The organism is Rhizobium sp. 05N49, assembly GCF_056396805.1.
The window spans coordinates 221000-275755 of the sequence record NZ_JBFTME010000001.1; the positions used below are offsets into that span (position 1 = coordinate 221000).

General features: G+C 62.1%; 58 protein-coding genes and 1 pseudogene (2 of these 59 only partly in view). 35 read left to right on the forward strand and 24 right to left on the reverse strand.

The window, feature by feature from the left end; translation table 11 throughout:
- From AC1DF8_RS01170 to AC1DF8_RS01180, 3 genes are all read right to left on the reverse strand, one after another.
- Positions 1 to 434: the 5' portion of a pirin family protein gene (locus AC1DF8_RS01170; protein ID WP_477994676.1), read on the reverse strand. 376 nt of this gene lie to the left of the window's left edge; only the first 434 of its 810 coding nucleotides appear in the window; its start codon is at positions 432 to 434; its stop codon lies off the left edge, out of view.
- A gap of 102 nt (positions 435 to 536) precedes the next feature.
- Positions 537 to 1052, reverse strand: coding sequence for a P-loop nucleotide/nucleoside kinase family protein (locus AC1DF8_RS01175; protein ID WP_477994678.1), 516 nt, complete (start codon positions 1050 to 1052; stop codon positions 537 to 539).
- A 68-nt stretch (positions 1053 to 1120) separates the two neighbouring features.
- Positions 1121 to 1687 carry a winged helix-turn-helix transcriptional regulator gene (locus AC1DF8_RS01180; protein ID WP_112546921.1) on the reverse strand — a complete coding sequence of 189 codons (567 nt, stop codon included), beginning with the start codon at positions 1685 to 1687 and terminating at the stop codon, positions 1121 to 1123.
- A 285-nt stretch (positions 1688 to 1972) separates the two neighbouring features.
- Between AC1DF8_RS01180 and AC1DF8_RS01185 the strand changes: the two genes are divergently transcribed.
- Positions 1973 to 2809, forward strand: a complete 837-nt coding sequence (locus AC1DF8_RS01185; RefSeq protein ID WP_477994681.1) for a hypothetical protein — start codon at positions 1973 to 1975, stop codon at positions 2807 to 2809.
- Positions 2810 to 2845: 36 nt separating this feature from the next.
- Here the strand turns inward: AC1DF8_RS01185 and AC1DF8_RS01190 are convergent, their stop codons facing one another.
- Positions 2846 to 3322 (reverse strand): Lrp/AsnC family transcriptional regulator, encoded by a 477-nt coding sequence (locus AC1DF8_RS01190; RefSeq protein WP_112969422.1) that lies wholly within the window; start codon positions 3320 to 3322, stop codon positions 2846 to 2848.
- A 102-nt stretch (positions 3323 to 3424) separates the two neighbouring features.
- Between AC1DF8_RS01190 and AC1DF8_RS01195 the strand changes: the two genes are divergently transcribed.
- From AC1DF8_RS01195 to AC1DF8_RS01225, 7 genes are all read left to right on the forward strand, one after another.
- A complete protein-coding gene (locus AC1DF8_RS01195; RefSeq protein ID WP_477994683.1) occupies positions 3425 to 4624 on the forward strand; it encodes a diaminopropionate ammonia-lyase in 1200 nt (399 codons plus the stop codon).
- On the forward strand, positions 4621 to 5859 hold the full coding sequence (locus tag AC1DF8_RS01200) for an allantoate amidohydrolase (protein ID WP_477994685.1): 1239 nt from the start codon (positions 4621 to 4623) through the stop codon (positions 5857 to 5859). The genes AC1DF8_RS01195 and AC1DF8_RS01200 overlap by 4 nt, the downstream gene beginning before the upstream one ends.
- Before the next feature lie 2 nt (positions 5860 to 5861).
- Positions 5862 to 7025 carry a M20 aminoacylase family protein gene (locus AC1DF8_RS01205; RefSeq protein WP_477994687.1) on the forward strand — a complete coding sequence of 388 codons (1164 nt, stop codon included), beginning with the start codon at positions 5862 to 5864 and terminating at the stop codon, positions 7023 to 7025.
- A gap of 84 nt (positions 7026 to 7109) precedes the next feature.
- Positions 7110 to 8078: an ABC transporter substrate-binding protein gene (locus AC1DF8_RS01210; protein WP_477994689.1), complete on the forward strand. Its 969-nt coding sequence runs from the start codon at positions 7110 to 7112 to the stop codon at positions 8076 to 8078.
- A gap of 19 nt (positions 8079 to 8097) precedes the next feature.
- Entirely contained in the window at positions 8098 to 9102 is a 1005-nt protein-coding gene (locus tag AC1DF8_RS01215) for a FecCD family ABC transporter permease (protein WP_477995051.1), read from the forward strand.
- Complete coding sequence (locus AC1DF8_RS01220; protein ID WP_477994691.1) at positions 9099 to 10133, forward strand: FecCD family ABC transporter permease; 1035 nt, start codon at positions 9099 to 9101, stop codon at positions 10131 to 10133. The genes AC1DF8_RS01215 and AC1DF8_RS01220 overlap by 4 nt, the downstream gene beginning before the upstream one ends.
- Before the next feature lie 8 nt (positions 10134 to 10141).
- A complete protein-coding gene (locus AC1DF8_RS01225; RefSeq protein WP_477994693.1) occupies positions 10142 to 10939 on the forward strand; it encodes an ABC transporter ATP-binding protein in 798 nt (265 codons plus the stop codon).
- On the opposite strand, the gene AC1DF8_RS01230 is transcribed toward AC1DF8_RS01225, so the two are convergent.
- Positions 10911 to 11612: a class I SAM-dependent methyltransferase gene (locus AC1DF8_RS01230; RefSeq protein WP_477994695.1), complete on the reverse strand. Its 702-nt coding sequence runs from the start codon at positions 11610 to 11612 to the stop codon at positions 10911 to 10913. The two genes, AC1DF8_RS01225 and AC1DF8_RS01230, sit on opposite strands and share 29 nt — an antisense overlap.
- Positions 11613 to 11777: 165 nt before the next feature.
- Between AC1DF8_RS01230 and AC1DF8_RS01235 the strand changes: the two genes are divergently transcribed.
- Both AC1DF8_RS01235 and AC1DF8_RS01240 read left to right on the forward strand, forming a co-directional pair.
- A complete protein-coding gene (locus tag AC1DF8_RS01235; RefSeq protein ID WP_477994697.1) occupies positions 11778 to 13286 on the forward strand; it encodes an ATPase domain-containing protein in 1509 nt (502 codons plus the stop codon).
- Positions 13279 to 15327: an ATP-binding protein gene (locus tag AC1DF8_RS01240; protein WP_477995052.1), complete on the forward strand. Its 2049-nt coding sequence runs from the start codon at positions 13279 to 13281 to the stop codon at positions 15325 to 15327. The genes AC1DF8_RS01235 and AC1DF8_RS01240 overlap by 8 nt, the downstream gene beginning before the upstream one ends.
- Positions 15328 to 15391: 64 nt before the next feature.
- Here the strand turns inward: AC1DF8_RS01240 and AC1DF8_RS01245 are convergent, their stop codons facing one another.
- Positions 15392 to 15769, reverse strand: a complete 378-nt coding sequence (locus AC1DF8_RS01245) for a VOC family protein (protein WP_018115203.1) — start codon at positions 15767 to 15769, stop codon at positions 15392 to 15394.
- Between the two features lie 283 nt (positions 15770 to 16052).
- Between AC1DF8_RS01245 and AC1DF8_RS01250 the strand changes: the two genes are divergently transcribed.
- On the forward strand, positions 16053 to 17042 hold the full coding sequence (locus AC1DF8_RS01250) for an SDR family oxidoreductase (protein WP_477994699.1): 990 nt from the start codon (positions 16053 to 16055) through the stop codon (positions 17040 to 17042).
- Positions 17043 to 17210: 168 nt separating this feature from the next.
- Here the strand turns inward: AC1DF8_RS01250 and AC1DF8_RS01255 are convergent, their stop codons facing one another.
- Complete coding sequence (locus AC1DF8_RS01255; protein WP_477994701.1) at positions 17211 to 18083, reverse strand: LysR family transcriptional regulator; 873 nt, start codon at positions 18081 to 18083, stop codon at positions 17211 to 17213.
- Between the two features lie 100 nt (positions 18084 to 18183).
- Between AC1DF8_RS01255 and AC1DF8_RS01260 the strand changes: the two genes are divergently transcribed.
- The 4 genes from AC1DF8_RS01260 to AC1DF8_RS01275 all read left to right on the forward strand — a co-directional run bounded on the left by AC1DF8_RS01260 (position 18184) and on the right by AC1DF8_RS01275 (position 21590).
- Positions 18184 to 18393 carry a DUF1127 domain-containing protein gene (locus tag AC1DF8_RS01260; RefSeq protein ID WP_112546908.1) on the forward strand — a complete coding sequence of 70 codons (210 nt, stop codon included), beginning with the start codon at positions 18184 to 18186 and terminating at the stop codon, positions 18391 to 18393.
- A gap of 92 nt (positions 18394 to 18485) precedes the next feature.
- The gene (locus tag AC1DF8_RS01265) at positions 18486 to 18959 is read left to right on the forward strand and encodes a VOC family protein (protein WP_007817690.1); all 474 of its coding nucleotides are present in this window, start codon (positions 18486 to 18488) and stop codon (positions 18957 to 18959) included.
- 208 nt (positions 18960 to 19167) lie between these two features.
- On the forward strand, positions 19168 to 19587 hold the full coding sequence (locus AC1DF8_RS01270; RefSeq protein ID WP_477994704.1) for a GFA family protein: 420 nt from the start codon (positions 19168 to 19170) through the stop codon (positions 19585 to 19587).
- Positions 19588 to 19721: 134 nt separating this feature from the next.
- Positions 19722 to 21590, forward strand: coding sequence for an ABC transporter ATP-binding protein (locus tag AC1DF8_RS01275; protein WP_477994706.1), 1869 nt, complete (start codon positions 19722 to 19724; stop codon positions 21588 to 21590).
- A gap of 45 nt (positions 21591 to 21635) precedes the next feature.
- Here the strand turns inward: AC1DF8_RS01275 and AC1DF8_RS01280 are convergent, their stop codons facing one another.
- The 3 genes from AC1DF8_RS01280 to AC1DF8_RS01290 all read right to left on the reverse strand — a co-directional run bounded on the left by AC1DF8_RS01280 (position 21636) and on the right by AC1DF8_RS01290 (position 26321).
- On the reverse strand, positions 21636 to 22559 hold the full coding sequence (locus AC1DF8_RS01280; RefSeq protein WP_477994708.1) for a hypothetical protein: 924 nt from the start codon (positions 22557 to 22559) through the stop codon (positions 21636 to 21638).
- 256 nt (positions 22560 to 22815) lie between these two features.
- The gene (locus tag AC1DF8_RS01285) at positions 22816 to 23205 is read right to left on the reverse strand and encodes a response regulator (protein WP_029616473.1); all 390 of its coding nucleotides are present in this window, start codon (positions 23203 to 23205) and stop codon (positions 22816 to 22818) included.
- Positions 23206 to 23225: 20 nt separating this feature from the next.
- The gene (locus AC1DF8_RS01290; RefSeq protein WP_477994710.1) at positions 23226 to 26321 is read right to left on the reverse strand and encodes a CheR family methyltransferase; all 3096 of its coding nucleotides are present in this window, start codon (positions 26319 to 26321) and stop codon (positions 23226 to 23228) included.
- Positions 26322 to 26461: 140 nt separating this feature from the next.
- Here AC1DF8_RS01290 and AC1DF8_RS01295 point away from each other — a divergent pair, with 140 nt between their 5' ends.
- Positions 26462 to 26842 carry a response regulator gene (locus AC1DF8_RS01295; RefSeq protein WP_018115192.1) on the forward strand — a complete coding sequence of 127 codons (381 nt, stop codon included), beginning with the start codon at positions 26462 to 26464 and terminating at the stop codon, positions 26840 to 26842.
- A gap of 55 nt (positions 26843 to 26897) precedes the next feature.
- On the opposite strand, the gene AC1DF8_RS01300 is transcribed toward AC1DF8_RS01295, so the two are convergent.
- The gene (locus AC1DF8_RS01300) at positions 26898 to 27686 is read right to left on the reverse strand and encodes a class I SAM-dependent methyltransferase (protein WP_113147350.1); all 789 of its coding nucleotides are present in this window, start codon (positions 27684 to 27686) and stop codon (positions 26898 to 26900) included.
- A gap of 114 nt (positions 27687 to 27800) precedes the next feature.
- On the opposite strand from AC1DF8_RS01300, the gene AC1DF8_RS01305 reads away from it, so the two are divergent.
- The 3 genes and pseudogenes from AC1DF8_RS01305 (at position 27801) to AC1DF8_RS01315 (ending at position 30759) form a co-directional block, all read left to right on the forward strand.
- Positions 27801 to 28937: an ABC transporter substrate-binding protein gene (locus AC1DF8_RS01305; protein WP_477994713.1), complete on the forward strand. Its 1137-nt coding sequence runs from the start codon at positions 27801 to 27803 to the stop codon at positions 28935 to 28937.
- A gap of 5 nt (positions 28938 to 28942) precedes the next feature.
- Positions 28943 to 30013, forward strand: a complete 1071-nt coding sequence (locus tag AC1DF8_RS01310) for a FecCD family ABC transporter permease (protein ID WP_477994715.1) — start codon at positions 28943 to 28945, stop codon at positions 30011 to 30013.
- Positions 30007 to 30759 (forward strand): annotated as a pseudogene (locus AC1DF8_RS01315) (ABC transporter ATP-binding protein). The gene AC1DF8_RS01310 and the pseudogene AC1DF8_RS01315 overlap by 7 nt, the downstream one beginning before the upstream one ends.
- Positions 30760 to 30815: 56 nt before the next feature.
- Here the strand turns inward: AC1DF8_RS01315 and AC1DF8_RS01320 are convergent.
- From AC1DF8_RS01320 to AC1DF8_RS01330, 3 genes are all read right to left on the reverse strand, one after another.
- Positions 30816 to 31592, reverse strand: coding sequence for a hypothetical protein (locus AC1DF8_RS01320; protein WP_112546899.1), 777 nt, complete (start codon positions 31590 to 31592; stop codon positions 30816 to 30818).
- A gap of 83 nt (positions 31593 to 31675) precedes the next feature.
- Positions 31676 to 32989 carry an epoxide hydrolase family protein gene (locus tag AC1DF8_RS01325; RefSeq protein ID WP_477994718.1) on the reverse strand — a complete coding sequence of 438 codons (1314 nt, stop codon included), beginning with the start codon at positions 32987 to 32989 and terminating at the stop codon, positions 31676 to 31678.
- A gap of 83 nt (positions 32990 to 33072) precedes the next feature.
- Complete coding sequence (locus AC1DF8_RS01330) at positions 33073 to 33513, reverse strand: VOC family protein (RefSeq protein ID WP_477994719.1); 441 nt, start codon at positions 33511 to 33513, stop codon at positions 33073 to 33075.
- A gap of 263 nt (positions 33514 to 33776) precedes the next feature.
- Here AC1DF8_RS01330 and AC1DF8_RS01335 point away from each other — a divergent pair, with 263 nt between their 5' ends.
- Positions 33777 to 34721 carry an alpha/beta fold hydrolase gene (locus tag AC1DF8_RS01335; RefSeq protein ID WP_477994721.1) on the forward strand — a complete coding sequence of 315 codons (945 nt, stop codon included), beginning with the start codon at positions 33777 to 33779 and terminating at the stop codon, positions 34719 to 34721.
- Here AC1DF8_RS01335 and AC1DF8_RS01340 read toward each other — a convergent pair.
- Positions 34710 to 35615, reverse strand: coding sequence for a LysR family transcriptional regulator (locus AC1DF8_RS01340; RefSeq protein WP_477995053.1), 906 nt, complete (start codon positions 35613 to 35615; stop codon positions 34710 to 34712). The two genes, AC1DF8_RS01335 and AC1DF8_RS01340, sit on opposite strands and share 12 nt — an antisense overlap.
- A gap of 212 nt (positions 35616 to 35827) precedes the next feature.
- On the opposite strand from AC1DF8_RS01340, the gene AC1DF8_RS01345 reads away from it, so the two are divergent.
- Entirely contained in the window at positions 35828 to 36568 is a 741-nt protein-coding gene (locus AC1DF8_RS01345) for a carbon-nitrogen hydrolase family protein (RefSeq protein ID WP_477994722.1), read from the forward strand.
- Between the two features lie 40 nt (positions 36569 to 36608).
- Here AC1DF8_RS01345 and AC1DF8_RS01350 read toward each other — a convergent pair whose 3' ends face one another.
- Positions 36609 to 36941: a low molecular weight protein tyrosine phosphatase family protein gene (locus AC1DF8_RS01350; RefSeq protein ID WP_477994724.1), complete on the reverse strand. Its 333-nt coding sequence runs from the start codon at positions 36939 to 36941 to the stop codon at positions 36609 to 36611.
- Between the two features lie 224 nt (positions 36942 to 37165).
- On the opposite strand from AC1DF8_RS01350, the gene AC1DF8_RS01355 reads away from it, so the two are divergent.
- The 6 genes from AC1DF8_RS01355 (at position 37166) to AC1DF8_RS01380 (ending at position 41160) form a co-directional block, all read left to right on the forward strand.
- The gene (locus AC1DF8_RS01355) at positions 37166 to 37480 is read left to right on the forward strand and encodes a BufA1 family periplasmic bufferin-type metallophore (protein WP_018115181.1); all 315 of its coding nucleotides are present in this window, start codon (positions 37166 to 37168) and stop codon (positions 37478 to 37480) included.
- A gap of 43 nt (positions 37481 to 37523) precedes the next feature.
- Positions 37524 to 38450: an MNIO family bufferin maturase gene (gene bufB, locus AC1DF8_RS01360; RefSeq protein ID WP_477994726.1), complete on the forward strand. Its 927-nt coding sequence runs from the start codon at positions 37524 to 37526 to the stop codon at positions 38448 to 38450.
- Positions 38437 to 39240 (forward strand): HvfC/BufC family peptide modification chaperone, encoded by an 804-nt coding sequence (locus AC1DF8_RS01365; RefSeq protein WP_477994728.1) that lies wholly within the window; start codon positions 38437 to 38439, stop codon positions 39238 to 39240. The genes bufB and AC1DF8_RS01365 overlap by 14 nt, the downstream gene beginning before the upstream one ends.
- Position 39241: 1 nt before the next feature.
- A complete protein-coding gene (locus tag AC1DF8_RS01370) occupies positions 39242 to 39760 on the forward strand; it encodes a DoxX family protein (protein ID WP_477995054.1) in 519 nt (172 codons plus the stop codon).
- Between the two features lie 211 nt (positions 39761 to 39971).
- Positions 39972 to 40538 carry a sigma-70 family RNA polymerase sigma factor gene (locus AC1DF8_RS01375; RefSeq protein WP_018115177.1) on the forward strand — a complete coding sequence of 189 codons (567 nt, stop codon included), beginning with the start codon at positions 39972 to 39974 and terminating at the stop codon, positions 40536 to 40538.
- Positions 40525 to 41160 (forward strand): NrsF family protein, encoded by a 636-nt coding sequence (locus tag AC1DF8_RS01380; RefSeq protein WP_018115176.1) that lies wholly within the window; start codon positions 40525 to 40527, stop codon positions 41158 to 41160. Before AC1DF8_RS01375 ends, AC1DF8_RS01380 begins: the two co-directional genes overlap by 14 nt.
- 220 nt (positions 41161 to 41380) lie before the next feature.
- Here the strand turns inward: AC1DF8_RS01380 and AC1DF8_RS01385 are convergent, their stop codons facing one another.
- Both AC1DF8_RS01385 and AC1DF8_RS01390 read right to left on the reverse strand, forming a co-directional pair.
- A complete protein-coding gene (locus tag AC1DF8_RS01385; RefSeq protein ID WP_477994730.1) occupies positions 41381 to 41611 on the reverse strand; it encodes a hypothetical protein in 231 nt (76 codons plus the stop codon).
- A 134-nt stretch (positions 41612 to 41745) separates the two neighbouring features.
- On the reverse strand, positions 41746 to 41919 hold the full coding sequence (locus AC1DF8_RS01390) for a hypothetical protein (RefSeq protein WP_477994732.1): 174 nt from the start codon (positions 41917 to 41919) through the stop codon (positions 41746 to 41748).
- A gap of 218 nt (positions 41920 to 42137) precedes the next feature.
- Between AC1DF8_RS01390 and AC1DF8_RS01395 the strand changes: the two genes are divergently transcribed.
- The 4 genes from AC1DF8_RS01395 (at position 42138) to AC1DF8_RS01410 (ending at position 46229) form a co-directional block, all read left to right on the forward strand.
- A complete protein-coding gene (locus tag AC1DF8_RS01395; protein ID WP_018115173.1) occupies positions 42138 to 42338 on the forward strand; it encodes a hypothetical protein in 201 nt (66 codons plus the stop codon).
- A gap of 668 nt (positions 42339 to 43006) precedes the next feature.
- On the forward strand, positions 43007 to 43270 hold the full coding sequence (locus tag AC1DF8_RS01400; protein WP_018115171.1) for a DUF982 domain-containing protein: 264 nt from the start codon (positions 43007 to 43009) through the stop codon (positions 43268 to 43270).
- Positions 43271 to 43378: 108 nt separating this feature from the next.
- The gene (locus AC1DF8_RS01405; RefSeq protein ID WP_477994735.1) at positions 43379 to 44515 is read left to right on the forward strand and encodes a hypothetical protein; all 1137 of its coding nucleotides are present in this window, start codon (positions 43379 to 43381) and stop codon (positions 44513 to 44515) included.
- A 229-nt stretch (positions 44516 to 44744) separates the two neighbouring features.
- A complete protein-coding gene (locus AC1DF8_RS01410; protein ID WP_112969389.1) occupies positions 44745 to 46229 on the forward strand; it encodes a DHA2 family efflux MFS transporter permease subunit in 1485 nt (494 codons plus the stop codon).
- Between the two features lie 117 nt (positions 46230 to 46346).
- Here the strand turns inward: AC1DF8_RS01410 and AC1DF8_RS01415 are convergent, their stop codons facing one another.
- Positions 46347 to 47213, reverse strand: coding sequence for an SDR family oxidoreductase (locus AC1DF8_RS01415; RefSeq protein ID WP_477994737.1), 867 nt, complete (start codon positions 47211 to 47213; stop codon positions 46347 to 46349).
- Positions 47214 to 47290: 77 nt separating this feature from the next.
- Complete coding sequence (locus tag AC1DF8_RS01420) at positions 47291 to 47947, reverse strand: O-methyltransferase (protein WP_113115085.1); 657 nt, start codon at positions 47945 to 47947, stop codon at positions 47291 to 47293.
- Between the two features lie 91 nt (positions 47948 to 48038).
- Between AC1DF8_RS01420 and AC1DF8_RS01425 the strand changes: the two genes are divergently transcribed.
- Positions 48039 to 48665 (forward strand): TetR/AcrR family transcriptional regulator, encoded by a 627-nt coding sequence (locus tag AC1DF8_RS01425; RefSeq protein ID WP_477994740.1) that lies wholly within the window; start codon positions 48039 to 48041, stop codon positions 48663 to 48665.
- Positions 48666 to 48686: 21 nt separating this feature from the next.
- On the opposite strand, the gene AC1DF8_RS01430 is transcribed toward AC1DF8_RS01425, so the two are convergent.
- Positions 48687 to 49445: an alpha/beta hydrolase family protein gene (locus AC1DF8_RS01430; RefSeq protein WP_477995055.1), complete on the reverse strand. Its 759-nt coding sequence runs from the start codon at positions 49443 to 49445 to the stop codon at positions 48687 to 48689.
- A 146-nt stretch (positions 49446 to 49591) separates the two neighbouring features.
- Between AC1DF8_RS01430 and AC1DF8_RS01435 the strand changes: the two genes are divergently transcribed.
- On the forward strand, positions 49592 to 50242 hold the full coding sequence (locus AC1DF8_RS01435) for a dihydrofolate reductase family protein (protein WP_477994742.1): 651 nt from the start codon (positions 49592 to 49594) through the stop codon (positions 50240 to 50242).
- Between the two features lie 100 nt (positions 50243 to 50342).
- Here the strand turns inward: AC1DF8_RS01435 and AC1DF8_RS01440 are convergent, their stop codons facing one another.
- The 3 genes from AC1DF8_RS01440 to AC1DF8_RS01450 form a co-directional block, all read right to left on the reverse strand.
- Positions 50343 to 52076: a methyl-accepting chemotaxis protein gene (locus AC1DF8_RS01440; protein WP_112969385.1), complete on the reverse strand. Its 1734-nt coding sequence runs from the start codon at positions 52074 to 52076 to the stop codon at positions 50343 to 50345.
- Positions 52077 to 52242: 166 nt separating this feature from the next.
- Positions 52243 to 52629 carry a VOC family protein gene (locus AC1DF8_RS01445; protein WP_477994744.1) on the reverse strand — a complete coding sequence of 129 codons (387 nt, stop codon included), beginning with the start codon at positions 52627 to 52629 and terminating at the stop codon, positions 52243 to 52245.
- Between the two features lie 4 nt (positions 52630 to 52633).
- Positions 52634 to 53347 carry an SDR family oxidoreductase gene (locus AC1DF8_RS01450; protein WP_477995056.1) on the reverse strand — a complete coding sequence of 238 codons (714 nt, stop codon included), beginning with the start codon at positions 53345 to 53347 and terminating at the stop codon, positions 52634 to 52636.
- Between the two features lie 129 nt (positions 53348 to 53476).
- On the opposite strand from AC1DF8_RS01450, the gene AC1DF8_RS01455 reads away from it, so the two are divergent.
- Both AC1DF8_RS01455 and AC1DF8_RS01460 read left to right on the forward strand, forming a co-directional pair.
- Positions 53477 to 54385: a LysR family transcriptional regulator gene (locus AC1DF8_RS01455; protein WP_477994746.1), complete on the forward strand. Its 909-nt coding sequence runs from the start codon at positions 53477 to 53479 to the stop codon at positions 54383 to 54385.
- A gap of 188 nt (positions 54386 to 54573) precedes the next feature.
- A protein-coding gene (locus AC1DF8_RS01460) for a L,D-transpeptidase family protein (protein ID WP_112969382.1) crosses the window boundary here: on the forward strand, positions 54574 to 54756 show its 5' portion. The gene runs 1305 nt beyond the window's last position; only the first 183 of its 1488 coding nucleotides appear in the window; it begins with the start codon at positions 54574 to 54576; the stop codon falls past the right edge of the window.

A 54756-nucleotide genomic window follows, 5' to 3' on the forward strand; every position in this document is an offset into this window, starting at 1 on the left:
AGGTGCCGCCAGCAATTGGGCGCGCCGTCAGGCGCTGCCCCATACTGGATGCCGGGTTCGAGGTCGACTGCATCGGGCCGCACCAGGATCTGCAGCATGCGCAGCGGCGGATCGGAGGCCAGCGTCTCCTCGGAGTGCCAGAAGCCGCGGCCGGCATTCATGACCATCAGATGCCCGCTGTCGCATACCAGCCGGCCCCGCGCCCTGTCTTCATGGCGCATGACGCCTTCAGGCACCCAGGAGATGATTTCGTCGTTGCGATGCTCGTGCATGGCAACACGCCGGCCCGGATGCAGGATGGACTCGACCACCATCGCCAGCGGCCCGTGGCCATGGTCCCCAGGCTTAGGCTTTATCCATCCGGGCATGTTGACGTGCGCGACGAACCCTCCCGCGTCGCGCACAACGAAGGTCCGTTCGCCCTTGAGCAGCATCGCATCCTCCTTGCCTGCAGGCGGTGACGATACCGGTCCATTAGCGCCCGGATGCAGTTCAAGGTCAATGAAGCGGGCTCCTGGCGGGCGCAGGTCTCGCCTTTATTGCCGATGCTGGCCTCCTCCAAGCCTTGATATCAGTTCGGCAACCGCTTGGTCCGCACTCTGTTTCGCAGTGTCGATCACGATCGGGCTTGCGCCCCAATCCTCATAGTCGCGTGTGACGATCTCTTCCCAGCTCGGCTTTCTCAGCCCCGGAACATCGCTTGCACGCGTCTCCGCCCGTCGGCGATGCTCATCCCGGTCCGAGCAGACGATTTCGATCTCGATGGCCGGCACGCCCGATTTCGCCGCAACCGAAAGCCAGGCATCCCGGGTCACCTTCAGGGGATTGACCGAGTCCGCCACGACAATCTTGCCAAGCTTGAGATTGTCTTCGGCGAGCCCGTATCCGACCATGTAGCCTGCCGGGCCGACCTCCGATCTCAACGTGTCCGATGCCCGTATGGCCTGCTCGATCGTGTCGATACGCAGATGGACCGCCCCAAGCTCCCTCGCCAGGGCACGCGCAATCGTCGTCTTTCCCGACCCCGGCAAACCGCCGAAAATGATCAGCATGAATAGGCACCTCCCGCTTGCTGGTGAACCGCGTGAATTCGATCTTCGATCCCAATCGGGAACCGCGCCTACCTCGCAGGCTTCTGCGGTTGCCCATTCGTTGCCCCACCCGAGGCAGCAAGAATATCGTCCAAGGCCTGACGACGGTCCGCAGCGTGGGACAATCGCCAGCGAACGGCGTCATCCGCACCATCGCCTTCCCTGATCTCGAGATCCACCGGGCTCACAGCTTCGCCGGTTTTCTGATCGATGAAACCCCAGCGTATCTCAGCGCCCGTCTTGCGATTGACGAAGGTCATGGGCGGTCCCGAAGCACCTGACATGCCGAGGCTGTCGCCGATCTGGGCGAGCACCGGCATGATGGGCGCGATCTGCCAGCCCTTTCGGGTCAGGAGATATTCGAACCGTTCCGGGTTCACCTGATAGCGCCGCCGCTCGATGAGGCCATTGGCTTCCAGGTGCTTCAGCCGGTCACTGAGCGTCGCATTGGTGATGCCTGACGACTGGCGAAAATCCTCATAGCGGCTGAGACCGCAGACGAGATCGCGCAGGATCAGCAGCCCCCACCGATCGCCGATCGCCGCCATGACGCCGGCAATCGAGCACACCATTCCATCGAAACCCTTCGACCGCATCGGATCCTTTCCCGGCACCGGCGTTATTGCCGGCACCTCTCATCATGAGAGCCACACTAGTTTGCCGGAATGACCGTTTCAAGAAAGCTCGACAGCCACGTGGCCTGCGACAAACCGGACTGGCAAACTGCTTGCCGCACAGTAACTCTTATTATAAGAGTTATAAACATCATTGGCGAGTGACCCACTCCCATTGATCGCAGCCATGCGGGCCGATGCCCGATCGAGATCGAGCCGGATCGCTGCAACACATCACCGGTTTTGCCAAAACGGGAGGATCTCACATTGGCGCCGAACTCAACCCCAACCTCCATTACCCCGACGTTTGCATTCGCCGGCAGCGCGGCGGCAACAGCCCTCTGGTTCGCTGCCCTTGTCGCAATACCGGAGCTTCAGCGCTCGGACCTGTCCATCTTCGTCGCGCGCATCGCAGTCCATCTCATCGTGCTCGGCGGAACCTGGGCGGCATTGTCGCGCACCGCCTTCACCACGTCGGAGCGAACATGGACCTGGCTTGCGATCGCAGCTCCGCTGACCCTATGGCACGGCGCGGCCTGGATCATTGTCGCCGATGGCCTACTCCTGCCGGGAGCAATTTCAATCCCGTTGCTGCCGCTGATGATCGTCGTGCCGACGACGGTCGTCATCACGATCCTGTCGCGCTCGGACCGGATCGGTTTGCTGCTCGACGCCATGCCCGCCAGCTGGCTGATCGGCCTGCAGGCCTACAGGGTGATCGGCGGCCTGTTCTTCGCCAACTGGCTGGCCGGCACGGCGCCGGGCGTGTTTGCCCTTCCTGCCGGCACCGGTGACGTGATCACCGGGCTGATGGCCTTGCCGACAGCCGTATTGCTTGCAAGCGGCCGGCCAGGCAGCGCCCGGGCGGCTCTGTTCTGGAATCTCTTCGGCATGGCCGATCTCCTCGTCGCAGTCACGCTCGGCGCCCTCACGACGCCCGGCCCCCTGCAGCAGCTCGCCCTCGATCATCCCAACCTGACGACCGGGACCTACCCCACCGCCATCATTCCGGCCTTCACCGTGCCCACCTCTCTCGTCCTGCATGCGCTTTCACTGCGCCAATTGCTGAGGCGTACGCGGAATGCGGCTGCCCTTGCCGTGTGACGGCGAAATATCTCCGGGCTCGAAACCCGGAGCCCCTCAGACAGGAACGCCGAGGCCCACCTTGATCCTGTCCATGGCGACGAACGTGCGAAACCGCTTCACATTGTTGTTGCCGAAGAACAGGCGCCGCGTCAGCGCCTCGTAATCGGCCATCGAGGGCACGACGATGACGAGCACGAAGTCGGCCTCGCCGGTCACGTAATAACACTGCTGGATTTCCGGAGCGGCGGCGAATTCCCGCTTCGCCGCTTCGATCTGCTCGGCCGTTTCGCTGATGACCTCGATCTCGACGAAAATGGTGATTGCCTGCCCGACGGCGGCGGGATCGAGCACGGCGATATTGGCCCTTATCACGCCTTCCTCCGTCATCCGCTTGATACGCCGCTGCACTGACGGCGCCGAAAGGTTGACGGCCTCGCCGATCGTCCTTTGCGGCGTGGTGTTGTCGCGCTGGAGGATCTCGAGGATCTTGCGGTCGAAGGCATCGAGCGCTGATATCGAAGAGGCAGGCATGGGCATCCCTCATGAAACAAACTTGCAAAAACGTCCTTCAATATCAGCGCATTTTTCGCTCGCTCTGCAATATGATTCCATGCGGAAGCAAGCGAGGCCTTCATGTTCATTCTCAACACGACAAGCGATTATCGACATCCGCTCGAAGCGGCGGAYGCAGAGACACTGGGCACTACCGCTGCCGCTGCCGTCGAAGACCACCTGCGCTATCGCGACGACAATGCGCCAACGCCGCTCGTCTCCCTGCCCGCGCTTGCCGCCGCGTCAGGCGTTGCTGCGATCCATGTGAAGGATGAGGGAAAGCGGCTCGGGCTCGGCAGTTTCAAGGCGCTCGGCGGCGCCTATGCCGTCATCCGCCTCGTTCTGGAGGCAGCGGAAGCAAAGCTCGGACGCAAGGTCGAGATGGCAGACCTGCACTCCCCGGACCTGCGAAACCTCGCGGAGACCAGGACCTTCGCCTGCGCTACCGATGGCAATCACGGCCGCTCGGTCGCCCAGGGCGCCGCCCTTGTCGGCGCGCGCGCTGCAATTTTCGTCCATGCCGGCGTCAGCGACGAACGCGTCGCCGCAATCGCCCGCTTCGGCGCCGAGATGATCCGGGTCGATGGCAGCTATGACGATTCTGTCAGGGACGCCGCCCGCGTCGCAAAAGAACGCGGCTGGACCGTCGTGTCCGACACCTCCTGGCCCGGCTATGAGCGCATCCCCGGTCTCGTCATGCAGGGCTATACCGCGCTGGTGCGCGAAGCGCTGAAACAGATGCCGCAGCCGCCGACGCATGTCTTCATCCAGTCCGGCGTCGGCGGCATCGCCGCTGCGGTCGCCGGCCATCTGGCAATCGTGCTCGGCGCACAGCGTCCGGTCTTCACCGTCGTCGATCCCGCCCGCGCCGCCTGCCTGTTCGAAACCGCGCGCGCCGGCCGGCCCGTCACCATCGCCCATGGCGAACCGACGGTCATGGCGATGCTGGAATGCTACGAGCCCTCGCTTGTCGCCTGGCGCATCCTGTCACGCACCGCCGATGCTTTCATGACCGTCGAAGAGGAAGACGCGGTCTCCGTCATGCGCCGGCTTGCCGAGCCCTTGGATGGAGATCCTGCCATCGTCGCCGGCGAAAGCGGTGGTGTCGGCCTTGCCGGTCTCCTGAAAGCGCTCGCCGACCCTGCGGCGAAATCCGCCCTTTCCCTTGGCCCGGATTCGCGCATCTTCGTGGTGAACACGGAAGGCGCCACCGATCCCGGCCGGTATCAGGAGATCGTCGGACGCTCGCCGGATGCGGTCCTGTCGCGAGGTGCGGAATGAGCAAGACATCCATCGATGCATCGAGGCTCCTAGGCCGGCTTGCCGAACTCGGCGCGATCGGCCGCGATGCGGATGGCAGGCTGGTGCGCCTTGCCGCCTCCGACGCGGACAAACTCGGCCGCGATCGTCTCGTCGCCTGGATCGAAGCCGCCGGACTCGAGCTCGCCATCGACCGGATCGGCAATATCTTCGGTATCTGGGTGCCCGACGGCACGCAGGATCGCGCCCCGCTTCTGCTCGGCTCGCATATAGATACCGTCATCGACGCCGGTATCTATGACGGATGCTACGGCGTGCTCTCGGCCCTCGAAGTCATCGAAACGCTGAAGGCATCGGGCTTTGCGCCGTCCCGCCCCATCGCCGTAGCCGCCTTCACCAATGAGGAAGGCGTACGCTATGCGCCCGATATGATGGGCTCGCTCGTCTATGCCGGCGGGCTCGATGTGGAGATCGCGCTGGCAACCGCGGGAACGGACGGGTCACTACTCGGCGACGAGCTGAAGCGCATCGGCTATGCGGGCGACAGGAAACCGGGTTTCCTCACGCCGCATGCCTATATCGAACTCCATATCGAGCAGGGTCCGGTTCTGGAGCGCGAGGGTTTGTCCCTCGGCGCAGTCGAAAACCTGCAGGGCATTTCATGGCAGCGCGTGACGATCGAGGGCGACGCCAACCACGCCGGCACCACACCGATGACCATGCGGCGCGATGCCGGCCATGCGAGCGCCCGCGTCATCACCTTCCTGCGCGAGCGGGCAATGGCATCGAACACGCCGACGGTCGCGACCGTCGGCTGCATGGAATTCCAGCCGAACGCCATCAACGTCATCCCCTCGAAGGCGATTTTCACGGTCGACCTGCGCGATCCGGACGAGGACCGGCTGCGGGAGGAAGAGGCAGCCCTTGCCCGCTTCCTCGAAAGCCTGTCGGCCGAAGAGCAGGTCGCAATCTCCGTGCAGCGGCTTGCCCGCTTCGAGCCGGTCAAATTCGACGAGCGGATCGTCGCCGCGATCGAGACCGCCGCCCGAGCGCGCGCTCTGCCCTGCAGGCGCATGACCTCGGGTGCCGGCCACGATGCCCAGATGATCGCCCGCATCGCGCCATCGGCGATGATCTTCGTGCCGAGCAAGGGCGGCATCAGCCATAATCCCAGGGAATTCACCGAAAATGATGATCTTGTCGCCGGCGCCGACATCCTGCTCGATGTCGTCACCAGCCTGACGGAGGAGAAATGACAATGGATCTCGACCGACTGGCCGCCGACATGCGCGCATGGAGACGCCATCTCCATGCCTATCCGGAATTCGGCTTCGAGGAGAAGCAGACCTCGGCCTTCGTCGCCGAAAAGCTCCGCGAATTCGGCCTCGACGATGTCGCCGAAGGGATCGGCGGCACCGGTGTCGTCGGCACCCTTAAGCGCGGCAGCGGCAACCGCTCGATTGCGCTCAGAGCCGATATGGATGCGCTCCGCATCCCCGAACAGGCAGACCGGCCCCATGCTTCCCGCAATCCCGGCGTCATGCATGCCTGCGGCCATGACGGCCACACCGCCATGCTGCTCGGTGCGGCCAGAATGCTTGCCGAAGACGGCGGTTTCGACGGCACGGTGCGCTTCATCTTCCAGCCCGCGGAGGAATGGGGCAAGGGCGCGCTCGCCATGATCGAGGACGGGATTTTCGAACGCTTCCCCTTCGACGAGATCTACGGCATCCACAACCTGCCGGGCCTGCCCGTCGGCCATTTCCAGACGCGCCCGGGCGCCCTCATGTCGGCGGAAGACAATTTCGAGATCGTGCTCAAGGGCACCGGCGGCCATGCCGCCCGCCCGAATGCAACGAACGAAGTCCTGGTTGCCGCCTGCGCACTGGTCATGAACCTGCAGACCATCGTCTCGCGCCGCCTCGACCCCACCGATATCGGCGTCGTTTCCGTCACCGAACTCCTGACCGACGGCACCCGCAATGCCCTGCCCGGCCTTGCCCGCATCTTCGGCGACGCAAGGAGCTTCCACCCCGATGTCAGCGCCGAAATCGAAAAGCAGATGCGGGTGATCGCCGAAGGCACGGCGCTCACCTACAACCTCACCGCCGAACTCACCTACACACGGGAGTTCGTTCCTCTGCTGAACGACCCCGCCCTTGCCGAAGAGGCGCTCGCCGCCGCCCGCGACGTCTTCGATCCCGCCAGTATCGAGATCCGGAAGGAACCGATGACGGCATCGGAGGATTTCGCCCGTTTCCTTGGCCTGGCACCCGGCTGCTACGTCTTCCTCGGCAATGGCGAGGATTCCGCACCGCTGCACAATCCGACCTTCGATTTCAATGATGACGGACTGCTCCACGGTGCAAGGTTGCACGCGAGCATCGTCCGCCGCCGCCTTTCGCATGAGGACCGGAAATAATTGTCGGCGTCGGATCTAAAAGTGGATTGCAGAACTCTTCTTTAACGCCTAAAGCGACTCCGCCTAGTCTGTGGAGGATACGCAATGGCCACCAACGTCCGGAAATTCGCAACTCTCATCGGCCTCTTGTCCGCGATCGCGAGTGCCCCCGTGTTCGCTGATGATGGTAAGACCATCTCTGTAATCGACGACCGTGGCGTCACGGTCGAGGTTCCCGTCCAGCCCAAGCGGATCGCGGCAATTTCCTATTTCGCAGATGACGTCGCCCTCGCCCTCGGCATCAAGCCCGTGGCCAGCACCTACATGACAAAAGGGCGCGAGCCGGACTTTCTCCTCGGCATGACTGCCGGCATGAAGCAGATCGGCCAGCGGGCAAAACCCAATCTCGAGCTTCTGTCCGAAGCAAAGCCCGACCTGATCGTGGCTATCCGCCGCTACACGGTGGGCAACGCGCCGCAGCTTGAGAAGATCGCCCCCTATGTCGCCTACAATATGGAACTGCTTGATGGCAGCGATCGCGAGATCGCCGAGCTTTCGAAAATCCTCGGCAACCCGGAGCGCGGCGTTCAGTTGAACAAGCAATTCCGGGAGCATCTCGCGGACTATGCCGCCAAAGCCCCCAAGGATGTCCATCCTCGTTTCGCGATCATGTGGGGCGGCGAAACGCCGTTCGCGTTCCACACCGAAAACACCTCCGCTTCGATCCTGGCAGCCATTGGAGGCGACAATATCGCCGGCAACATGACGCCGGGTGGTGAGTTCGGCATCGATCTCAGCCTGGAAACCATGCTGGAGAAGGATCCGGAAGTCCTCTTCATCTACGATTCAGGTCCCGACCGGCCGCATGAAAACAACCCGATCTGGCAGGAATTGACTGCCGTGAAGAACAAGCGGGTGTTCTATGTCGGCGACCAGTGGGTCGAAACGAACGGCCCCATCGCGCGCGCGGTCGTGCTGCGCGAAGCGGCTCACTACCTCTATCCGGAGACGTTCCCGGCAGTCGACGTGCGGGCGGAAGCCGCCAAGATCATTCCGGCCGAAGCACAGAGATAACCGATTGATCGCGACGACGATGAACGCTCGCAAATCCTCTTTTGCCATTGGGTTCGTCGTCGCCGCGACACTGCTGATTGTGCTCGCTGGCTTGCTGCCGGGCGCAAAGATGCTCTCCTTCGATACCGTGCTGCGCGTGCTCTTTGCCCCGGATGCAAAGATCGACTCGATCCTCGTGTGGACCTTGAGATTGCCGCGCAGCCTTGCAGCCGCCGTCGCGGGCACCGGTCTTGCCGTGTCGGGCTATCTTCTGCAGTCGCTGACGCGCAATCCGCTCGCCGATCCCGGCATCACCGGCGTCACTGCGGGCGCGGTCGCGCCGATCGTCGGGTGCTTCGTTCTCCTGCCCTGGATCTCGTCTGCGTATTACCCCTTGGTTGGCCTCGCCGGCGGACTGGCTGCTGCTTCGGTCACCTTCTGGGTGGCCAGAGGCGGCAACGGACGCCCGCTGCACCTTGCGCTCGGCGGCGTCAGCGTTTCGCTCTTCCTTGGCGCCATCACGATCTATGTCCTGCTGCTCGCAGGGCCGCAGTCGACCGCCCTTCTCTTCTGGTTATCGGGAGGCTTCCAGGGCCGCACATGGTCGCACCTGGTCCATATGCTGCCGTGGATCGGCGTCGGCGTTGTCGGAGCCCTATTGCTGCACCGGGTCATCGCCATGTTTGCGCTGAGCGAGCACGCGGCCGCGGCCATGGGTCTGCAGCTCGACGTCTGGAAGCCGGTCCTGCTTATTCTCGCAATCTGTCCCGTGGCCGGCGTCGCTCCGGTGGCCGGCCCGGTCGCCTTCGTCGGCCTTGCCGCCCCGCACATCGCTCGTCTTATCAAGCCGCAGGGCACGATCTGGGAGATCGCGCTGACGGCGGCAACTGGAGCATTTATCGTGACCTGCGCGGATCTGGTTGCCCGAACGATCGCCATTCCCAAGGAATTGCCGGTCGGCATCATCACCGCGCTCCTTGGCGGGCCGGTCTTCGTCTACCTGATCCAGCGCGGCCGCCTCGACTTCCAGCGGGATGTCGCATGATCATGGCGTCCCCGGCACAGACCCGATCGGCCGCCTGGCTGCTGCCATCAGGCCTTGCGCTTGTCGTCCTGTCTCTCGTCACCGCGGTCTTTCTGGGCGTGGTGGATATTCCTGCCGCAGATATCGCCGCCGCCCTGAGCGGACACGGGTCCCCGGAAGCCCGTTCGATCATCATCGATATCCGCCTGCCGCGGATCGTCACCGGCATATTGGCGGGCATTCAGTTCGCCGTCGCGGGCCTCCTGCTGCAAACCATCACCCGGAACCCTCTTGCAGACCCTTCCCTGATGGGTGTCTCGCAGGGCGCGACGCTGACGGTGACGATATTCCTGCTGTTCACCGTCTATATTTTCGAACCGGGCTCGAACACGCTCGCCGAACTGCCGATCGCATGGCTGCCGGCGGCCGGCCTGGCCGGCGGTCTGGCGGCAGGCGGGATCATTTATCTGCTGGCCTTCCGGCTCGATCTCAGCCCTCTCCGGATCACCCTCTGCGGCATCGCGATCGGAGCGTTTCTGCATGCGCTCGCCATTGGATTGATCGCAGGCTGGGGTTCGGCGAGGATAGAAATCATTCTCGAATGGCTCTCGGGCAGTCTCTATGCCCGCACCTGGGATCACGCGCTCTTTCTCTTGCCGTTCACGATATCAGGCCTTGCCGTCCTGCCCTTGATCTATCGCCCACTGGTCCTGCTGCAGCTGGATGCCTCGGTCGCCGCTTCCTTCGGCCTTTCTTACCGCAGGCAATTCTCCCTGGTGCTTCTGGTGTCCTGCGCCCTTGCAGCAAGCGCGGTCGGCGCGGTCGGCCCCATCATCTTCATCGGGCTTGTCGTTCCCCACCTCGCCCGCTTCCTGGCCGGCCGCCACTTCCCGCTGGTCATTCCCCTGACGATCGTCCTCGGCGCGGTTCTCGTCACGCTCGGCGATCTCGTTGGCCGCCTCGTCGGGGGCGCCGAAGAAATCCCGATCGGCGTGGTCACCGCAATACTCGGCGTGCCCGTTCTTCTTGCCCTTCTCCGCAAAGTTCCCTGAGATCGCCCATGCCGCTGAGCTGTTCGCAACTATCTGTTTTCTACGGCCGCCGAAAGGCGCTCAGCGGGTTTCGCCTCTCCATGGAAAAAGGCGAAATCCGCGCGCTGATCGGCCCCAATGGCTCAGGCAAGAGCACCGCGCTGCAGGCGCTCGCCGGATTGATCAAACCGGCAGAAGGATCTGCCGCGATCGAGGATCTGTCGGTCGCGTCGATGTCACGGCGCGCCATCGCCAGGAAGCTTGCCTTCCTGCCGCAGCAGCCTTCGGCCCCTGACGAGATGACCATTGCGCAGCTCGTGCGCCAGGGCCGGTTTTCCCATGTCGGTCTGTTTCGCTCCTATGACGGCAGGGACGAAAAGGCCATCGAATGGGCGCTTGACAGCACCGGTCTGACGAGCATGGCAGACAGGGCGCTGCGGGAGCTGTCCGGCGGAGAGCGCCAGCGGGCATGGATATCGGCGGCCCTTGCGCAGGAAGCCGGCATCCTGCTTCTCGATGAACCGACCTCCTTCCTCGACATCGGCTATCAGGTGGAGATCCTCGATCTCATCCACCGCCTCAGCCGGGAAAAGGGCGTCACGATCGTCATGGCGATCCACGACATCAATCAGGCGATCGCCGTCAGCGACCGCATTTCACTTCTCGAGCGGGGAGAATTGCGTTTCGATGGTGAGCCGAGAGCGCTCGCAGAAAGCGGCCTGATCGAAAAAACGTTCCGGGTCAAAGGGCGGTTCGTCGAGGTTGATCCCGACAAGCCGCCGCATTTCGACGTCGAACTTACGCGATTTGCCCGTCCGGGCGCTTGACGAGCCGGAAGACGATCTTGGTCTGGGTGTAGTAATCCAGCGCATCGGCAAAATCGGGTGTCCAGCCATCCTCGACGAAGGGGATGAAACCGTCATATTCCAGCTTCCTGCCTGAAACCTGGAAGCCAGCCTTGGCAAATGCGCGTCCGTAGTCGGTGATCGAGCGATCCTGCACCACCGTGTTCGTCCGCTTGGCGACAAGCTCACGCCATTTCGGCCAAAGTGGATTGTCGGTATGGCACCCGGTCACCGCATAATAGACGCCACCCGGCTTGAGCGACTTCCAGATATCGGCAGCGTGCGCATCGATGTCCTCGACGAGGTAGATGACTTCGTGGCTGATCGCCAGATCGAATTCCTCCACCCATCCGTCAAGTGTTCCGCCGACCGCATGCTGTACAGGAAGGTTGCCCTTGAGCGCTTCGGCCTTGGCGACCGACTGCTCGGCGATATCGATGCCCAGCGCCTTGCGAAACGGGCGGATGGCATAGAGGTGCCGCAGCAGACCACCCTGATTGCAGCCGAAATCGAGAACGCTTTTTTCCGAAAGGTCACGCTCGGTGATGATGTCGATGAGGTGTCGCCAGATCGGCGCATGCCCATCCGCCATCCGATCTTCTGCGTCGGGATCGACATACCAGGTGGTTATGGTTTTGCGGACATCATTGCTCATTGTTTCTCCGACGCATTTCATTCGATGCGAGGTTCATAAAGCGGCGAAGACGGTATGAAAAGGTCGGTACCCACTCCGGCTCGAATGACGTTTCGCGCCAACGCTATCAGCAGCCTTGTTCCTCACACCTGCTGCCCTAATTCCCTGACTGATTTAGGAGACAGTATGGACCAAGTTTTGAGCAAGAAGGCGAAGACCGGGGTAGAAGGCCTGGACGATATATTGGTCGGCGGATTTACACGCCGGCATGTATTCCTGCTGGAAGGTTCGCCCGGCACTGGAAAGACCACGATTGCGCTGCAATTTTTGCTTGAAGGCGCGAACCTGAATGAGCGCTGTCTCTACATAAGTCTTTCCGAGACCGAGGAAGAGTTGCGCGACAGCGCAGCCTCGCATGGGATGGAACTTGGCGACGGCATCGAAATCTTCGAACTCGTGCCACCTGAAAGCCTGCTCGATGCCGACCAGCAGCAGAGCCTTCTCTATTCGTCGGACCTGGAACTGGGCGAAACCACCAAGCTGATCTTCGAGGCCTTCGAGCGGGTTAGGCCGCAAAGGGTCGTCATCGACAGCCTCTCGGAAATCAGGCTGCTCGCCCAAAGCTCGCTGCGCTATCGCCGGCAGATCCTTGCGCTGAAGCATTTCTTCTCTCGGTCGGACGCCACGGTTCTTCTCCTCGACGACATGACCTCGGACAATCTCGACAAGACCGTCCACAGCGTCGTTCACGGGGTGATCCATCTGGAGCAGCTGGCCCCCGATTACGGCTCGGAACGCCGCCGGCTGCGGGTCATCAAATATCGCGGCCAGTCCTTTCGCGGCGGCTACCATGATTTCGTCATCAAGACCGGCGGCGTCGCGGTGTTTCCGCGGCTGCGCGCAATCGAGCACAAGACGGGCTTTGACAGGACGACACTCTCGAGCGGCATTCAGGAATTCGATGATCTCCTGGGCGGTGGCCTCGAGCGCGGCTCAAGCACACTGCTGATCGGCCCGGCCGGCACCGGCAAGAGCCTGTTTGCCCTGCAATTCGTCGATGCGGCTGTCAAGCGCGGCGAAAAGGCCGCGATCTTCATCTTTGACGAAGAGCTAGGGCTGCTCTTCACGCGGACGAAATCGATGGGTATCGACCTCGAGAAGATGAGCGACGAAGGGCTGATCCATATCGAGCAACTGGATGCGGCCGAACTCTCCCCCGGGGAGTTTGCCCAGCGTGTCCGGGACCGGGTTGCAAGCTACGACGCCAAGACCGTCGTGATCGACAGCATCAACGGCTACCAGGCATCGATGCCGCAGGAAAACGCGCTTATCCTGCACATGCACGAGCTGCTTCAATATCTGAACCGCCAGGGAGCCAACACTTTCCTCACCGTTGCCCAGCATGGCCTCGTCGGCGACATGAAGTCACCCGTCGATGTCACCTATCTCGCCGACAGCGTGATCCTTCTGCGGTATTTCGAGGCGCTGGGAAAAGTGCGCCGGGCGATTTCCGTCGTCAAGAAACGAACCGGCAGGCATGAGGAGACCATACGGGAATTCCGGATCACGAGTACCGGGCTGACCTTGGGCGGGCCGCTTTCCGGCTTCCAGGGCGTGCTTCGCGGCGTTCCGACATTCGTCGGCGAAAAACAGCCGCTTCTTCAAATGCCAGAAGAGGACAGGGACAATTCCTAACTGGGACGCCATCGGCCTGATCCATGCCCCCATCGGGCGTGACGCGCAGATTGCCGCTTCGCTTCTGCAGGAAGCGGGTATTAAATCAAAAGCGGCGCCGGATCTTCCCTCCTTCGTCGAAAACCTCGATGACAATGTCGCCTTTGCCATTGCCACCGAGGAGGCGTTGCGATCAGCCGACCTTCGCGCCATCTCCGCCTGGATCGAGGAGCAGCCGAGCTGGTCAGACCTGCCGTTCATCATTCTGACCAACAGAGGCGGCGGTCCGGAGCGCAATCCCGCAGCCGCCAGGCTTTCCGAAGTCCTGGGTAATGTCAGCTTCATCGAGCGCCCGTTCCACGCAACCACCTTCATCAGCGTTGCCCGCTCCGCCATGCGCGGGCGGCGACGGCAGTTCGAGGCCCGCTCCCGCATGGAAGCCCTCGATGAAGGCGAGCGCCGGCTGCAGACCGCGCTGGAAGCCGGACGGCTGGGCGCATGGGAACTCGACCTTGCCTCAGGCGTGCTGACGACATCGACGACCTGCAAGGCCATTTTCGGCCGTCGCCCCGAGGAACCCTTCACCTATGACGATTTGCAGCGTTCCATTCACTCTGACGACAGGGAGCGCATGCAGGCCGCCGTGAGCAGGACCGTTGAAACCGGTGCGGACTATTCGATCGAATATCGCGCGGTCTGGAGGGATGGCTCTGTCCACTGGGCCGAAATCCGGGCACAGCTCTACCGGGACCGCTCCGGCAGGGGCATCAAGCTGGTCGGAGTCTCTGCCGATATCACCGCGCGGCTGAAGGCGGAGGAACATCAGCGCCAGATCAATGAAATACTGGAGGAAAGGGTCGCCGAGCGCACACGCGAACTCGAGCAGGCCCATGCCGTGGTCATGGCGGAAGTCAGCCAGCGCGAACGCGCCGAGGAGCAGCTTCGACAGGCCCAGAAGATGGAGGCGATCGGCCAGCTGACGGGCGGCGTGGCGCACGACTTCAACAATCTGCTGATGGCCGTCCTCGGCAATCTCGAACTGCTGCGCAAATATGTCGGAAACGATATCAGGGCCGCCCGCCTGATCGAGGGCGCCCTGCAGGGAGCAAAGCGCGGCGCCTCCCTCACCCAGAGACTGCTTGCCTTCGCCCGGCGGCAGGACCTGCACATCGATCCCGTCGACATGCGCACCCTCGTGCTCGGCATGACGGACCTGCTGAAGCGCTCCGTCGGCTCCACCATCATGATCGAAACCACGGTTCCCGATAATCTTCCCCTCGTCTCGGCCGATGCCAACCAGATCGAGCTCGCCCTCCTCAATCTCGCCGTCAACGCCCGCGACGCAATGCCGGACGGAGGCACGATCCGCATTGCGCTGAAGCAGGCGGAGCAGATTGCGGCAACCGATGAACTTGCCTCCGGCAGCTACGTCGTCCTGACCGTCGCCGACCAGGGCTACGGCATGGACAAGGAAACGCTGCAAAAGGCGATCGAACCGTTCTTTTCGACCAAGGAACTCGGAAAGGGAACAGGGCTCGGCCTCTCCATGATCCATGGCCTCGCCCTGCAATTGAAGGGCGACCTGAAACTGGAGAGCACGCCCGGCAAGGGCACGACGGCTGAACTCTGGATTCCCGTCTCCACATCGGCCAGCGTCCACGCCGAGCCTGATGAGGCAATGCCCACAGACGCGGACATGCTGTCGGGCCCGAAGCGCATATTGCTCGTCGACGACGACGTGCTGATCGCCATGAGTTCGGCCGATATGCTCACCGATCTCGGCCATGAGGTGGTCGAGGCCCACTCGGGCAAGGAAGCTCTCGAGTGCCTGGGCAGCGGCGCGGACTTCGATCTGATGATCACCGATTACTCCATGCCCGGCATGACCGGCGGAGACCTCGCCAAAGCCGCCCGCACGATCGCCCCCGGCCTGCCGATCCTCATCGCATCCGGCTATGCCGAACTCCCGCCCGGACTGGACCTCGACGTCGCCAAGCTCGGAAAGCCCTACACCCAGGATCAACTTGCGCAGGAGATCGGCAAGCTGATGGTCGCCCACTGAGCCGACGCGCATCTTGCGCACCGAATCCGGATGGCTCAATAGCCACCCGAATCCGATGTCGGGTTTAGATTACCTGTCCGACGTCGATACGGTTCCCGTCGATGTCTTCAAAGACGAAAGCACGCAGGCCATAATCCTTGTTCTGCAGGTTTTTGATGATCCTTGCGCCATGCTGCTTGCAAACCGCATGCAACGCATCGACATCGTCCACCAGCAAGTGGGCAACGTTGAAGTCCGCAGCCTTGTGAGTTTTCTGCAAGGTCAGATGCAGCTCGCCGCCATCCCGCTTCAGGATCATGAAACCGACGGGATTTCCATTTTCGAAGACTTTGTGAAAGCCGAGAACATTGGCGTAGAAGCCATAGGCTTTTTCCATGTCCTTGACGGGAATCATAGCGGCAATCCGACCGAAACGGACACCGTGATCAGCGATTTCATTCATCGCATAACCTCTACTTGCGAAGCCACGCTCACAGTTCAGACGGTGCTGGATCGATGTGAGGCGCTTCGATGTTGGAATGAGATGGACGGTGCCAACAGGAAAGATCTAGCGCGAAACCGCTTGCCTGAGAAGAGACAGGGCCCATCTCTTGCCTCGCCGCAGCGCGAAACCGTGCAGAACGCCTGCTGCGTCACCATGGCGGCCATTTTGCAGAAGACGTCCCATCTCTTTCGCGCTATGAAGATTATCGATAATCCCGCCCCATCCGACACGGAGATCCCTTATGGCTTTGAAGATCCTTTTCATCGGCGGCACCGGCCAGATTTCCTATCCCTGCGTCGAGCGCGCGGTCGCTGAGGGCCATCAGGTCAGCGTCTTCAACCGCGGCCTCAGAGGCGATCCGCTGCCCGCCGGCGTCACCTCCATCGTCGGCGAACTGGGATCATCGGCCTATGCCGATCTCGCAAAGGCCAATTACGACGTCGTCACCCAGTTCATCGCCTTCACGCCGGATCAGATCGCCCGCGATATCGAAATCTTCTCTGGCCATTGCGGCCAGTACATCTTCATCTCGTCGGCCTCGGTCTACGAAAAGCCGGCCCGCCATTACATCATCACCGAGGAGAAGACGCCGGCGATCAACCCGTACTGGCCCTACAGCCAGGCCAAGATCGCCTGCGAGGAACTGCTGAAGAAGGCGAACAATCTCCCCTGGACGATCGTGCGCCCCAGCCACACTGTGCGCACCGGCCTGCCCATCATGATGGGCGACAGCGATGTCATGGCGCGGCGCATGCTGGATGGAGAGCCGACCATCGTTGCCGGCGACGGCCACACGCCCTGGACGCTGACCCGCTCTGTCGATTTCGCCGTGCCCTTCGTCGGCCTCTTCGGCAAGCAGAAGGCCCTGCAGGACATCTTCCACATCACCAACGACCACGCCCACATCTGGGATCACATCCAGCAGGCGATCGCCCGCCTGCTCGGCGTCGAGGCGAAGATCGTGCACGTGCCGACGGATACGCTCGTCAAGTACAATCCCGAATGGATCGGCCCGCTGACCGGCGACAAGGCCTGGACCGCGATTTTCGATAATTCCAAGGTCAAGAGCGTGGCCGGCGACTTCACCTGCGCCCAAAGCCTGGACGAAATCCTGGCCGAACCGATCATGCACCTCAAGCAGCGTTTCGCGAAGGGCCGTCCGCCGAAAGGCGATTTCGACACCCTGATCGATCGTATCTGCGCAGAGCAGAGCGCTCTCGGCCAGGCCTGACTCTCTGGATTCCGGCGCCCGTCGACAGGCGCCGGGCGTCGTCTCATATCTGCGTCGAGCCGCCATCGACGCTCAGCGCGACACACCCGGAAGCCATATCGCTGGAAGCAGGAAACAACACGGGCCCTGCAACCTCATCGGCGAAATGGCCGCTTGGAAGCATCCCTGCTACGCCTCGACTGCGCGCAGGCATTTCATGACCTCGCGTAGCCCCCGCGTCAGATGTTTGTCGCGCCGGATCACCATGCCCAGCTGGCGCACGAGCGGCGGCTGGACGGCGGACGTCACGAACCGGCCCCGGTCGCGCTTCAGGGCAAGGCCGGGGAGTACCGACCATCCAAGCCCCGCGGAAATCAGCTCCTTGATCGCCTCGACGCTACCGAACTCCATCGCTGGTTCGCTCCTGAGGCCGGCAGCAGCGAACCAGTCGTCGGTCATGCGACGCGTATTGCCGCCGTCGTAGAGCATCATGATCTTGTCCTTGAAGAATTCGGGCGTCGGCCCGTCCTCCGGCATCGCGCTGCCCTTCGGCGCCACGGCGACCAGTTCATCCGCGTAGAAGGGCTCGATCTCGATGGAGCGGCCGGAAGCCGGCAGCGTGACGACGGCGATATCGAGCGCATTGGTTTCGAGATCGCGCACCATCTCGTCGGTATTGCCGACACGCACCACGATCTCCAGACCCGGCATGCGCTTCTTGGCGGCGGCAATCGCCCGCGGCAGCAGGTGGATCGAGGCCGTGCCGCCACTGCCGATCCGCACGCGCCCCACCGCCCCCTGCCTGTAGGGCGCCATCGCCTCCTCGGCCGCCGCACATTCGCCGACGATCCGGCGTGCGTGGGCAAGCAGTTCGACGCCCGCCGCCGAGGGCTGCGCCCGGCGCCCGACGCGCTCGATCAGCCGAACCCCCATCCGCTGTTCCAGAAGCTTGACCTGCAGGCTGACTGCCGGCTGCGTCAGCCCTGCCCTCTCGGCGGCAGCGGTGAAACTCCCGAGATCGACGACGCTGACAAAGGCGGCAAGCTGATCGAGATTCAGCATCAGAAGAATTCCTTATGGATTGCATAAAAACCATAAGCTTCCTTGCAGGCGTTCGCCAGTCCATTTTCAAGGCGCCCGAGATGAATACTGGAGATGCCCGATGGCGACTGACGTGGAACTGCCGATAACAATGGATCGCGCCCCGAGCGGCGGCATCGCCAGGCGCTGCCTGACGCGCCTTGCCCTCTATTTCAGCAAGCGCCGTGAGCGACAGGTCCTTTCCCATCTGTCCGATGATCAGCTTCGCGACATCGGCGTCAGCCCTTCCGAGGCGAGGAACGAGGTCAACAAATCATGGTTCTGGGGGTAGCGGTCGCGGTTTTGTCGCGCGGCCGGACTGGAGAAAAACGCTTTCCCCCTTATGTCTCTGCCATCAGGGAGAAAGCGACGGAGGAGCGCGCAATGCACAAGAACACGATCTGCGTCTGGTATGACAAACACGCCGAAGAGGCCGCCCGCTTCTATGCCGGGATCTTTCCGGACAGCAAGGTCGGCGCCGTCCACCGTGCCCCCGGCGATTATCCCGCCGGCCAGCAGGGAGACGTGCTGGTGGTGGAATTCACGGTTGCCGGAATCCCCTGCATCGGGCTCAACGGCGGTCCCTCGATCAAGCATAGCGAAGCCTTTTCCTTTCAGATCTCGACCGAAAATCAGGAAGAGACTGACCGCTACTGGAACGCAATCGTCGGCAATGGCGGCCAGGAAAGCGAATGCGGCTGGTGCAAGGACAAATGGGGCGTCTCCTGGCAGATCACCCCGCGCGCTCTGATGGAAGCGATGCAGGCTGGCGGAGCCGAGGCCAAGCGTGCTTTCGACGCGATGATGACCATGCGCAAGATCGACGTCGCGGCAATAGAAGCAGCCCGCCGCGGCTGAGGCCGCAATCGCAGGGTCGCAAGCGGCGCCTTTTCCCCAAGGCATCGTCTTTCCAGGCGGGGATCGCTTTGAACATGCCCGTCATGGGCATGTTGAGCTGATGCTCCGCTCGTGGCACAGTCGAAAGTGCCGCCGCCGCTCGCAAGCGCCACACCCGGCATCTTCCCCGACATCGCGATGTTCAATCCCACGAAAACAGGAGTTTCCGATGGCCGATGCCCGATGCAGCTGCGGAGCGCTCAGATTGGCGCTGCCGGATAAACCACATGCGGTGATTGCCTGTCACTGCATCGAATGCCAGAGACGGACAGGCGCCCCTTTCGGCGCCGGTGCCTTCTATCCCGCCGAAGCCGTCACTGTGTCCGGTCTCGGCAAGCAATACACGCGCGATGCGGCAAGCGGCGGAAAGGTGCATTCCTACTTCTGCCCGAACTGCGGCTCCTCGGTCTATTGGACAGCCGACAACCTGCCCTCGATGATCGGCGTGGCTTTGGGAGCCCTGACCGACGTGAGCGAGCTCCCGGCACCCGCCAAATCGATCTTCGAGCAATCGAAACATCATTGGGTGGGTATCGACGCTGCCGGCGAGCACTTCCGGCAAGGCAGCGTCGTGCGGACGTCGAGTTGATACTTCGCCCCGCGATTTCGAGATTTCCAAAATTTCTGATTGAGATTGCAGCCGGAAGATGATTCGATGCGACGCGCGTCGCCTGATACGCCCGCCCTCTTCCCGATGCCGCACCCGAGAGGCTCAAGTCGATCATGTCGATTTCAGATGCGATCTACCGTCCCTTCGAAACGCTGATCCGGCCGCTCGATATCCCCTACCGTCCGCTGCCGTCGAAAGGGCCGGTGACGGTGCTGCTGCACTTCATCTCGATGTTTCGGGGCATCCTGATCGCGCTCGCCCTCTGCACCATGGCGATCGAGGCCATGAATCTGACGATCGTCTGGGGCCTGTCGGTCATCGTCGATGGCGTCACGCAGCAGGGTGCCTCGGCTTTCCTGCGCAATGACCGGCCACTGCTGATCTTGCTCGGCCTGATGCTCTTCCCCGCCATCCCTATTGCCTCCTTCCTCGTCAACACGCTGAATTCGCATACGCTCGGCATCGGCATGCCGGCTGCCATTCAGTGGCAGGGCCACCGGGCGGTGGAGCGGCAGGATCTCGCCTTCTTCCACGATCTCTATGCCGGCCAGGTCGCCTCGCGCCTCCAGCAGGTGGCCTCCGCCGTCCAGCAGCAGGTCATATCGGCCTTCCAGTCCATCCCGCGCTTCATCATGCAGATGGTCGGTTCCGTCATCCTTCTGAGCGCACTGTCCTGGCAGCTTGCGCTGCCGACCATCGTCTGGATCACGCTCAACGTAGTGCTCGCCGTCAGGCTGGCGCCTGTCTTCACCGAACGGGCACGCCGCTCCGCCAAGCGCCGCAGCCTGATTTCCGGCGCCATTACCGATCTCTACGCCAATATGCAGATGGTGAAACAATTCGCCGCCGAAGACAGCGAGGCGGGTACTATCCGAGGCATCATCGGCAAGGCGATCAAGGCCCAGCAAAGCGAACAGCGTATCTATCGGACAGCAGAGGTCATCGTCGTCGTCCTCAACGTGACGCACTGGCTGGCCATCCTGTCGATCGGCTTTACCGGGCTCGTTGACGGCTTCATCACGATCGGCGAATTCACCGCCGCCGTTTATGTTCTCAACCGGCTATCCGGTCACACATTTACATTCCTGCAGATGGGCCAGCAGATTTTCCAGGCGATCGGCACGATCAAGGACGCCATGCCGGTCATGACGACACCGCCCACCATCACCGACCGGCCGGATGCGCAGGACCTTGTCGTCCCGAACGGCGAAATCCGCTTCGACGCCGTTGGCTTCGCCTACAAATCCGGCAAGCCCGTCATCGACAACCTGTCATTGACCGTCCGTCCCGGCGAGAAAGTCGGCCTTGTCGGCCTCTCGGGCGCCGGCAAGACGACGCTCGCCAACCTGCTCCTGCGTTTCTACGACATCAAGGACGGCGTGATCCGGATCGATGGGCAGGATATCCGTTCGGTCACCCAGTCAAGCCTGCGTCGCGCCATCGGCGTCATCGCCCAGGATGTCGCGCTGCTGCACCGCTCCGTCGGCGACAATATCCGCTACGGCCGGCCCGAGGCCACGCAGGAAGAGATCGAGGATGTGGCGAAGATGGCAAGCGCCGATCTCTTCATCGCCGATCTCGCCGACAGCGAAGGCCGCACGGGCTACGAAGCCTATGTCGGAGACCGCGGCATAAAACTCTCGGGCGRCCAGCGCCAGCGCGTGGCGATCGCCCGCGTGCTCTTGAAGAATGCCCCGATCCTGGTGCTCGACGAGGCCACCTCGGCTCTCGACAGCGAATCCGAAGCCGCCATCCAGGAGCGTCTGAACATGGTGATGGAAGGCAAGACGGTCATCGCCATCGCCCACCGCCTGTCGACCATATCGAGCATGGACCGCATCATCGTGCTCGACCACGGCCGCATCGTCGAGGAAGGCCGGCCGGAAGAGCTGATCGAAGGCGACGGGCTGTTCGCGCGCCTTTGGCGGCGCCAGACGGGTGGCTTCATTCCGGAAGAGATTGAAGAGGGTGCTTCGGGTTAGCGGCAGCGGCGGGCAGTAATTGCGCCGACGCCGGAGAGCTTGACCCTATTGCTCGCCAGCCTGCTCGGGCACATGAGAACATGCCCATTCGAACGCTTCGTCGATCGCCGCAAACTTGACCGCCTGCCAATACCGATAGTCCCGGACCAGCTCTGCCGAAATCCAGAAATCGCCGCGGTCGCCGGAAGCGTCCCATCCGGCAATTTCAAGCACCTGAGCACGCTCGAACAGGCGCCGCGCGTGGGTTCGGGAGATGGCGTAGCGCCTGGAGAATTCTCCGACGCGCAAAGGCCCGATGGACATGCGCGTTTCCAGCTCCTTTTCCGGCGGCAATCGAGACATCAGGTCGTGCAGGATATTGCTGCCGGAAGCGGTTCGAACGAAAGTATCCACGCTTTGCCGAGGGCTGGCCCAGTTCGGATCGCGAAAGAGGCTCTCCGACATTCTTGGCTGCGCATACCACAGCAAGCGCCGATCGGCCGATGATCGCTGGAATCGGGTGCCCCGATCGAGCATATCGAGCGATTTCAGATGTTCGTCGAACCATTCGCGAATCAGGGTTTCGGCAGTTTCGGAAATTCTGAGCGGGCGAGCGCGCTTGTCCGCGCGTTCATGAACATCGACCAGAAGACCGTAATTGCGCATCTCCGCCAGATGCGCGAATACCGTGTTCTTGGAGGCAATGTCACTCTCGGCGATGAGGGCCTTCAGGTTGGCAGCCGTCAGGCCCGGGTGGGACGGCGACGTGACACGCCGAAAATGAAAAGCCAGAATTGACTGCGTCAGCAACCATCGTTTCATGTCGGCGGTATAGCGCACGATACGGGGCGCGGCGTCGTGCATGGCGATGAGCTTCAGCGCCGCATCCTTCAGGGCGAGCGCGTAAAGGCGATTTTCCACAATGGCTTCGACGGTCAAAACCTCGGCCGCATCAGTGGCGGAGCGCATTGCGGCTGATATGGACGTCAACGGATCTCTCCAGGCAAGTTCGAACTGGACAAACTACGGCCTGAGCGACCTGCAGCTGGCCTTCGCGGCGTTGGTATGCCCTTGCGCGCCCCAAGCTCCCGTGCGTGCACTTTCTTGAACGCGAAGCTTCGCCGGCAGTCGGCCATCACCTGCTGCACCATGTCCCTTAAAATAGAATTGCAAACTACAGCCACCCATCCCGCCGGGACCGGTTTTGGCGCAAGACCGATCAAAATGCCGCACCGGTGCGCAATCATCACGCATCCGATACCGGCGATCCGAAAAGGCCCTGAGCGATATTCTCCAGCTCTATCGGCTTGTCGCAGAGAATATAGCCACCAAACCGCTCCGGAATGATGGATGGATCGTACGCCGTGGCGAAAACGAACGGTATGCCGAGCTCTTCGAGCCGTTCTGCCACGGGGAAGACCAGCGCGTCGGACAGAAAAACATCAAGGATGGCGGCATCGATCTGCTCATCTTCGATCAGGAAAAGCGCATCGTCGACGCGTGGCGTCGGACCGATCACGACCGCGCCGAGCTTGACAAGCTCCCTGCGGGTTTCCTCTGCGAGCAGAAATTCGTCCTCGACGACAAGCACCCGCTTTCCTGCAAAGAGGGAACTCCTGGGAAAGCTGGATTTCAATGGCTCACTCCACCTGGCCGCTAGCTGAGCGGGAACGAGAGGCTAACGGTTAAACCACCGGGAGCGAAATTAGTTTCAACCTGTCCGCCGAGCCGGTAGCCGATCTCCCCCTGCATCAGCGACATGCCAAAACCGTCCGACTGCGGATCCTTGACTGCCGGGCCGCCGCGTTCACTCCAGTCGAGGATGAAGGAGCGATTCCCGAGCTGCCAGCGGATATCTATGTGCCCCTCGCCATTACTCAAGGCCCCGTATTTGGCAGCATTGGTCGCAAGCTCGTGGATGACCATTCCGAGCGCAAGCCCGCGTGGCGGATTGAGCTTGTATTCCGGGCCGTCGAGCGTGACCCGATCGGCGCCGAATGGCGTCAGTTCCTGGGTGATCAGCTCCTGCACCGACGCCTCTTTCCAGTTCTCGCGTGAAAGCAGGCCGTAAGTCCTCGACATGGCTTTGAGCCGGCCGACGAAGGCTGCGTGAAACGCCTCCGGCGAGGCAGCCGATTCCAGCGTCTGGGTCGCGATGCTGATCGCCACCGCCAGCATGTTCTTGACACGATGATTGAGCTCGGAAATCAGCACCTTCTGGTGCTTTTCGGCTTCGGCCAGCGTGGTGACGTCGATCAGCGTCACGATCACACCGTCGATCCTGTTGTTGTCGCCGCGATAGGGAATGAGCCGGGCCAGAAAATGACGCCCCTGGTCGTCGCGCGGAAGGTGATGATCGAGGTTTTCCCCCGAAGCGAAAACCTCGCCAATATGGTCGTTCAGCTCCGGATAGTCGATATCGCTGGAGAGTTCGGTCAGTGGCCGGCCGACATCGGATGCACGTAGCTTGAAAAAATTCGACGCTGTCGGCGTGAAATTGCGGATCACCAGATTGCGGTCGAGGAAAATCGTCGGGATCTGTGTGGCGTCGAAGAGATTTTTCAGATCGTTGTTGGCCCGGTCGAGCTCCTCGATCTTGCTGTTGAGCTCGGCATTGATCGTGTTGAGCTCCTCGTTGAGGGACTGCATCTCCTCCTTGGAAGCTTCGAGCTCCTCGTTGGAGGATTGAGCCTCTTCGTTGACCGATACCAGCTCCTCGTTGGAGGACTTCAGTTCTTCGAGCGCCGTCTCATATTCCTCGATCGTCGACTGCAGGCGTTCGCGCGTGTCGCGCAGCTCCCTCTCGAGGTCGGCCGTCCCTTCCAGGCTCCGCTGGACGCGTTCGGCTTCCGAGCGCGCCTGCGGCGGTCCAAGCGTCTGAAACAGGACGACGTAGAGCGCTTCGCCTGACTCGCGATTGCCGAGCGGCTCGACCGCCAGCGACACCGGCTGAACGCGGCCATCATCGTCATCAACGACGATATTGTCCTTGGTGACACGCTGTCTCGACGAGACGCATTCCCGCAGGGCTGCCCTGAGATCAAGCCGCAGATCCCGTCTTGCCATGTTGATCAGCTGGCGGCTCGGCGCGCCCTGCGGCACTTCCAGAAATTTGCTCGTGCGCCCGGACGAATAGACGACATCACCGTCCGCATTCACCACGACGTGAGCCGGTGCGAATGATTCCAGCACCTGCGCTTCGACCGCCTGCCGCAACTGCACACCGCCCAATCCACGCGGCTCGATTTTTGCAGAGGCCGTGAACGGCGCATATCGTTCGTCCCCGATCAGGATCGGAAGACGGTGCGCGCTGGCATGTTCCCGCGTCTGGAAGATGCGGTTCTTCTTGTCGACGGTGGTAAAGAGATCGCCGTGCTGGGCGATCCCCTCCGACGTCCCGAGAAAGAGGTAACCGCCGGGTTTCAGCGCATAATGGAATGTCGGGATGACCCGGTTCTGTACTTCAGGTCCGAGATAAATCAAAAGGTTGCGGCAGGACACGAGGTCCATCCGGGAAAACGGCGGATCGCGGATGACGCTATGCGGAGAGAAGATGCACAGCTCGCGGACGCTGCTGCTGACGACGAAACTGGCTCCGTCGCTGCTGAAGAATTTCTTCTTGCGCGTGCTCGAAACGCCCTCCAGCAGCGCCTCCGGATAACGCGCCGTCCTGGCGATCTGCAGCGCCGGCTCATCGATATCGGTCGCAAATATCTGCACCCTTGGTACGTGCGACAGCCGCTCCATGTGTTCGCGCATGAGAATGGCGATCGAATAGACTTCCTCCCCCGTTGCGCAGCCCGGCACCCAGATACGCACGGTATCGGTCGCAGTTCTGGAGGCGAACAATTGCGGGATGACGGTGGTTTCGAGCACCGCAAACGCGTCGGCATCGCGGAAGAAATTGGTCACGTTGATCAACAGATCGCTGAAAAGCCGCGAAACTTCATCGGGATCCTGCTCCAGCACGGCGACATAGGCCTCGATGGTCTTCAATTGCTTGACCTGCATGCGTCGACGCACGCGCCGCAGGAAGGTCTTGGTCTTGTAGCCGGAAAAATCATGGCCGGTCTGATTGCGAAGGATCGTGTAGATACGCTCGCGTGCCTGTTCGAGATCGCTCGCCTTGTTATGTTCGCCAGCCTCCCCGACATCGGAAAGAAGATCGAAGCTGCGTGCGAAAGCGACCAGCTTTTCACCCATCTGCTCGGCCGGCAGTGCGAGATCGATGAGACCGCTGGAAATCGCGCTTTGCGGCATATCCGGATTGCGGGGGCCGGAACCGTCGGCAATCTGCGCGATCGTCAGCCCGCCGCGCTCCTTGATGGCCTTGACACCTAGCGTCCCATCCCCGTCGCCGCCGGACAGGATAATGCCGACGGCATAGTCGCCCTGGTCTTTCGCAAGCTCGCCGAAGAAGACGTCGATGGGCTTGCGCTCCCTGGAATTGACGTCGAGCGGCTTGACGGAAAGCACGCCGTCATGAAGGCTCAGCACCACATTTTCCGGCATGACGTAGACTGTTTCGGAAACCACCTTCAGCTTGTCGGCGGCAAGCACCACTTCCATGTCGGTATAGCGGGCAATCACCTCATGCAGGCGGCTTTCGCGGTCAGGGTTCAAATGGGTCACGACGACGAACGCCATGCCGCAGCGCTCCGGCAAGCCCTGGAAGAACCCTTCCATGGCCGGGATCCCTCCCGCCGAAGCGCCAATGCCGACGATCGGGAATTTCGGATTTGCGTGTACCATTTCACCGCTCCTCAAGACCGAAGATGGCGGCCTTACAATCGGTAGAATTAGGGAGCGGAAGTCTCTTTGGCAATCTCCATTTACTCAGCGCGTTTCTGCCATATTTCACTCCTGAAACCACGACGATATGGAGCGCTCAGGTGGAAGAAAAGCTCGGCCATGTGCTCATTCTGGAAGATGAATATCTGATCGCATTCGATCTTGCGGAAGCGTTCGAAAAGTACGGGGCAATGATCGTCGGCCCGTTTGCAAGCCTCGCGTCTGCCAGGGCAGCGATCGAAAACACTCCAGAGCTCGACGGCGCCGTGATCGATATCAATCTCAGGGGAGAATTGAGCTTTCCTATCGCCGAGATGCTGCGGGAAAGGCACGTCCCCTTCATCTTTACGAGCGGTTACGACCAGCTCGCCATACCCTCATCCCTCTGCCAGGTGCCGCTGGTAGCGAAACCCGCCGATGCCGGAGAAGTAGCCGGGCTGCTCGCAAACCTCATCGGCAAGGGGCGCCCGACCCTTCAGTGACCGCACATCGCCAGCCACGCGCTCTTCGCGCGTGACGCAGGCCCCCGCCAAAAACCTAGGCCAGCGGCTTCGTCGCGCAGATCGCAAAACGGTCCTGCACCATGCGCTCGAGCCCGCGCAGGAAGGGCATCTTGCGCGCCTGCGCCCAATGGATGTCCGAAAGCTTGCGGTCCACGACGATATTGTCGAAGCCCGCCTGGCGCAAAAGGTCGACGATCGCTTCGGCCGGCATCTTGTCGGAGAAATGGACACGCGAGCGGATCGCCTGGTGACGGGCCATCATCTCGGGCTTCATGTGGCTCGCCGGCGCCTTGCCCGTCAGCTTCGTCCAGACTTTCTGCAGGCTCTTGACCCAGGTCTCCTTGCCCATGTTGCCGTCGACGATCAGCACCTTGCCACCGGGCTTCAGCACGGAGAACCATTCCCGGAAGGCCGAGGCCGGATCGACCAGCGTCCAGACGAGGTGCCGGTTGGTGATCACGTCATAGCTGTCCTTTGGCTCCATGGTGTTTTCCGCGTCCCCCGAGACGAAGCGGATATCGGTGCCGCGCTTCTTGGCCTTGGCGCGCGCCTGCGCCAGCATCGCATCCGACCAGTCGAGCCCCGTCACCTTGAAACCCGCCCCATGCATCAGATGCGAAATGACAGCCGTGCCGCAGGCAAGATCGAGCGCTGCCCGCCCCTGCCCCTCGCCGAGATGCTTGCGGATCAGCCGCTGCCAGCCGGCGCGCTCGGCTTCGGAAAAGATTTCATGGCCTACACTCTCGTCGAATGTCGCTGCGCGTTCAGACCAGAAGTCCCGGATTTCATCGCGAATAGAGTAGTTTGTGTTCATCGTGTTCATTATCTGCACCCAGGCGCCGTACTACTTTGGAAATGCTCTAAAACATAAAACTTGATTCCGAAAGTCAGTTTTTCTATGCCTCGGGACATTACCAAGGACCGGGGGAGTTTCCAGTTGAATCTTTTGAGTTTGCTTAGACTATCCGCAGTTGCGGTTGCGGCCATTCTGCCACTCCAGGCTATGGCCGAGCCCTTCACCATCAAGGATGTGGCCGGCCGCGAGGTCACCTTCGACAAACCGGTCGAGCGTGTGATTCTCGGCGAAGGCCGCATGCTCTATGCCGTCGCCCCGATCGAGAAGGATGATCCCTTCGCCAAGATCGTCGGCTGGCGCAACGATCTCTGGACCACCGACAAGGATGGCTTCAACGCCTATGTCGAGAAATTCCCTAGGGGTAAGGACCTGCCCTTCCTCGGCAACCTGACGGACGGAACGCTGCAGACCGAGACCGTCGTCGCCCTTCACCCCGACGTCATGCTGCTGCCGATCGGCAACAAGAAGGCGGCCGACGAGGTGAAGCTCGAGGACATGCTGAACAAGATCGGCGTGAAGATCGTCTATATCGATTTCCGCGAGCACATCCTGGCCAATACCGAGCCGAGCCTGGAAATCCTCGGCAAGCTCTTCGGCCATGAAGACCGCGCCGAAGCCGTCGCCGCCTACTGGAAAGAGCAGATGGCGCGCGTCACCGACAAGCTGAAGCAAGCCAATCCGAAGAAGCCCAACGTCTTCATGTATCGCGCCGCCGGCCTCGTCGAGTGCTGCGGCACGTTCGGCCCCGACAATTTCGGCCTCATGGTCGATTGGGCCGGTGGCCATAATCTCGGCTCCGATTTCCTGCCCGGCTATACCGGCTCGATCAATGCCGAACAGGTCGTCGCGTCCAATCCTGACGTCGTCGTCGTCACCGGCTCGAACTGGAGCCAGACCAAGGACGCCAAGGATTACGTCAATGTCGGCCCGGCCGCTGCCGGCACCATCGACGACAGCAGAAAGGCGCTCGATGCGCTGATGCAGAATCCGGCCTTCACCGGCTCCAAGGCCGTTGCCGGCGGCAATGTCCACGCGATCTGGCACCAGTTCTATACGAGCCCCTACCAGTTCGTCGCCGTGCAGCAGATGGCCAAGTGGTTCCATCCGGACCTCTTTGCCGATCTCGATCCGGATGCGACCTTCAAGGAATTCCACGAGAAGTTCCTGCCCGTCGCCTATCAGCCGGGTTACTGGGTCGACGCCAAGGCCGGAAAGTAAGGCCAATGGCAGAGATCGCCGCCATGCCGATCGAAGCCGAGGAAGGCAKGGCGCGTTACCGCGCCCTCGCCCGCCGCAAGTTTTTGATCCTCGTTGCCATGACGGCAGCGCTCTGCCTGTCCTTCGCCGTCGATCTCGCCTGGGGACCGGCCCGCTACGGTCTCGACGAGGTCGTGACGGCCCTCTTCGATCCCGACGCCGTCTCGGCGCAGGTCCGCGCCGTCGTCTGGGATATCCGCATGCCGGTCGCCGTCATGGCGATCGTCGTCGGCGCCTCGCTCTCGGTCGCGGGCGCGCAGATGCAGACGATCCTTGCCAATCCGCTGGCAAGTCCCTTCACGCTCGGCATTTCCGCCGCCGCAAGCTTCGGCGCGGCACTCGCCATCGTCACCAGCGTGCCGATCCTGCCCGTTGCCGCCGGCCTGCTCGTGCCGGTCAATGCCTTCATCATGGCGCTGGTCGCAACCCTCTTCATCCATTTCATCTCGCAGGCGCGCGGCGTCTCGGTGCAGACGGTCGTGCTGCTCGGCATCGCCCTCGTCTTCACCTTCAATGCGGCTCTCGCCTTCCTGCAATATCTTGCCTCGGAACAGGCCCTCTCGGCCGTCGTCTTCTGGACCATGGGCAGCCTCACCAAGGCCACCTGGCCGAAGATCTGGATCACCCTTGCCGTATTGCTCTTTGCGCTCCCGCTCTTTGCCCGCCATGCCTGGGCGCTGACGGCGATCCGCCTCGGCGAGGACAAGGCGGCAAGCTTCGGCGTCAATGTCCGCCGCATCCGGCTGGAGACGATGCTGATCATCTCGCTGCTGGCGGCCGTGCCCGTCAGTTTCGTCGGCACGATCGGCTTTGTCGGCCTCGTCGGCCCGCATATTGCCCGCATGATCCTCGGCGAGGATCAGCGCTTCTTCCTGCCGGGCTCGGTCCTCTCGGGCGCGCTGCTGCTGTCGGTCACCTCGATCGTCTCGAAGTCGATCATTCCGGGCGTCGTCTTCCCGATCGGCATCATCACCGCACTCGTCGGCGTGCCCTTCTTCTTCTCGCTCATCCTCTCGAACAGGAGCCGCTCATGGTAGCGCTTCAGCTGCAGTCGGTCGGCGCCTATCACGGCCGCAAGCTCTTCGTCGAAGACGTGACCACCCCGAAGATGAATGCCGGCGAACTCATCGCCGTCATCGGCCCGAACGCCGCCGGTAAGTCGACGCTCTTCAAGCGCATCACCGGCCTGCTGAAGGGCCCGGGAAACGTGCTGGTCGAGGGCGCCAGGACGAAAAACGCCATCAGCTACATGCCGCAGGATACCTCGGCCAATGCGGTGCTGACGGTCTATGAATCCATCCTGCTCGCTCGCAAGCAGGGTCACTCCTGGGGCGTCAGCGATCAGGAACTGCGGCTGATCGACGACATCATGAAGGCGCTCAACATCGAGGCGATCGCCTTTCGCGATCTCGGCGCTCTCTCCGGCGGCCAGCGCCAGCTCGTCTCCATCGCTCAGGCGCTGGTGCGCGAGCCCGAAATCATGCTGATGGACGAGCCGACCAGCGCGCTCGATCTTCACCGCCAGGTGGAAGTCTTGGATTTCATGCAGCGTCAGGCCCGCTAGCGCGGCATGATCGTGCTGATCGCCATCCATGATCTGAATCAGGCGCTCCGCTTCGCCGACAAGGTTCTGATCATCCAGAACGGCCGCATGCGTGCCTGCGGTGAACCGCGCGACGTCGTCACCGTCGATATGCTGCGCGAGGTTTACAAGATCCACGCCCGCATCGAGAAATGCTCCAGGGATCACGACCACGTCATCGTGGACGGCACGGCGCATTAAAGGCGCACCGCTGAAACGGCGCGCCCTTATGTCAATGCATCACTGATTTATAATCGCTATCGGCCCCGCGGCAGCGTCTGGTCCTGCCGCATCCCGTCGATATCCTGAGCCTGGCGAAGCTCGCGTTCCGCGCGCTCCTGGGACTCTTCCACCGTGCGGTGATGTCCTGTCGGCGCGATGTCATCGCGCAGATCCTGATCGAGCGGCGCCTCGTCGTCGAGATCATAGGCGCGGACGCGCGGGGAGTTGGGATCGAGCCGGCGGGTGTAGTGTCCGGCAGGCATCGCCGGGCCGGCAACGCCTGCGGCATCGGCGGCAAAGACGTCGTCCTGTGCGGCACGCGCCTGCCGCGCCCGCTCGGCCTCATCCGCCTCGCGAGCCCTGCTTGCATCATATTGCGATGTTGCGAAAGCCTCGTTCGACTTGCTCGTGTTCCAGCCCTCGGCGCGCCAGAGGTCGGCACGTTCATCCATGTCGATGGAGCCTTCGTCATCGAGGATATCGTGGGCGATGCCGTAGGTCGCGTCGTCGACCTCGACCGAGATAAGAAAGCCGCCACGGCGCAGGCCCTCGGCATAGACCGACCGGTCCTCGTCAGGGAAAAGCCAGTCCTCCAGCTTCGACCAGAAGCCGCCACGGTCGTCCCCGGCAACGCCGGCCTTGTCGCCGTCGGCTTCATATCCCGGCATCATTCGGACATTGCTGATGTCGAGGTTCTTGAGCCGGTCGATCGCGCGTTCGGCGTCGTCACGGCTGTCGAAGAAGGCACTGAGCGTACTGTGGCCCCCGCCGCCTGAGAATGCGGGAGCGCTGTCATTGCGGAGATTGCTCATCGGGATTCCTCCTCCAGGTTTTCCTCTCCGCAAACGGACGAAAAAGCCCGATGTTCCCCATCGATGTGGAGAAATGCGATCTTCTAGGAGCGCAAGGTCCTGAACGCGGCCCGGACCTCCCCGGCGAAGAGTTGCGGCTCCTCCCAGGCGGCGAAATGCCCGCCCTTTTCAGCCGCATTGTAATAGATCAGCTGCGGGTAGGCCCTGGCGAGCCAGTGCCGCGGCGGCCGGTAGACCTCGCCGGGAAAGACGGTGACGGCGACCGGAACCTTGACCGGTTCCAGCTTCGCTCCCCCTGCGACATTCTCCCAGTAGATGCGCCCGCTCGAAGGCCCGGTATTGGTGAGCCAATAGAGCGTGATATTGTCGAGAACGGCCTGCCGGCCGAGCGCCTGTTCGGGATCTCCGCGGGTAAACACCCAGTCGGCAATCTTGTCATAGAGCCAGGCCGCAAGCCCGACGGGAGAATCCGCAAGCCCGTAGCCGATCGTTTCCGGCCGCGTTCCCATGATCGCGGCATAACCGAAGCCATTGGCGAGGAAATCCCGGGCCTCCGCGAAGATCACCTTCTCCTCCGGTGACAGGCTGTCGGGCGCCGGCGCACCGCTCATCAGCGCCTGAGCGGCGTCGGGCGGAAAGGTAGTGGCGCGCTCGACCCTGTTGACGTGAATGCCGAGCAGCCCCTTTGGCGCCTGTCGCCCCAGCGCATCGCTGATGATCGCACCCCAGTCGCCGCCTTGCGAGACATAGCTGGTATAGCCGAGCCGTTTCATCAGCGTGTCCCAGGCGGCCGCAATGCGTTGCGGGTTCCAGCCCTTTTCCGTGGGCTTGCCGGAGAAGCCGAAGCCGGGGATCGATGGGATCACCAGATGGAAGGCATCGCCAGCCGTACCGCCATGCGCGGTCGGATCGGTCAGCGGGCCGATCACATCGATCAGCTCGAACACCGATCCCGGCCAGCCATGCGTCATGATCAGCGGCAGGGCGTTCTCATGGCGGGAGCGCACATGGATGAAGTGGATATCCACCCCGTCTATCCCGGTCACGAATTGCGGAAAGGCATTCAGCCTCTGCTCCGCCTTGCGCCAGTCGTAGGAAGACTGCCACTCGTCCACGAGTGCCTTCAGCCGCTCCGGCTGCACACCCTGCGCACGGTCACGCACGGTTTCCCCGTCAGGCCAGCGGGTGGCGGCAAGCCGCCGCCTGAGATCGGCAAGTGCGGCCTCGGGAATATTGGCCCGGAACGGCCGGATTTCGCCGGTCGGCGCTTCCGCCGCGACCGGATCGGCCGCAGCCGCAACCGAAGCAAGCGTCGCCGCAACCCCGGCCGCCGCGCCCGCAAATAGCAGCGAACGCCGCGACATCTTCAACGTCTCGATTGATTGCCCTGATTTCATGACATGCCTCCATTCCATCGGAAGGTTCGCGGCCACATTTCAGACGCTTGGCAACATGCGCCTGAAATGGACCGGAAGCGATCTCAGGCTTCGTCAGGCCCGGCCCGGTAAACCAGGAACTTGTTGCCCTCGGGGTCGCGGAAATAGGCGCAGTAAGGCCCCTCGCCGTTCTCCCCGCGCGGCCCTGGCGCGCCCTCGTCCGAACCGCCTGCCTGCAGCGCTGTTGCATGGACTTCGCGCACCTGAGCGCGAGAGCGTGCCTCGAAAGCCACCATGCCGCCATTGCCGACATTGGCCGGCCGGCCGTCGAAGGGCTTTATCACGCCGAATTCCAGCGTGCGCTCGCCGTAATAGACGGCCCTGCCGGGCTGGACCAGAAACCGGCCAATGCCGAAGACGGCCATGAGCCTGTCGTAGAATTCGGCCGCAGCCTCGAGATTATTGGTGCCGACGGTGGAATGCCCCGGCAGGCCGCGCACTCTTTGAGGCCCGGCGCTTTTCAGATTTACGGTCATGTCGTTCATGTCTCATCATCCTTTCATGCGACAGCACGGCCTCTGCCTGCTGCCTGCGGTGGACGCGGGCCATTCCCCGGCGCCGCGGATGGAGACGATTTACGGCGTGGACGGATCATCCGGTACTGCGGGAAAGTGAGAGGCAGGCTCTCACCGATGCGCTCTACCGGCGCCAGGCGCGATGCACGATCCTTGTCATCGAGAATTCACCCGGCCGCGACCACGAGGCTCAATAACAGCCAGCACGGCCGCCGGAGAGAAGGACAACGGACATGATGACATCGTCACTTGGAGCATTGCTCGCCGCCGCCGCAATCACAGGCGCCACACTGACACCCGCAAGCGCCGGCGCGATTGCAGCCGCAAGGCCTGAAGCGAGCACCATTGCCATCGGCGGCGATATCACCCTCAGGCGGTTTGTCGTGCATAATCCGGCCGCGAAAGGCACCGTGCTCTTCCTGCACGGCTTTCCCGAAACCGCTGCCGTCTGGGGTGACATGGCGGCCGCGCTCGGTGATGAATTCGAGGTGCACGCCTTCGACTGGCCGGGATACGGCCTGTCGTCGCGGCCCGAAAACTTCTCCTATTCGCCGCGTGATTATGCCGGCGTGCTGAAGGCCTATATCGACAAATCAGGCATCGACCGCTCGAAGCTGACGATCTATGCCGCCGATATCGCCGCCCTGCCCGCCCTGCTCCTGGCACTCGACGAGCCCGATATCGCACGGCGCATTATCGTTGGCGACTTCGCCCCCTTCAACCGACCGGCCTATATGCATGAGCGCCTGCAGAACCTGAAGAGCGAGCCGGCGGCTTCCCTTACCCGCACCGTCATGAACCAGACGAGCGACGAGATCCTTCAAAACGTCTACAGGCGCGGTCTGGCAGAGGACGAGCAGTTCGATCTCGCTGCCGGCGTGAAGGAAGACATGGTCCGCGGCTGGAGCAACGGCGCCCTCACCTCCGCCGATGCCTTCTACCATTATTACGCGGCCTTCACCCGCGACCAGGATCTTCTGGAAGCAAACCTCGGCAAGCTCAGGACGCCGGTAAAGGTGATCTGGGGCGAAAAGGACATCTATATCGACAGCCGCATGGGCGCAGAATTTGCCGAAAGGACCGGCGCGCCGTTCGACGTCCTGCCCGGCATCGGCCACTATCCGCATCTGCAGGCACCGGAACGGATCGTCACCGAAATCCGTGCCTTACTGGATTGAACCATAGCTCCGGCAGGCTTCGCGCAGCCGCGGCAGGGTCCAGTCGATGAAGGAGCGCACCTTGAGCGCCAGGAAACCCTGGCGCGAATAGACGATATGGATCGGCTGCGGCGCGCCAGTGTAACCGTCAAGAACAGGCACGAGCGAACCGGCGGCAAGTTCGCCGGGGATCTGGTAATCGAAAAGCCTGGCGATGCCGGCTCCGCCCACGGCGGCGGCAACGCAGTTTGCCGCCGTATTGACCTCTATGCGATGGCGCGGCACCACCTCCACCGGCCGGCCATCGATATCGAAGGTCCAGAAAAATGTCCTGCTGTTGAAGATGATCCCGTCATGATCGGGCAGATCCCCCGGATGCTGCGGACACCCGCAACGCCTGAGATAATCCGGGCTCGCGCAGGTCAGGACCCGAAACTCGGCAACCTTGACGGCATAGAGCGAGCTATCCGCCAGCGCCCCCAGCCGGATGGCGACATCCACCTGCTCGCTGACGAGATGAACGGTGCGATCGAGCGAGAGCAGGTTCAGCGAAACCTCCGGATGCTCGGCCATGAAATCCAGCGCGATCGGCAGCACATAGCGATTGCCGAATTCCACCGGCATGGTGATCGTCAGCGTTCCCCGCGGCCGCTGATATTCGCCGGAAGCCCGGCGCTCCGCCTCCTCCATATCGGCAATGATCTTGCGCGCCGCCTCCACATAATCGCGCCCGGCATCGGTGAGCTGCAGCTTCCGGCTGGTGCGGATGACGAGACTGGCGCCGAGCGACCGCTCYAGCTCTGCCACCTTGCGGCTGACGCTCGGCAGCGGCGCATTCAGCCGCTTGCTGCCCGCCGACAGGCTGCCGGCATCGACAACGGCAAGCAACACGCGCATCGCATCCAGCCGGTCCATCCCCGCAGCCTTATCCCGCCTTCCCCGTGGAAATCTTAAACCTTCGAAACTCCGATCGATAGATGGGTGGCTGTCGATCGCAGTCAGCTCTTCCGCTCCGCCCGACACCGCGGAAACGATCTCTTCGGCCTCGGCATGGGAAGTGGCGATCATGGTGGACGGATGCTCGCCTGCTCGGATACGGATAATTGCGAGAACAACCGGAACCCGGAATGAAAACCGTCCGCATCGCCGCCGCCCAGACCTTGGAATATCGCGAAAATGTCGAGGCCGCCCTGACATGCGCGCTCGATATGATCCGTCAGGCCGAAGCGGAAGGCGCCCGCCTCCTCTGCTTTCCGGAAGGTTTTCTGCAGGGCTATCTGACTGAGCCCGAAACGGCACGACGAGCCGCCATGGATCTCGGATCCCCTGCATTCGCCGCCGTCATGAGCCGGCTCGCCGATGCCGGCCCCATGATCGTCATGGGCATGATCGAAGCTGAAGGCGAAGCGCTGTTCAACACCGCCGTCGTCATCGAAAGCGGCAAGCTGATCGGCCGATATCGCAAGGCGCACCTGCTCAAGGGAGAAAGCTTCTTCCAGCCGGGCGCCGAAACATCAGTCTTCACGGTCGGTGGCCTGCGCTTCGGCATCAACATTTGCTACGACACCGGCTTCCCCGATGCCGCCCGCAAGGTCGCACTCACAGGCGCATCCCTCCTCGTCTGCTGCGCCAACAACATGATGCCGCGCGCCAATGCCGAAAAATTCCGGGACGTGCACAACGCCGCCAGAGGCGAGCGCTGCCGGGAAACCGGCCTGTGGCTCATCTCCGCCGACGTGACGGGGGAACGCGAGGGACGCATTTCCTGGGGACCGACGGCTGTGTTGAACCCCGCGGGAGACGTCGTCGCACAGCTCCCACTCGAAGCCCCCGGTCTGCTCGTGTTCGATATCGCCGGCGATCGGTAGAGCGCAACAGCACTGCTAATGTCCGACCGGATCAGTCGGTTCACAGATATCTGGGAACCTTGTGTTCCAGTAGCCTGACCAGCATCGGATCCATGAATTCGTAGTCATCGGGAATGTCGAGGCAGATAATGCGCTTGCCGTTCAGCGACTTGCGGTATTTGCGGGTGATTTTGCCGCGATGCGCCTTCTCCATCACAAAGATGATGTCGGCCCACTCTACCTGTTCGGCATCGAGCGGATTGCAGGCATCGTTGTTTGTCCCCGCCGACGATACCTCGATGTCCTCGCGCGCAGAAAACACCTGCTCGGCAGTGGGGCTTCTGAGCTTGTTCTGGCTGCAGACAAACAGCACGTTTCGAGGTTTGATCGACATATCGGAGCCTGACCGCAAACTGGGATCGAACGGATGATTGCACCAGCATAAGCATCGTCCTTGCGCCCCGCAAAACGATTCCGTTGCGGGGAGGCACCTTCCGCGCGCCCCAAAACAACATCACGCCTTCGTTACCGCCACGCCTGTAACAACCCGCTTTCCCGTTGCGAATACCTCGACGTGCCCCGCTGAAACAGGGGCGTTTCAAGCAACGGAGACTACCAATGTTGAAGACTTCCATCAGCACCGCCCTTCTTGCCGGCGCGATCACGTCAGCTCTTGCCACGATGGCCAGTGCCGCCCCGCTGACCAAGGCTGAAGCTGCTGCTGCAACCGCCGCCCACAAGGAGAAGTGCTACGGCGTTGCGCTCAAGGGTCAGAACGATTGCGCCGCCGGCCCGGGCACGACCTGCCAGGGAACTTCGGTGAAAGACTTCCAGGGCAATTCGTGGAAATTCGTCCAGGGCGGAACCTGCGCCTCGCTCGATATTCCAGGTGGCCGTCACGGTTCGCTGAAGCCGCTGACGCGCGACATCTAAGCCGCCCGCAATCAGACCAGGATCAAGGAAAGCGGAGGCGAAGATGAAAAACGTCGACAAGGCGTCCAACCTTCCCATGGAGACGGAGAGCACCCTCCGCTTTCCGACATATCAGCTTGCCGGCGTGGCCGGCACCAGCTTCAAGCCGGAGCATCTTGCGGCGATCTCGGCCATAACGGGGCCGCAGGGCTTCTTCGAGATCCATGCCGAGAATTACATGGGCGCCGGCGGCCCGCCGCATCGCGCACTCGAAAGAGTGCGCCGCGACCACCCGATTTCATTGCATGGCGTCTGCATGTCGCTCGGCGGCCCGCAGCCGCTCGACAAGCTACACCTCAGGCGCTTCAAGGACCTCGTCGACCGCTATGAGCCGGCGCTGATTTCAGAGCATCTCGCCTGGTCAACACATGTCGATACCTATCTGAACGACCTGCTGCCGCTGCCCTATACCGGTGCGACGCTCGCCCATGTCTGCGATCACGTCGATGAGATGCAGAACGCGATCGGCCGGCAGATCCTGCTGGAAAACCCATCTACCTACGTGCTCTTTGCGGAATCCTCGATGAGCGAGACGGATTTCATTCGCGAGATCGCGCGGCGCACCGGCTGCGGCCTGCTGCTCGACATCAACAATGTCTTCGTGTCCGCCACCAATCACGGCTTTTCGGCGCTGGAATATCTGCGTGACTTCCCGCTGTCTCAGGTCGGCGAGATCCACCTCGCCGGCCACGCCGAACAGGAGGATGACGAGGGCGAGCTGCTCTTGATCGACAGCCATGACGGCCCGGTCGCCGATGCCGTCTGGCAGCTTTACGAGATCGTCATTGCCAGATGCGGGCCGATCTCGACCCTGATCGAATGGGACAGCAAGATCCCCGACTGGCCGGTGCTGCGTGCCGAGGCCCTGGCTGCGCAGGCCATTCTGGATCGCCATGCCAATAACAGGGGAACTGCCCATGCGATCGGCTGAAATCGTGCCGATCCGGCCAATGCTGCCAGATTTCGCCGGGCAGTTCTCCGCCACGCTGCTCAATCCGGATGCCCCGGCGCCTGCTCTGGTCACCGGCCCGCGCGGCAAACGGGCGGAGAAGCGATACAATGTCTATCGCAACAATGTCACCGTCAGCCTGATTGCCGCATTGTCGTCGATCTTCCCGGCGGTCGAGCGTATCACCGGGCCGGATTTCTTCCGCGCCATGGCCCGCTTTCATGTGCGCGAGACGCCGCCCTCCTCGCGGCTGCTGTTCGAATACGGACGTGACTTTCCCGACTTCATCGACCGCTACGAATATGCGCAGGAAATGCCCTGGCTTTCGGACGTGGCGCGCATCGAGCGCGCCTGGCTGGATGCCTATCACGCCGCCGATGCGGCTGCATTGACGGCCGAAACACTCGCCGCCGTGCCGCAGGAAGAACTGGGCGGCGTAACGTTTCGTCCGCATCCGGCAACGCGGCTGGTTTCATCCGCCTATCCGGCCGTCACCATCTTTGCCATGAATCGCGGCACGGATCCCGTTACCCGCGTCGAAAATCGCCCCGAGGACGGGTTGATTACCCGTATCGACGACGACGTCACAGTACGCCTCCTGCCGCCGGGCGGAGCCGCCTTCTTCAATGCGCTGCTCTCGGGCGAATGCCTTGCCGCAGCCGTGGCAGCCGGCCTCGACGCCTGGCCTGCCTTCGATCTGTCCGCCGCCATCGGCGAGACGATCGCAGCCGGCGCTTTTTCCGCGATCGAACTGGAGAATTCCAATGTCTGATATGCTTGACTCCAATGCCCACAACAAGCCTCGCAACGGCGCTCTCTCCCCGCTGACGAGGCTGGTGGCGACGGCCGACGGACTTGTCCGGGCCGTCGCCCAGCCCGATATCGTCCAGGCCGTCATCCGCGTGGCGCTTGCCGTTCCCTTCTGGCGTTCCGGCATCCTGAAATGGGATGGCTTCCTGCAGCTGAACGATACGGCAATCGATCTCTTCACCCAGGAATTCATGCTGCACCTGCCGGGTGGCCCCTATCCCTTCCCGATGCCCGCGGTCATGGCCTTCCTTTCCGGCTGCGGCGAGATCACCTTTCCGACGCTGCTCGTCTTCGGTCTTGCTACCCGCTTTGCCGGCCTCGGCCTGCTGTTCATGACCCTGATCGTCGAACTGACGGTGCCCGATGGCTGGCCGATCCACATCACCTGGGCGGCAATGGCCCTTGCCATCATGCGCTACGGGCCCGGCCGCCTGTCGCTCGACCATCTGATCGTGCGGATGTCAGGCACTGCCAAAAGCTAGAACACTCGACGTCAGTCATCGACATGATCAACCGCCCGGCTCCTCATCGCGCCGGGCGGCTTTTGCGCTTTGTTGCCGCACCACTCTTGCCGTTTGCCCGCCGATGCGCTCAATAGGCGCCGACGCCGGCTCTGCCTCACGCGCCGCGTCATCAAATTTTTCAGGATGACGGTAACAAACACGTGGCTCCGTGCGTAGAGGTGAGTAGCGGATGAAATATTCGGCCCGCGAAGAGGAATGGGCGGCCTGGATGCGCGCGGCGATCGCCGGCGACGCAACGGCCTATGACCGTTTCCTGAAGGCCGTGACACCCTATCTGCGTTCGATCGCGCGCAGGCGCTGCGACCAGTTCGGTGCCCCGCCGAGCGAGGTGGAAGACGTGGTGCAGGAAGTTCTGCTGGCAGTGCACCTGAAGCGCGGGACCTGGGATATTTCCCGCCCCATCGGTCCCTGGCTCTCGACGATCGTGCGCAACAAGCTGATCGACAGCCTGCGCCGGCGCGGCCGCCATGTCTCGGTCCCGATCGAGGATGTGATGGAGACGCTCGAAGCCGACCACCAGGAGGATGGCGCCGATCGCATCGATGTCGACCGCATGCTGGAAGGCCTGCGCGACCCGCAGCGCGAGATCGTGCGATCCATTTCGCTCGGCGGCGCCGGCATCCGCGAAACGGCCGAGCGGCTACAGATGACGGAAGGCGCCGTGCGAGTGGCGCTGCACAGGGCGCTCAAGGGATTGGCGGCCCTCTATCGGAGCAATACGCGTGAAAACGGATGACCTGATCAACATGCTGGCAAAGGATGCGCGCGTTCGCATCCGCTTCGGTCGCGTCTTCATGATCGCGCTTGCCATCGGCGTGGTGATTTCAGCCGCACTTCTCATCTCCACCATCGGCATCCGCAGAAATATGGCCGAGATGATCGAGACACCGCGCGTCCTCTTCAAGCTCGGCACCACCCTGCTGATCGCCGTGACGGCCACCCGCCTCGCCTTCCGGATCGGCAAACCCGGCCTGTCCTTGCGCTCCGCGGCCCTGACCCTCATCCTGCCGCTGGTGGTATTGATCGCCGGTATTGCGACCGAGCTCTTCGTCGTGCCGCAGGCGGACTGGGCGGCGAGCATGGAGGGGCATTTTTCCGCCTTCTGCCTGTTCTTCGTGCCGACGCTTTCGATCGCGCCGCTTGCCGCCATCCTCTATTCGGTCCGTCAGGGGGCGCCGGAAAATCCGGGCACGGCGGGCGCGGTGGCGGGTCTTGCCGCAGGCGGCATTGCGGCCGCCATCTATGCCTGGCACTGCCCCGATGACAGCCCGCTGTTTCTGGCGACATGGTACTCGATCGGCATCCTGGTCGCGACGGCAGCCGGGTTCCTGCTTGGCCGGAAAATTCTTCGCTGGTGAGGCGCGCGAGGTCTGCATCGATCGATGCCGCGCGGACGTGGCAAAATATCGCCAACCACCGGGAACTTTTGGCGCCGCTTGCAGTCTGATACCCGGACCGTACGGCGTCCTTTTCTTTGATAAAAGCATGCACCACACGGGCGTCGTGCGATCCAGCCTGTTGTTTCCCAATTGTTGGCCCGCTTCGGCGGGCCTTTTTATGCCCGGCGGCTACAACGCTCTAGCGTATGCGCTTGCCGGTCAGCGCCTGCCAGGCGAGCCGCAGCGTATCGAGGCGGGAGCGTATGCGCTCCTGCTGCGGGATGGCCAGCCGGTTGCGAAAATCGGCGTGCGCCTGGGCTTCAAGCCTGCTTCCGAGTTTTTCCGGCAGATGCGGCACGGGTGCGCCCGTCAGCCGGTCGATCACAGTCCAGTCGTCGTCATTCCGGCGCTCGATGTCGTAACGGTTCATTGCGGTCGTGAGGTCTCTGAAAGAGGGATGAGGATGACAAGAAAGCGGCTTTCCCGCAGACATGCAATCGGCGAAATGTGAGTGAACGTCAGAAAATACGTTCATGGTCAAAATTGCGTTGCCAAGGCCTGATGTCATAGGTCCAGCTTTGCCATTCTCCTCTTGCCGATGCGCTTGCGCACCTTTGCGGGCCGGGCCTTCAATACGGCCGGCGCATATATCAAGTCCATGAGATGCAGGGGTTTGCCGTTGGTCGTGCTGCTGTCAGTCTCTCGCGGGGCCATCCGCACGATGATCTCGTCGAACATTCTTGCTCCCCCATGCCTGCCTTCCATATGACCGTCCTCCCCTACGGTTTCTTCTCAGGCGCTACGGTAGCATCCGATAAAATGGCAGACCAATCGCACATTGGAGCTAGCCCGAATGAACCTCAAATGCCGTCTTTTCGCCATCGCTGCGACATGCATTGATAGCAATACGGATCTAGAATGCCGCAAGCGTCGGAAACCAGTCACTGGAGATAACCATGCACGAGATGACACCATCGGAAATGCTGAGAGATCCACTGATCCGCCAGATGCTTCGCGCTGACAAGATCAGTCTGGCAACCTTTGCAGCCCTGCTCGACGCTGCAGCCCGTCAGCACGCCCGTCCCGCAGGCGATGGCAGCTTCCCGACATCGAAGATGTCGGAAACCTGGAGCGTCGATGCTGCGGCCTATATCTGACCGACCGTTTTTCCGCGATGCCCGTCCGACTCCGGGCACCCCTGAGGCCCGCTCCCTGGTGAGCGGGTCCTTTTTATTTGCGAAGACGCAAACCTCGAAAATTCCATTGAAATCCGCGGATCCGGCCGAAATGGCAGATGATGAAGGCGGCAGGCCCTCATGTATGCCTGCCGCCTCCCGCCTCCGAGCGTCCGCCGCCCAGCGCTCAAGGAGGGAGGGACACCATAGCCCGGCATTGTGGCCTTTAGGGCAGTTTGCCCGGAAGATATTCCCGGTGTCGTCCGAGAGTCACATCACCCATCTGGAGCACGCCGGTCGTGATCTGGCATATGTTGTTGAAAGCGTTGGCCGAGATCGGGCCGTGCCTGTGGATAACCTGTGGAAATCTTGTGGACTGCAGACCGCTTGCAGGCGTCGCCGGGCGCCGAGCGTTGCCATTTCGTTCCAAATGCGGTCTTCTGATCTCGCCTGCCATCGGCCTCCGCCGCAACTGACGCCGATGCAGCCACAGGGCGCTCCGACATCAGGTCGTGGAGCGCCCTTTCTTTTGGCCGCGGCAAATAAGTCACGCACTCAACATTCACGCATTCCGCAATTCCGAATTTCATAATTCACGCGTATAGTGTGTTTGAGGGTCTCAATCTCCGTGCCTTGAGGGGTCGAGGACAATGAGCTGGAATACGTCATCGGTATTCGCGCCGGTCGGGCTGGTTTTGCGCGGTCGGGAGACGCACACTGTCGTGCGTACCCTCGGCGATGCCGCATATCTGCTGATCCGGGATTGGCCTTTCGATGATGGCGAGGAATACATGATCGCCGTCAAAGCCTGCATCGACGCCATCTGTGGAGAAGTGGCTCCGGAACAGTTCCGGGAAGCATTTCTGCGCGCCGCCGACGAGGCGGGTATCGCGGCGCTGACGATTGTCCATTGAAGGACGCCTTTTGGGGCAAAAGACATAGACTGCATTGATTTTCTCGGTAGAACCGTCATCTGCTTCGGCGGCGCGATGACGCGCGCAGGTTCGAAGACCCGAGAGGCAATGAAGACAGCAGCAATAACAGGGGCAATCGTCTGCATGGCCTTTACGAAGGCCGCGGTTGCACAATCGACGCTCGATGCCTCCCCGCTCCAGCCGGACTACGTCGCCGTCATGCAGGCGCTCGACAAGGATGGCAAGCCGGTCGACCCGACTGTCACCATCATCCATCACGACGGCATGTTTCTGAGCGAGACRCTGCGCGGCGGCCGGACCAGCATCGGCTTCGGACCGGATGAGGCCAGGCCCGTTCTGCGCTGGAGCAGGCAGGCGGATGGTGAAATTACATATCTCGAGCTTCTTCTTCGCGCCCGCAAACCTGACATCGCGAAAGCGGACGCGCCGCAGCCACTCGCGGAGGTCTCGTCCATCGCCGGCGAAGGCTGCACATGGATCGAAACGGTAAGCAGGCCGCCCTCACCAGGGACGTTCATTTCGCGCGAGCAGAATTGCGCCACCAAGGACGGCATCGTCATTGAGACAAGGCTGCTGACCCCGAACGACGTGCCGATCTACCACACCCGTCTCGTCAGCCTTGACCGCCGTGACGTCGCCCCCGCCGAGGTCCTTCCGCCACTGGAAATCCTCACCCCGGAATACTGGCTGAGACCGATCCGGAGCAGTAATGCCGATCCCTCCCAGCCCGATTTCGACATCACGCTGGAGAGCACCGGCGGCGCGACGATCCGCTTGTTGCGGCATTATCCCTGGCACTACCGGGAGCAGCGGCACGGCGATGGCTCCGTCAGCATCAAGATCTGGAACAAGCGCGAAGATCAGGGCGTCTCCTATCAGCAGGCAGACGGCTATCGCCGGCTCACGGCCGCACGTCCGGCAGACGACGGCTCATCGTCGTTGAAAGTCGATGAGGCAACCGGAAGGACTTCGCTCGACAAAAGCGAAACAATCCTCGGCGAGACCTGCGAATGGTTCGATCTGATGCCGGGAGTTCAGGACGCGGGAAACAGGCAGTGCCTCACACCTGACGGCCTGCCGCTCAAGCTTGATGCCAGCGGCATGAATTTGGCCTTCCCCTACACCGCCACATCATTCCGCCGCCGCCCGGTCGATCTCTCCGAAATGCGCTTGCCGGCCGCAGCCTTTTCGCTGGACGAATGGGGCCTGCCGGCGCTGCGGTGATGCAGATTGCATGAGCTTGCACTGTGCCGTGGACACTGTTGGCAGTCATGCCCGGAGCCCCTATGGCATACCTATCGAAAAGAGACTTGGTCAGATTCCGCTAGAAAACGCCTTGCATCCAAGCGACAGCATAAAGACATAGGAAATACGCATACCCCGTGTCGCAATCAGCCCGGCACTTTCGTCTTAAGGCAGAACTCCTTCTTTCAGATATGGATATAGGAACGCCATGACCAGTGAACCTTTGCTTTCAGAGATCGAAGAACAGGCCGAATTGCCGGTCGAAGACCATAGTGCCCGCAACAGGCTGGTGATTGGCCTGCTGCTCGTCTCCGCCTTCGTGGTCATCCTCAACGAGACCATCATGGGTGTGGCGATCCCACACCTGATGGCCGATCTCAAGATCCCCGCGAGCTCCGCCCAATGGCTGACCTCGGCCTTCATGCTGACCATGGCCACCGTCATCCCCGTGACAGGTTATCTCCTGCAGCGGCTGAACACGCGACCGGTCTTCATCCTCGCCATGGCGCTCTTTTCCGCCGGCACGCTGGTCTCCGCGCTTGCCCCCGGCTTCCCCATGCTGGTCGTCGGCCGCATCGTCCAGGCCTCGGGCACGGCGATCATGATGCCGCTCTTGATGACCACGATCATGAACCTCGTGCCGCCGCATTCGCGCGGCAAGACGATGGGCAATATCTCGATCGTCATCTCCGTCGCGCCGGCGATCGGCCCCACGATTTCGGGCCTCATCCTCTCCTCGCTCGACTGGCGCTGGCTCTTCCTGCTGGTGCTGCCGATCGCGCTTGCGGCTCTGGCACTGGGTGCTGCGAAAATCGAGAACGTCACCGTGCCGTCGAAGGCACCGCTCGATATACTCTCGGTCATACTTTCGGCTATCGGCTTCGGCAGTTTCGTCTTCGGCATCAGCGAGCTCGGTGCGCCCGAGGGCGGTGCGACGCCGCTCGATCCCCGCGTCATGCTTGTTGCCGGTGCTGCCGTCATCGCCATCTTCATCTGGCGGCAGCTTTATCTGCAGAAGCACGAAAGGGCGCTTCTCGACCTGCGCACTCTTCAGACGAAGACCTTCACCATAGCGGCAGGCATGATGGCGATCCTGATGATGTCGATGTTCGGTGTCTTCATCCTGCTGCCGATCTATCTTCTGTCGGTCCTCGGCCAGACAACGCTGACAACAGGCCTGCTGCTTCTGCCGGGCGGCCTGATCATGGGCCTTTGCGCCCCCTTCGTCGGCAGGCTTTTCGACCGCTACGGCCCTGCCCGCCTCGTCATCCCCGGCGCCATCCTCTTCAGCGGCGTGATGTGGAGCCTGACCTTCATCTCCACGACGACTCCGGTCTGGGTCGTGCTCGCCATCCATATCGTGCTCAGCATCGGCCTTGCCCTGATGTTCACGCCGCTCTTCACCGTCAGCCTCGGCTCGCTGCCGCCGAACCTCTATTCCCACGGCAGCGCCATCATCGGCACCACCCAGCAGGTCGCCGGTGCCGCCGGCACCACGCTCTATGTCGCCATCATGACCTGGCGCGCCGGCGTGTTGACTCAAGGTGAGGCAGATGCCGCAACGGCAACAGTCGGCGGCATGCAGTCCGCCTTCTTCGTCGGCGCGCTGATTTCGCTGGCAGCGGTCGTGGCATCTCTTTACGTGAGACGCCCGCCCAACCAGCCTGACGGCCAGCCGATGGGCGGGCATTGACGGCTTCCGGCGAGCCTAGAGCAATTCCAACAAAAGTGCGCTGCGGTTTTGTGTCCGGAATTGCGTGAAAACAAAGAGTTAGAACATTTCCGTGTTTCGAAGAAAAACGGAAACGTTCTAACGCGCGTAATAGCCAGGCTGGTCGAGATCGTCGATGAGGCCTCGGCAGGTCGGCTGCCAGCCGAGCAGCCAGCGCGTATGGGCGCTGGAGGCTGCCATGTTCGTTGCCGCCATGGTGGCAAACCAGCCGAAATGTTCGCGGGGGCGAGACTCCACCGGCAGGCCGAGCTGGCGTCCGATCACCTCGGCTATCTGCCGGAACGGCACCGCCTCGTCAGCGACAGCATGATAGGCCGCTTCGGTGACGCCGCTTTCGAGCGCCAGGCGGTAGAGGCGGGCCGCATCCAGCCGGTGCACGCCCGACCAGCAATTCGTCCCATCGTCAGGATAGGCGGATACGCCGGTCTCGCGGGCGATGCGCACGAGGATCGGGATGAAGCCGTAATCGCCGATGCCGTGCACGCTCGGGGCAAGCCGCATCGTCGCCGCACGGATCCCCTGCCCGGCAAGCGCACGGGCGGCGGCTTCCGATTTGCGCGGCGACGCCGGGTTCGGCAGGTCCGCTTCCGTGGCGCCCCGCGGAAAGCCCAGCAGACCCGATGTGACGATGAGCGGGCGATCCGACCCGGCAAGCGCATTCCCGAGCGCATGGATCGCGCGCTCGTCCTGCGCCGCATTATCGAGAAATTTCAAGAAGTCATGGTTGAAGGCGGTGTGGATCACCGCATCGGCCTTCAACGCGGTCTCGGCGAGAAGGTCGAGGTCATCGAGCGATCCCGGAACGAGCTTTGCGCCGATGACCGCAATCGCCTTTGCTTTTGCGATCGAGCGAACAAGCCCGCTGACCTTGTGGCCGGCGCGGACCAGTTCCTCGACGATGGCGGTGCCGACCCAGCCGGTCGCACCCGTTACGAATATGTGCATTGCTGAGATCTCCATTGCCGGACTGCCATCAGGCAGCCGGTGTTGAGGTTATTGTGTTGTGCGAAGACTAGTCGAAGTCAGGCCACGCGCATCGACAGCTCGATGTCGTCGGCAAAGGGCGTGGACATGTATCCGCTCGTGGGCGAACGCACGTGGTCGAGATATTGCGGGCAATAATCGGCATCGTCGGCAATGACGAGCGCCCCAGGCCGAAGCCGGCTTTCGACCAGCGCCAGCACCTCGGGATAAAGCGACTTCGCCCCGTCAAGCAGAAGCAGGTCGATACTGTCAGGAAGATCGGCGCTCAATGTCTCGAGCGCATCGCCTGCGCGGATTTCGACGAGATCGGCAAGGCCGCCTTCGGCAATGTTCTGGCGAGCCCGCGCAACCTTCGAGACCTCGAATTCGCTGCTGATCAGCCGCCCGCCGCCATTGTCGCGGAGGGCCGCGGCAAGATAGAGCGTCGAGATGCCGAAGGACGTACCGAACTCGACGACGGTCTTCGCGTTGGTGCTGCGCGCCAGCATGTAGAGCAGCTCTCCGGTCTGGCGCGAGACGGGCAGCCACAGATCCTTCAGGCGACCGTAGAAATCGAGATATTCGGTCTTGCTGTGTATCAGTCGCTCCCGCTCGTCGTGCGAGAGCCCGGCCATGGCCGGGCTGGTGGCTCTGTCGGCCTCGGCAAACAACTGATCGAGAAGCGGCGCGAGCGGTGCGCTTGTCATGGTGTTCATCAGGAAAATCCCTCATTTCGGATGGCTTGCTTTCGAAATGAAAATACGAATAATCCGTCGCATTCGCTAATCGCATTTGCGGAACGTCAATATGGCAGAACGTCCAAGCCATGGAATTTCCTCAAGAAAATCGCCGAGACAGGCGCGCTCGAACGAGCTCGTAAACGCCATTCTGCAAGCCGCTGTTCAGGTTTTGGCGCAGGAAGGCGCGCAGCGTTTTACGACCGCTCGCGTAGCCGAAAGAGCCGGCGTCAGCGTTGGCTCGCTCTATCAATATTTCCCCAACAAGGCGGCCATCCTCTTCCGGCTGCAGAGCGACGAATGGCGGCAGACCTCGAATCTGCTGGGCGACGTCCTTGGTGACGAGACCCGTCCGCCGCTCGACCGGCTGCGCTCTCTGGTCCACGCCTTCATCCGCTCCGAATGCGAGGAAGCCGCGGTCCGGGTGGCGCTTAACGATGCCGCACCCCTCTATCGCGACGCTCCCGAAGCGCAGGAGGCACGGGGTGCCGCCGATGACATTATCGAGCAGTTCATGCGGGAAGCGCTGCCCGATGCCTCGGACGCAATCCGGACCATGGCCGGAGACCTGATCATGACGACGATGAGCACGGTCGGAAAGGATTTTTCCGAGGCAGCGCGTGACGAAAGTGAGATCTCGGCCTTCGCGGATGCGATGTCGGACATGTTCTGCGCCTACCTCCGCAGCCTCAACTGACCAGCGCGGCTGGCTGCCGGCTCAATGATAGGTCACAACCGGATTGAACATCCTTTGCAGGAAGGAGCGCTGCGCGGCCTGCGCATATTCCCGGGGAATGTCGTGCCCGCACTCGAAGACATGGAGCGTCACCGGCACCCCGGCGTCGGTCAGCGCATCCGAGAACTGTTCGGCCTGGGCAACGGGAGCCCGCTCATCAAGCCTCCCGTGCAGCAAAAGGGTTTCCGCCCGGATTTTTGATACGTGATGCAGGGCGGAGCGGGCCAGGAAGGCTTCGCTCGACAGACCGGCCTCCTGCTCGATCACCCACCGCAAACCTTTCGAACTCGCCTCATAGGCAGCCTTGAGATCGTAGACTCCGCTGCGCAGAATGACGGCCCTGAGATCGGGAACCTGGGCCGCGACCATGGCTGAGGCAACCGCTCCCCGGCTGTTGCCGTAAAGAACGATACGACCGGCATCGACAGAGGGCTGCTCCCGCAGGAAGGAGAGTGCGGCCACGATTGCTCGCTGGGTGTTTGGACCGCAGAAATCCGCAGGTCCGTCAGAAGCTCCGAAGCCCGGCTGCGAGACCGCCGCCGCGGTGATATTCAAACCGGAGCAGAACCGAAGCAGCGTGCCGCTATCGACCGTCTCCTGCGCGCCGATCAGACGGCCACCCTGGTTGCCGTGGACAAACAGGATTGCGCCGGCAGGCGTAGTGCTTTCAGGCTGCGCCTGAAAAAGCTCCACATTCGCCCCGTCGCCCCTGTCGATCAGATGTCGCGTCACATCCAGCATCGCCACCCCGCCCTTCGATCCGCCGAAACTGCCATGCGCAGACGGCGCGGTCTCCATAAATTTTCGCAGTATTTGTCGGCTAGCCCTCGCCCAATTCGTCCTGTGGCCGAGATCATCTGAAAGACCATCACCACGAGGAGACCATAATGAGAAAGATCATAGCCTCTACCTTCGTCAGCCTGGACGGCGTCATGCAGGCTCCGGGCGGCCCGCAGGAAGATCCCGTCAACGGCTTCAATTTCGGCGGCTGGGTATTCCACTACTGGGACGAGGAATCCGGCAAGGTGATTGACGAGCTTTTCGCAAAGCCCTTCGCCCTGCTGCTAGGCCGCAAGACCTACGATATCTTCGCCGCCCATTGGCCTTATCAGGATGACTCGATCTCCGCCGTCTTCAACCCCGCAACCAAATACGTGGCGACGCACCGGCCTGATACGCTCACATGGGAAAACAGCAAGGCTCTCGGCTCCGATATCGTCGCCAGCCTGAAGAAGATCAAACAGGAGGATGGACCCGACCTGCTCATCCAGGGCTCCGGCAATCTCATCCAGACCCTGCTTGCCAACGACCTGATCGACGAAATGACGGTGATGACCTTCCCGCTCCTACTCGGCAAGGGCAAGCGCCTGTTCGAGGGCGGCGCCACGCCTGGTGCCCTCAAGCTTGCCCGCTCGTCGATCTCAAGCAAGGGCGTCATCATCGCCACCTATGAGCGGAGCGGCGAAGTCCCGACTGGCTCGTTTGCCGACGACAATCCGTCCGAGGCCGAGCTGGAACGCCGGCGGAACTGGAAGTAGTCGCACTCGTTTCGCGGTATCCTGCCTGCCCTGAAAGAGAGGCCTTCGTGCTGTGCCGAAACGCGGCTTCTCACAAGCGCCGTGAAAAGCCACCTTCGCCTCAGGCTGCGTTGCGCCCCTGCTCCTGGCCGCCGCGATTGCCGGTCCAGTTCGACTTGACGGACGATCCGTCCTCGCGCTGGACGGCGCGGCGGTTAAGCTTGAAGAGGCTGACGAGTTGGGCGAGCGCATCGGCTCCGACGGCAAGCGTGGCGCTGATGACGGTCGTGCGTGCGCTCATGGCGGCGTTGTCCTGCGTCAGGCGGTCGAGCCGCAAAACGGCCTTGCTGATCTCGCCGAGACCTGTCGTCTGCTCGTCTGCGGCCTTGGCGATCCTGTCCACATTGCCGTCGATCTGGCGCACGAGCACATCGATCTGCTTCAGCGCCTCGCCGGTCTCGCCGACAAGGCGCACGCCTTCGAGAACTTCCGCACCGGAATTGTTGATGAGCGCCTTGATCTCCTTGGCGGCGTTGGCCGAGCGCTGCGCGAGTTCGCGCACTTCCTGCGCGACCACGGCAAAACCCTTGCCGGCCTCGCCCGCACGCGCMGCTTCCACGCCGGCATTCAACGCCAGAAGATTGGTCTGGAAGGCGATCTCGTCGATCACGCCGATGATCTTGCTGATTTCGCCCGACGCCGTCTCAATGCGCTGCATGGCATTGACGGTCTGGCGCACCACCTCGGTCGAGGATGCCGTCGAGGCGCGGGCGCTCTGCACGAGTTGGCGGGTCTCCTTCGTGTTCTCGCTCGATGAGCGCACGGTGGCGGTGATCTCGTCCAGTGCCGCCGTCGTCTCTTCCAGCGCCGTGGCCTGCTCGCGGGAGCGTTCGGCGAGATGTTCGGAAGCTTCACGCACTTCCTGGCTGCTTTTCGAAAGGTCGCCGGTCTGGCCGAGCACATTGACCAGCGTCTTCTGGAATTCGCCGATCGACTTGTTGAAATCGCGCCGCAGCCGCTCGAACTCGCCGACGAAGGGTTTGTCCAGCGTGATGCGGATATTGCACTCGGAAAGCCGCTCGAGTGCCGCTCCCAGTTCCTCGACCGCATCCATCCGGTCGGTCACGTCGATCGCGAATTTGACGACCTTGAAGACCTGACCTCGGTGATCGATGATCGGATTGTAGGATGCCTGGATGAAGACGCGCTTGCCATCCTTGCCGAGCCGCATGAACTGGCCGGTCGCAAATTTGCCGGCGCGCAGCTCATCCCAGAAGCTGCGATATTCGGCGGAGCGGGCATAGTCGGGCTCGCAGAACATCGAGTGATGCTTGCCGATGATCTCTTCCGCGCTGTAGCCGAGTGCGGCGAGGAAATTCTCGTTGGCACCGAGGATCTTGCCGTCGGGCGTAAATTCGATAACTGCCTGCGCCCGAGACAGCGCCGCAAGCTTGCCTTCGTCTTCGGCGCTCTTGCGCTTGATCGCCGTAATGTCGGTAGCGATCTTCACCACCTTGTATGGCTTGCCGAAGCGGAAGACCGGATTGTAGGAGGCCTCGATCCAGATTTCCTGGCCATTCTTGGCCCGACGGCGATACTGGCACTGGTCATACTCGCCGCGCGCCAGCTTCGCCCAGAAGGCCTTGTACTCCCTGGAGGCCGCCTCCTCCGGCAGGACGAACAGGCTGTGATGGCGTCCGACGATTTCCTCGCGCCGATAACCGACCGCTCTGCAGAAATTCTCGTTCGCCGTCAGGATAGTGCCGGTAAGGTCGAACTCGATGATGGCCTGCGACCGGCTCAGGGCATCAAGCACGGCCGATGCGTCGAGGCCGGGTATGGGAAAGCGAGACATGCCTTTGGACCCTCAGAGGTGGGAAGAACCGGACCACTTCGGGTAGCCGCAGCACTTTCTCAAGACATTAGTCGGACACCCTTAATTAGCCATTAAGCATATCTGAAAATGCCGCCTGGGCGCGCATCGAAAGCCGTCCTGCCGCGTCGAATTCGCCTGGAGCGCGCTAGGCTTTCCTTGCCGCTGACATCCCGCCCTCGCGAAAAAYGAGTTCCAGCAGGATGCCGCCCGGCGTGCGCACGAAGAGGCGCCGTTCGCCAAGCTCGACAAGATCCATGGTGGAATAGACAATCCCGTCATTGTCGAGCCGAGCCCGGAAGGCATCATAGCCTTCCAGCCGGAAGCCGATATGATCGATCGCCTCAGCATCCCGGCCGATGGCCCTGCCGCCGCCCGGAATGAGATGCACGACGGGTTCCCCGTCATTGTAGAGCCAATAGCCGGCAAAGCCGAAATCCGGACGGTAGCCGACCGTCAGGCCCAGCAGGTCCTGGAGGAACTGTCGCGTCCCTTCCAGATCCGCCGTGCGCAAAGTCACATGATCGAGCTGCATGGCATCACCCGATCACTCCGCCGCCATCGACGCGCACCGTGGAGCCGGTGGCAAAGGGCGTCGTCATGAGGAAGAGCACGGCATTGGCTATATCGGAGGCCTGCCCGACCGTCTTTGCCGGCAGCGAGCCTGCGACGCGCTCGAACATGGCGTTACGGTTGCCCTCATCCATTTTCGACCAGAGCGGCGTGTCGATCAGACCGGGCGAAACCGCGTTGACCCTGACCGGTGACAATTCCAGTGCCAGGCCACGGGCCAGGGATTCCAGTGCGGCATTGATGGCGCCCTGCAAGACAGAAGACGCTGACGGACGTTCGCTGAGGAAGCCGGAAATAAAGGTCAGCGTGCCGCGCTCGGCAAACCGTGCCGCCCGCGCAACCCGGTAAGCGCCCCAGAACTTGCTGTCCATGGCCCGCGCAGCATCATCGAGCGAAAGCTTGCGCACTGGCCCACTCGGCGTCTGGGCGGCGGAGATGACGACATGATCCCATGCCTCGTGCGAAGCGAAGAAAGCTTCGACACTGCTGTTATCGCCGGTATCGAGCACTGCCGTCTCGACCTTGCCTTCGATCGACTTTGCAGCCTCGGCAAGCTTTTCTGCCGAGCGCGAAGCGATCGTCACCTCAGCACCGGCAGCTGCCGCCTGTTGCGCAACCGCAAGGCCGATGCCGGAGCTACCCCCGACAACGAGAACGCGTTGTTTGGCCAAGGATTTCATGGTCGAAGTCATCTTTTTTCTCCGGTTTGCGGCAATCCCGCCTTGTTTCGATGGCTGGAAGTTAGCGCGACAGGGCTCTTGCCGGAATGGATATTGTCGTAGACTGTCTCTTGCGATATCAGCAAGAATATGAGCGACAACTTCCTCGACATGCTGGTCTTCGTGCGCGTGGTTGAGGCCGGCAGCCTCTCCGGTGCAGCCCGCGATCTGAACTTCTCGCTGACCGTCGTCAGCCGCAAGCTGTCGCGTCTGGAGGAAAGGCTCGGTGTGCGCCTCGTCAACAGGACGACACGCTCCCTATCCCTCACCGAAGAAGGCGCGCGCTTCTACGAACGCTGCTCGAAGATCTTGACCGAGATCGACGATGCCGAAACCGAAGCGACAAGCGGCAGGGATACGGCAAGCGGCCTTCTGAAAGTCACCGCCACCTATGCCTTTGGCCGCCGCTGGCTGGCACCGCTCCTGCATGAATTCAGGGAGGCCCATCCCGATCTCACCATCCATCTCGATACAGAGGACGGCCTGGTGAACATCGTCGAGGCGGGCTACGATCTCGCAATTCGTTTCGGCGCGCTGTCCGACTCCAGCCTGATCGCCCGGCAGATCGCGCCGAACCGTCGTGTCATCTGCGCCTCCCCTGCCTATCTCGACCGCCGCGGCCGTCCCGAGACGATCGACGATCTGCCCACCCACGAGGTCATCGCTTTCGGCGAGCCGCCCAACACGCACTGGACCTTTGCGGATGGGCGCAGCGCCAATGTCACCGCCAGGCTCACCACCAACAATGGCGAGCTCGCCCATCGCTGGGCGCGTCTAGGGGCCGGGCTCGTGCTGAAGTCGATCTGGGACATCAAGGATGACATCGACAGCGGTGCGCTGGAGATCGTCCTGCCGGACGCAAGGCTCGCCGCCGCCCCGATCCATGCCGTCTTCCCTCACAGCCGGCTTGCCGCCGCCAAGGTCCGCCTCTGCATCGATTTCCTGTCGCAGAGACTGCGCAAGGCATCGCCGGCGGAAGTGTCGACTGATCACAGCTGATTTGTCGAAAAAGTGATTTCGTTCCAAAGACTTCTGGCTTATGTGGACTTGCCAGACGCAAGCAATGCCCATCTTCTGCCCGATTGTTGGCGCTTTAGTCAGCCAATGCCCCCACTCAGACTGCCCGCGCGCTGGGCCCAAGACTGCGCGCCGAGACAGTGTTTCAATCAGCTTTCAAGGACGTCAGAATGTCGCTGAAAACATCTTCCCGCTGGATCGCACCGCTCGCCGGTCTTCTGGTGCTCTCGGGGAGTGCAATTGCCGTGCGCGCCGAGCCGCTGCCGGCATCGCCCGTCACCCAGGCGAGCCCGAGGCCCAACTATACGGTTCCAGCCCGCCGCCCCGTCCATATCCTCCGGCAGGATACGGGC

What these genes read in the sequence shown, in the direction of transcription:
- AC1DF8_RS01175 (WP_477994678.1), bottom strand. Translation starts at nt 1,052, where the DNA reads ATGCTGATCATTTTCGGCGGTTTGCCGGGGTCGGGAAAGACGACGATT.
- AC1DF8_RS01180 (WP_112546921.1), bottom strand. Translation starts at nt 1,687, where the DNA reads ATGCGGTCGAAGGGTTTCGATGGAATGGTGTGCTCGATTGCCGGCGTC.
- AC1DF8_RS01190 (WP_112969422.1), bottom strand. Translation starts at nt 3,322, where the DNA reads ATGCCTGCCTCTTCGATATCAGCGCTCGATGCCTTCGACCGCAAGATC.
- AC1DF8_RS01200 (WP_477994685.1), top strand. Translation starts at nt 4,621, where the DNA reads ATGAGCAAGACATCCATCGATGCATCGAGGCTCCTAGGCCGGCTTGCC.
- AC1DF8_RS01205 (WP_477994687.1), top strand. Translation starts at nt 5,862, where the DNA reads ATGGATCTCGACCGACTGGCCGCCGACATGCGCGCATGGAGACGCCAT.
- AC1DF8_RS01210 (WP_477994689.1), top strand. Translation starts at nt 7,110, where the DNA reads ATGGCCACCAACGTCCGGAAATTCGCAACTCTCATCGGCCTCTTGTCC.
- AC1DF8_RS01215 (WP_477995051.1), top strand. Translation starts at nt 8,098, where the DNA reads ATGAACGCTCGCAAATCCTCTTTTGCCATTGGGTTCGTCGTCGCCGCG.
- AC1DF8_RS01220 (WP_477994691.1), top strand. Translation starts at nt 9,099, where the DNA reads ATGATCATGGCGTCCCCGGCACAGACCCGATCGGCCGCCTGGCTGCTG.
- AC1DF8_RS01225 (WP_477994693.1), top strand. Translation starts at nt 10,142, where the DNA reads ATGCCGCTGAGCTGTTCGCAACTATCTGTTTTCTACGGCCGCCGAAAG.
- AC1DF8_RS01230 (WP_477994695.1), bottom strand. Translation starts at nt 11,612, where the DNA reads ATGAGCAATGATGTCCGCAAAACCATAACCACCTGGTATGTCGATCCC.
- AC1DF8_RS01235 (WP_477994697.1), top strand. Translation starts at nt 11,778, where the DNA reads ATGGACCAAGTTTTGAGCAAGAAGGCGAAGACCGGGGTAGAAGGCCTG.
- AC1DF8_RS01245 (WP_018115203.1), bottom strand. Translation starts at nt 15,769, where the DNA reads ATGAATGAAATCGCTGATCACGGTGTCCGTTTCGGTCGGATTGCCGCT.
- AC1DF8_RS01250 (WP_477994699.1), top strand. Translation starts at nt 16,053, where the DNA reads ATGGCTTTGAAGATCCTTTTCATCGGCGGCACCGGCCAGATTTCCTAT.
- AC1DF8_RS01255 (WP_477994701.1), bottom strand. Translation starts at nt 18,083, where the DNA reads ATGCTGAATCTCGATCAGCTTGCCGCCTTTGTCAGCGTCGTCGATCTC.
- AC1DF8_RS01260 (WP_112546908.1), top strand. Translation starts at nt 18,184, where the DNA reads ATGGCGACTGACGTGGAACTGCCGATAACAATGGATCGCGCCCCGAGC.
- AC1DF8_RS01265 (WP_007817690.1), top strand. Translation starts at nt 18,486, where the DNA reads ATGCACAAGAACACGATCTGCGTCTGGTATGACAAACACGCCGAAGAG.
- AC1DF8_RS01270 (WP_477994704.1), top strand. Translation starts at nt 19,168, where the DNA reads ATGGCCGATGCCCGATGCAGCTGCGGAGCGCTCAGATTGGCGCTGCCG.
- AC1DF8_RS01290 (WP_477994710.1), bottom strand. Translation starts at nt 26,321, where the DNA reads ATGGTACACGCAAATCCGAAATTCCCGATCGTCGGCATTGGCGCTTCG.
- AC1DF8_RS01300 (WP_113147350.1), bottom strand. Translation starts at nt 27,686, where the DNA reads ATGAACACGATGAACACAAACTACTCTATTCGCGATGAAATCCGGGAC.
- AC1DF8_RS01320 (WP_112546899.1), bottom strand. Translation starts at nt 31,592, where the DNA reads ATGAGCAATCTCCGCAATGACAGCGCTCCCGCATTCTCAGGCGGCGGG.
- AC1DF8_RS01325 (WP_477994718.1), bottom strand. Translation starts at nt 32,989, where the DNA reads ATGAAATCAGGGCAATCAATCGAGACGTTGAAGATGTCGCGGCGTTCG.
- AC1DF8_RS01330 (WP_477994719.1), bottom strand. Translation starts at nt 33,513, where the DNA reads ATGAACGACATGACCGTAAATCTGAAAAGCGCCGGGCCTCAAAGAGTG.
- AC1DF8_RS01335 (WP_477994721.1), top strand. Translation starts at nt 33,777, where the DNA reads ATGATGACATCGTCACTTGGAGCATTGCTCGCCGCCGCCGCAATCACA.
- AC1DF8_RS01345 (WP_477994722.1), top strand. Translation starts at nt 35,828, where the DNA reads ATGAAAACCGTCCGCATCGCCGCCGCCCAGACCTTGGAATATCGCGAA.
- AC1DF8_RS01350 (WP_477994724.1), bottom strand. Translation starts at nt 36,941, where the DNA reads ATGTCGATCAAACCTCGAAACGTGCTGTTTGTCTGCAGCCAGAACAAG.
- AC1DF8_RS01355 (WP_018115181.1), top strand. Translation starts at nt 37,166, where the DNA reads ATGTTGAAGACTTCCATCAGCACCGCCCTTCTTGCCGGCGCGATCACG.
- bufB (WP_477994726.1), top strand. Translation starts at nt 37,524, where the DNA reads ATGAAAAACGTCGACAAGGCGTCCAACCTTCCCATGGAGACGGAGAGC.
- AC1DF8_RS01365 (WP_477994728.1), top strand. Translation starts at nt 38,437, where the DNA reads ATGCGATCGGCTGAAATCGTGCCGATCCGGCCAATGCTGCCAGATTTC.
- AC1DF8_RS01370 (WP_477995054.1), top strand. Translation starts at nt 39,242, where the DNA reads ATGCTTGACTCCAATGCCCACAACAAGCCTCGCAACGGCGCTCTCTCC.
- AC1DF8_RS01375 (WP_018115177.1), top strand. Translation starts at nt 39,972, where the DNA reads ATGAAATATTCGGCCCGCGAAGAGGAATGGGCGGCCTGGATGCGCGCG.
- AC1DF8_RS01385 (WP_477994730.1), bottom strand. Translation starts at nt 41,611, where the DNA reads ATGAACCGTTACGACATCGAGCGCCGGAATGACGACGACTGGACTGTG.
- AC1DF8_RS01390 (WP_477994732.1), bottom strand. Translation starts at nt 41,919, where the DNA reads ATGTTCGACGAGATCATCGTGCGGATGGCCCCGCGAGAGACTGACAGC.
- AC1DF8_RS01395 (WP_018115173.1), top strand. Translation starts at nt 42,138, where the DNA reads ATGCACGAGATGACACCATCGGAAATGCTGAGAGATCCACTGATCCGC.
- AC1DF8_RS01400 (WP_018115171.1), top strand. Translation starts at nt 43,007, where the DNA reads ATGAGCTGGAATACGTCATCGGTATTCGCGCCGGTCGGGCTGGTTTTG.
- AC1DF8_RS01410 (WP_112969389.1), top strand. Translation starts at nt 44,745, where the DNA reads ATGACCAGTGAACCTTTGCTTTCAGAGATCGAAGAACAGGCCGAATTG.
- AC1DF8_RS01415 (WP_477994737.1), bottom strand. Translation starts at nt 47,213, where the DNA reads ATGCACATATTCGTAACGGGTGCGACCGGCTGGGTCGGCACCGCCATC.
- AC1DF8_RS01420 (WP_113115085.1), bottom strand. Translation starts at nt 47,947, where the DNA reads ATGAACACCATGACAAGCGCACCGCTCGCGCCGCTTCTCGATCAGTTG.
- AC1DF8_RS01425 (WP_477994740.1), top strand. Translation starts at nt 48,039, where the DNA reads ATGGCAGAACGTCCAAGCCATGGAATTTCCTCAAGAAAATCGCCGAGA.
- AC1DF8_RS01430 (WP_477995055.1), bottom strand. Translation starts at nt 49,445, where the DNA reads ATGCTGGATGTGACGCGACATCTGATCGACAGGGGCGACGGGGCGAAT.
- AC1DF8_RS01435 (WP_477994742.1), top strand. Translation starts at nt 49,592, where the DNA reads ATGAGAAAGATCATAGCCTCTACCTTCGTCAGCCTGGACGGCGTCATG.
- AC1DF8_RS01450 (WP_477995056.1), bottom strand. Translation starts at nt 53,347, where the DNA reads ATGAAATCCTTGGCCAAACAACGCGTTCTCGTTGTCGGGGGTAGCTCC.
- AC1DF8_RS01455 (WP_477994746.1), top strand. Translation starts at nt 53,477, where the DNA reads ATGAGCGACAACTTCCTCGACATGCTGGTCTTCGTGCGCGTGGTTGAG.